At 39.4% G+C, this 57,671-nt stretch carries 44 protein-coding genes (1 of these 44 only partly in view); 30 read left to right on the forward strand and 14 right to left on the reverse strand.

Annotation, left to right across the window (positions count from 1 at the left end; genetic code table 11):
* Nucleotides 1-89 precede the first annotated feature (89 nt).
* On the forward strand, nt 90-278 hold the full coding sequence (locus FZF08_RS02780; protein ID WP_159467075.1) for a hypothetical protein: 189 nt from the start codon (nt 90-92) through the stop codon (nt 276-278).
* 40 nt (nt 279-318) lie between these two features.
* On the opposite strand, the gene FZF08_RS02785 is transcribed toward FZF08_RS02780, so the two are convergent.
* Complete coding sequence (locus FZF08_RS02785; protein WP_159467076.1) at nt 319-1,545, reverse strand: metallophosphoesterase; 1,227 nt, start codon at nt 1,543-1,545, stop codon at nt 319-321.
* Nucleotides 1,546-1,786: 241 nt separating this feature from the next.
* Between FZF08_RS02785 and FZF08_RS02790 the strand changes: the two genes are divergently transcribed.
* Together FZF08_RS02790 and pgeF are read left to right on the forward strand one after the other, a co-directional pair.
* Nucleotides 1,787-2,302: a DinB family protein gene (locus FZF08_RS02790; RefSeq protein ID WP_159467077.1), complete on the forward strand. Its 516-nt coding sequence runs from the start codon at nt 1,787-1,789 to the stop codon at nt 2,300-2,302.
* Nucleotides 2,303-2,392: 90 nt separating this feature from the next.
* On the forward strand, nt 2,393-3,166 hold the full coding sequence (gene pgeF, locus FZF08_RS02795) for a peptidoglycan editing factor PgeF (RefSeq protein ID WP_159467078.1): 774 nt from the start codon (nt 2,393-2,395) through the stop codon (nt 3,164-3,166).
* Between the two features lie 9 nt (nt 3,167-3,175).
* Here the strand turns inward: pgeF and FZF08_RS02800 are convergent, their stop codons facing one another.
* From FZF08_RS02800 to FZF08_RS02810, 3 genes are all read right to left on the reverse strand, one after another.
* Entirely contained in the window at nt 3,176-4,873 is a 1,698-nt protein-coding gene (locus FZF08_RS02800) for a lamin tail domain-containing protein (protein ID WP_159467079.1), read from the reverse strand.
* 154 nt (nt 4,874-5,027) lie between these two features.
* Nucleotides 5,028-5,438, reverse strand: coding sequence for a histone H1/H5 family protein, HCT subfamily (locus FZF08_RS02805; RefSeq protein ID WP_159467080.1), 411 nt, complete (start codon nt 5,436-5,438; stop codon nt 5,028-5,030).
* Between the two features lie 149 nt (nt 5,439-5,587).
* Nucleotides 5,588-6,118 (reverse strand): RNA methyltransferase, encoded by a 531-nt coding sequence (locus FZF08_RS02810; protein WP_159467081.1) that lies wholly within the window; start codon nt 6,116-6,118, stop codon nt 5,588-5,590.
* Nucleotides 6,119-6,587: 469 nt separating this feature from the next.
* Here FZF08_RS02810 and FZF08_RS02815 point away from each other — a divergent pair, with 469 nt between their 5' ends.
* Nucleotides 6,588-9,773: an ATP-binding protein gene (locus FZF08_RS02815; protein WP_159467082.1), complete on the forward strand. Its 3,186-nt coding sequence runs from the start codon at nt 6,588-6,590 to the stop codon at nt 9,771-9,773.
* Nucleotide 9,774: 1 nt separating this feature from the next.
* Here the strand turns inward: FZF08_RS02815 and FZF08_RS02820 are convergent, their stop codons facing one another.
* Both FZF08_RS02820 and FZF08_RS02825 read right to left on the reverse strand, forming a co-directional pair.
* Entirely contained in the window at nt 9,775-10,425 is a 651-nt protein-coding gene (locus FZF08_RS02820; RefSeq protein WP_159467083.1) for a response regulator transcription factor, read from the reverse strand.
* Between the two features lie 194 nt (nt 10,426-10,619).
* Nucleotides 10,620-11,252, reverse strand: coding sequence for a response regulator transcription factor (locus FZF08_RS02825; protein ID WP_159467084.1), 633 nt, complete (start codon nt 11,250-11,252; stop codon nt 10,620-10,622).
* A gap of 1,006 nt (nt 11,253-12,258) precedes the next feature.
* Here FZF08_RS02825 and FZF08_RS02830 point away from each other — a divergent pair.
* On the forward strand, nt 12,259-12,921 hold the full coding sequence (locus FZF08_RS02830) for a hypothetical protein (protein ID WP_159467085.1): 663 nt from the start codon (nt 12,259-12,261) through the stop codon (nt 12,919-12,921).
* On the opposite strand, the gene FZF08_RS02835 is transcribed toward FZF08_RS02830, so the two are convergent.
* Nucleotides 12,918-13,562 carry an FkbM family methyltransferase gene (locus tag FZF08_RS02835; protein ID WP_159467086.1) on the reverse strand — a complete coding sequence of 215 codons (645 nt, stop codon included), beginning with the start codon at nt 13,560-13,562 and terminating at the stop codon, nt 12,918-12,920. The genes FZF08_RS02830 and FZF08_RS02835 overlap by 4 nt on opposite strands.
* A gap of 175 nt (nt 13,563-13,737) precedes the next feature.
* Between FZF08_RS02835 and FZF08_RS02840 the strand changes: the two genes are divergently transcribed.
* Entirely contained in the window at nt 13,738-14,619 is an 882-nt protein-coding gene (locus tag FZF08_RS02840) for an FkbM family methyltransferase (protein ID WP_159467087.1), read from the forward strand.
* A gap of 73 nt (nt 14,620-14,692) precedes the next feature.
* On the opposite strand, the gene FZF08_RS02845 is transcribed toward FZF08_RS02840, so the two are convergent.
* The 4 genes from FZF08_RS02845 to FZF08_RS02860 form a co-directional block, all read right to left on the reverse strand.
* Entirely contained in the window at nt 14,693-16,192 is a 1,500-nt protein-coding gene (locus FZF08_RS02845) for a lipopolysaccharide biosynthesis protein (protein ID WP_159467088.1), read from the reverse strand.
* A 9-nt stretch (nt 16,193-16,201) separates the two neighbouring features.
* Nucleotides 16,202-17,302, reverse strand: a complete 1,101-nt coding sequence (gene wecB, locus FZF08_RS02850) for a non-hydrolyzing UDP-N-acetylglucosamine 2-epimerase (protein WP_159467089.1) — start codon at nt 17,300-17,302, stop codon at nt 16,202-16,204.
* A gap of 26 nt (nt 17,303-17,328) precedes the next feature.
* The gene (locus FZF08_RS02855; RefSeq protein WP_159467090.1) at nt 17,329-18,540 is read right to left on the reverse strand and encodes a glycosyltransferase; all 1,212 of its coding nucleotides are present in this window, start codon (nt 18,538-18,540) and stop codon (nt 17,329-17,331) included.
* A 181-nt stretch (nt 18,541-18,721) separates the two neighbouring features.
* Complete coding sequence (locus FZF08_RS02860) at nt 18,722-19,990, reverse strand: nucleotide sugar dehydrogenase (RefSeq protein WP_159467091.1); 1,269 nt, start codon at nt 19,988-19,990, stop codon at nt 18,722-18,724.
* Nucleotides 19,991-20,336: 346 nt separating this feature from the next.
* Between FZF08_RS02860 and FZF08_RS02865 the strand changes: the two genes are divergently transcribed.
* The 6 genes from FZF08_RS02865 to FZF08_RS02890 all read left to right on the forward strand — a co-directional run bounded on the left by FZF08_RS02865 (nt 20,337) and on the right by FZF08_RS02890 (nt 24,848).
* The gene (locus FZF08_RS02865) at nt 20,337-20,834 is read left to right on the forward strand and encodes an ORF6N domain-containing protein (RefSeq protein WP_159467092.1); all 498 of its coding nucleotides are present in this window, start codon (nt 20,337-20,339) and stop codon (nt 20,832-20,834) included.
* A 123-nt stretch (nt 20,835-20,957) separates the two neighbouring features.
* Entirely contained in the window at nt 20,958-21,701 is a 744-nt protein-coding gene (locus tag FZF08_RS02870; protein WP_159467093.1) for a bifunctional 2-polyprenyl-6-hydroxyphenol methylase/3-demethylubiquinol 3-O-methyltransferase UbiG, read from the forward strand.
* On the forward strand, nt 21,698-22,969 hold the full coding sequence (locus FZF08_RS02875; RefSeq protein ID WP_159467094.1) for a glycosyltransferase family 4 protein: 1,272 nt from the start codon (nt 21,698-21,700) through the stop codon (nt 22,967-22,969). The genes FZF08_RS02870 and FZF08_RS02875 overlap by 4 nt, the downstream gene beginning before the upstream one ends.
* Nucleotides 22,970-22,996: 27 nt before the next feature.
* Entirely contained in the window at nt 22,997-23,323 is a 327-nt protein-coding gene (locus FZF08_RS02880) for a helix-turn-helix domain-containing protein (RefSeq protein ID WP_159467095.1), read from the forward strand.
* A gap of 46 nt (nt 23,324-23,369) precedes the next feature.
* Nucleotides 23,370-24,053 (forward strand): ATP-binding protein, encoded by a 684-nt coding sequence (locus FZF08_RS02885; RefSeq protein ID WP_159467096.1) that lies wholly within the window; start codon nt 23,370-23,372, stop codon nt 24,051-24,053.
* 27 nt (nt 24,054-24,080) lie between these two features.
* The gene (locus FZF08_RS02890) at nt 24,081-24,848 is read left to right on the forward strand and encodes a glycosyltransferase family 2 protein (protein ID WP_159467097.1); all 768 of its coding nucleotides are present in this window, start codon (nt 24,081-24,083) and stop codon (nt 24,846-24,848) included.
* Between the two features lies 1 nt (nt 24,849).
* Here the strand turns inward: FZF08_RS02890 and FZF08_RS02895 are convergent, their stop codons facing one another.
* The gene (locus tag FZF08_RS02895; protein WP_159467098.1) at nt 24,850-25,920 is read right to left on the reverse strand and encodes a glycoside hydrolase family 76 protein; all 1,071 of its coding nucleotides are present in this window, start codon (nt 25,918-25,920) and stop codon (nt 24,850-24,852) included.
* 206 nt (nt 25,921-26,126) lie between these two features.
* Here FZF08_RS02895 and FZF08_RS02900 point away from each other — a divergent pair, with 206 nt between their 5' ends.
* From FZF08_RS02900 to FZF08_RS02915, 5 genes are all read left to right on the forward strand, one after another.
* Nucleotides 26,127-26,768 (forward strand): RNA polymerase sigma factor, encoded by a 642-nt coding sequence (locus FZF08_RS02900; RefSeq protein ID WP_159467099.1) that lies wholly within the window; start codon nt 26,127-26,129, stop codon nt 26,766-26,768.
* Nucleotides 26,769-26,863: 95 nt separating this feature from the next.
* Nucleotides 26,864-27,979: a FecR family protein gene (locus tag FZF08_RS02905; protein WP_159467100.1), complete on the forward strand. Its 1,116-nt coding sequence runs from the start codon at nt 26,864-26,866 to the stop codon at nt 27,977-27,979.
* Nucleotides 27,980-28,197: 218 nt separating this feature from the next.
* Nucleotides 28,198-29,493 carry a SusC/RagA family TonB-linked outer membrane protein gene (locus tag FZF08_RS31690; RefSeq protein WP_229216392.1) on the forward strand — a complete coding sequence of 432 codons (1,296 nt, stop codon included), beginning with the start codon at nt 28,198-28,200 and terminating at the stop codon, nt 29,491-29,493.
* On the forward strand, nt 29,494-31,737 hold the full coding sequence (locus FZF08_RS31695; protein ID WP_255463384.1) for a SusC/RagA family TonB-linked outer membrane protein: 2,244 nt from the start codon (nt 29,494-29,496) through the stop codon (nt 31,735-31,737).
* Between the two features lie 38 nt (nt 31,738-31,775).
* The gene (locus FZF08_RS02915) at nt 31,776-33,443 is read left to right on the forward strand and encodes a RagB/SusD family nutrient uptake outer membrane protein (RefSeq protein WP_159467101.1); all 1,668 of its coding nucleotides are present in this window, start codon (nt 31,776-31,778) and stop codon (nt 33,441-33,443) included.
* 274 nt (nt 33,444-33,717) lie between these two features.
* Here the strand turns inward: FZF08_RS02915 and FZF08_RS02920 are convergent, their stop codons facing one another.
* Complete coding sequence (locus tag FZF08_RS02920) at nt 33,718-33,978, reverse strand: Txe/YoeB family addiction module toxin (protein WP_159467102.1); 261 nt, start codon at nt 33,976-33,978, stop codon at nt 33,718-33,720.
* A 283-nt stretch (nt 33,979-34,261) separates the two neighbouring features.
* Nucleotides 34,262-35,416 carry a substrate-binding domain-containing protein gene (locus tag FZF08_RS02925; protein ID WP_310590582.1) on the reverse strand — a complete coding sequence of 385 codons (1,155 nt, stop codon included), beginning with the start codon at nt 35,414-35,416 and terminating at the stop codon, nt 34,262-34,264.
* Between the two features lie 373 nt (nt 35,417-35,789).
* On the opposite strand from FZF08_RS02925, the gene FZF08_RS02930 reads away from it, so the two are divergent.
* From FZF08_RS02930 to FZF08_RS02990, 13 genes are all read left to right on the forward strand, one after another.
* Nucleotides 35,790-38,825: a TonB-dependent receptor gene (locus FZF08_RS02930; protein ID WP_159467104.1), complete on the forward strand. Its 3,036-nt coding sequence runs from the start codon at nt 35,790-35,792 to the stop codon at nt 38,823-38,825.
* A gap of 90 nt (nt 38,826-38,915) precedes the next feature.
* Nucleotides 38,916-40,361 (forward strand): RagB/SusD family nutrient uptake outer membrane protein, encoded by a 1,446-nt coding sequence (locus FZF08_RS02935; protein WP_159467322.1) that lies wholly within the window; start codon nt 38,916-38,918, stop codon nt 40,359-40,361.
* Nucleotides 40,362-40,487: 126 nt separating this feature from the next.
* Nucleotides 40,488-43,070, forward strand: coding sequence for a glycerophosphoryl diester phosphodiesterase (locus FZF08_RS02940; RefSeq protein WP_159467105.1), 2,583 nt, complete (start codon nt 40,488-40,490; stop codon nt 43,068-43,070).
* A 48-nt stretch (nt 43,071-43,118) separates the two neighbouring features.
* Complete coding sequence (locus FZF08_RS02945) at nt 43,119-44,837, forward strand: sodium:solute symporter family protein (protein ID WP_159467106.1); 1,719 nt, start codon at nt 43,119-43,121, stop codon at nt 44,835-44,837.
* Between the two features lie 22 nt (nt 44,838-44,859).
* Nucleotides 44,860-46,890 carry a glycoside hydrolase family 2 protein gene (locus FZF08_RS02950; RefSeq protein WP_159467107.1) on the forward strand — a complete coding sequence of 677 codons (2,031 nt, stop codon included), beginning with the start codon at nt 44,860-44,862 and terminating at the stop codon, nt 46,888-46,890.
* Nucleotides 46,891-46,959: 69 nt separating this feature from the next.
* On the forward strand, nt 46,960-49,236 hold the full coding sequence (locus FZF08_RS02955) for an FAD-dependent oxidoreductase (RefSeq protein WP_159467108.1): 2,277 nt from the start codon (nt 46,960-46,962) through the stop codon (nt 49,234-49,236).
* A gap of 169 nt (nt 49,237-49,405) precedes the next feature.
* Nucleotides 49,406-50,581, forward strand: coding sequence for a sulfite exporter TauE/SafE family protein (locus FZF08_RS02960; RefSeq protein WP_159467109.1), 1,176 nt, complete (start codon nt 49,406-49,408; stop codon nt 50,579-50,581).
* 158 nt (nt 50,582-50,739) lie between these two features.
* Nucleotides 50,740-51,927: a PLP-dependent aspartate aminotransferase family protein gene (locus FZF08_RS02965; RefSeq protein ID WP_159467110.1), complete on the forward strand. Its 1,188-nt coding sequence runs from the start codon at nt 50,740-50,742 to the stop codon at nt 51,925-51,927.
* A gap of 28 nt (nt 51,928-51,955) precedes the next feature.
* Complete coding sequence (locus FZF08_RS02970; protein ID WP_159467111.1) at nt 51,956-52,168, forward strand: hypothetical protein; 213 nt, start codon at nt 51,956-51,958, stop codon at nt 52,166-52,168.
* A gap of 294 nt (nt 52,169-52,462) precedes the next feature.
* A complete protein-coding gene (locus FZF08_RS02975) occupies nt 52,463-53,164 on the forward strand; it encodes a phosphoadenylyl-sulfate reductase (RefSeq protein ID WP_159467112.1) in 702 nt (233 codons plus the stop codon).
* Nucleotides 53,165-53,224: 60 nt separating this feature from the next.
* Nucleotides 53,225-54,181: a sulfate adenylyltransferase subunit CysD gene (cysD, locus tag FZF08_RS02980; protein WP_159467113.1), complete on the forward strand. Its 957-nt coding sequence runs from the start codon at nt 53,225-53,227 to the stop codon at nt 54,179-54,181.
* Nucleotides 54,182-54,258: 77 nt separating this feature from the next.
* A complete protein-coding gene (locus FZF08_RS02985) occupies nt 54,259-55,503 on the forward strand; it encodes a sulfate adenylyltransferase subunit 1 (protein ID WP_159467114.1) in 1,245 nt (414 codons plus the stop codon).
* A gap of 78 nt (nt 55,504-55,581) precedes the next feature.
* Nucleotides 55,582-57,671, forward strand: partial view of a HEPN domain-containing protein gene (locus tag FZF08_RS02990; RefSeq protein ID WP_159467115.1) — the 5' portion only. It continues 133 nt past the right edge of the window; 2,090 of the gene's 2,223 nt are visible here — the first part of the coding sequence; the start codon lies at nt 55,582-55,584; its stop codon lies beyond the right edge, outside the window.

Below are 57,671 nucleotides of genomic sequence, written 5' to 3' on the forward strand. Positions count from 1 at the left end.
GCGTTATCTGACTTTTCTGGTAAAAGGATTCACTAATTTTTATTATTTTCGCAGTAGTAAATCAATACTGTCAAAATTTTTATTGAACCATGGCTGACGACGTACACGTACATAGCAAACCAGAAGGAGCCTCACTTGGTGCTTCTATCGTAATATTTTTATTGTTAGTAATCATTCTCGCAGTATTTGGGGATCTTTTTACTTTTATATTTGGACTTATTGGTCTTGTGATAACATTTGCTGCATTTTACACGGATCACTCCGCAGACGATCACTGACATTTCTTATTTCCTGACAGGAAATAATCAGATAATATATTTATCGAACGGCCAATTCGGGCAGAGATTTTACAATCTTCCAATCGAGCTGGCCGTTTTTTATTGTCCATTCTTCTTCAAAAACGCAAGTATCTTCCAGGTCAATGTATTCTGCAATAGCCTTGTCTTTATCCAGGCTTAGTTTGACAAATCCATTATAACCAAGCTTAAATCGACCTAATTCGAGTCTGACGCGGCGATCGTACAAATGTATTTTTTCAATATCCGTTTCATTATCAGGCATTTTTATTTCCACAGGTAATCCTCCATGACCAAGACAACGGCCGAAAGCAACAGGACCTTTTCCATTTACATCTTTGTTGTAAATAACAAGCCTGTGGTCATGTCCCCAAAACCAGATAACCGGCCTTTCAAATTCTCCCATTAATTCCCTAAGCTGAGCCCCCGGCCTGGTATATTCCTCCCTGAATGCCGAAATATAGGGATGGTGGCTTAAAATTATTATACCTCTTTTATCACCTGCATCACCCAGTTTAACAATGTCACGAAGCCATTCCACTTGCTCTTTTTTTAAGTGACAATCAGGCGGTGAAACAATTTCAAGCAAAGGACGACTTACAGATGTATAACCGGTATCAATGCCGATCACACGCCAGTAATCATTTTCCAGACAGAAAAAACCTGCCTGCTGTGTTTTCCTAACCTCTCCTACCTGCGCATACATTGCAGGTAGCAAATGCTGAAAAAAGGCATTTCCATTGGAATACATCTCATGATTTCCTGATAACGCCAGACTTCCCGAAGCGCCATAATACCAGGAAGCATAAGGTGCCGTAAAATTTTCTTCCACTTCCTTAGGCGTACCAACAAAGTAAATATCACCCATGTGAATTGTGTAATCCGGTGCATAACGTGAGACAAGATGTGCTACTTTATCAGATTCTGCTGTATCACTTGCCCAGTCAGAAAGTAATGCTATGCTGATTTGTTCACGGCTTGGAATAGAAGATTGCAACCTATAAATACCAGTATCTCCATTTCTAGGATAAGCCTGATAAGGATGCCTGGGACCAAATCGACTTTTCAAATAATGCCAGGCAAAACCAAATAAATTTGTTTTGAAAAATTCAGAAATGACGTTGGTAACGGATGAAGTTTCCTTTACATGTTTTTCGTAAAGCTCTTGCTGCGTTTTGGCGTGATTTTCAGCTTCACTGTGCCCGAGCGCCAGAAATTTTTTAGTTCTTTCTTCTGATTTTTCCTCCATGCAATGATTAATTTCTAAAACAAAAGATAGTTAAAAAATCCAGGCCAGGTTTTAAATTAAATAGAATAGTACGAATTTTTACCTTCAAAAATACTCAGGATATATACCCAAAACCCTCTAATAACTTCATTACAAATAACTTGAATAAATTAAGTAAAGAAAAATACTGTTCATTTTTTGAATACATATAAACTATAACGTATATTCATGGAGTATTTACAACTAACAAAGACCATTAAAGATGAAAAAATTATTACTTTCTGCCATGCTGCTTTTTACAGCCCAGACCTTGTTTGCACAAACCGCGACTTCCAAAATGATTGCAGAATTTGAAAGAGCAAAAACGTATACAAAAGAGTATTTGGATACGATGCCGGAAGATGGGTACGCTTTCAAACCAACTCCAGAAATGCGCTCTTTTGCACAGCAAATGGATCATCTCGCGGATGTCAATTACGCTTTTGTTTCTGCTGCAACAGGCAAAGCTAGCCCAATGAAAGAATCATTGGAAAAAGCAGCAGATCAATCCAAAGCCGCTGTAACCAAAACTACGCTTGAAAGCTACGATTTTGTTATCAATGCCTTGAAAGATTTGAAAGATGCGGATCTTGAAAAAGATGTGAAGGTTTTTGGAAAAGATCTTAAAGTAAAAACTGCTTTTGAAAAAGACTTCGAGCATCAGACTCATCACCGCGGACAAACAACCGTTTATATCCGTTTGAAAGGTGTTAAACCTCCGCAGGAAATGTTGTTTTAATTAATTAAAACTTAAAAAATACAACTCCGTCATATTTGTTCATGGCGGAGTTGTATTATTTTTGAGCTTTCAGAATTAAAAATATTTTTTGTGAAAGATCAGCCGAGTTCCAATAAAAAGCCATTATACCGCATTCCGGAAATTTTTACAGCCTTTACTAATCTTGTCACCGCTGAAAGTACCCGCCATGGAGGCGTCAGTCCGGTTCCATTTAATTCACTAAATCTTGGCGGATCTACAACGGATAGTCCAGAAAATGTTTTGGAAAACAATAATAGATTTTTTACATCGCTAAATATCGACTTTGAAAAAGTCGCCAAATCGCATCAGGTACACGGCGCTGAAATTCTTGTTGTTACCGTACCCGGACGTTATGAAGGTTTCGATGCGATGATCACTCATGTTCCAAATATTCACCTGGCGGTTACCATCGCCGATTGCACGCCGATATTGATTTTTGATCCGGTAAAAAAGGTAGTTGCCGCCATTCACGCCGGATGGCGGGGAACTGTTCAGCAAATTGTTTTGAAAACGGGGTTGGCTATGCAAAAAGAATACGGGACAATTCCGGAAGATTGTCTGGCTTATGTTGGAACCTGTATTGATGAATGTTCTTTTGAAGTTGGCGAAGATGTTGCAGACAACTTTGGTTCAGCATTCAAACGTTGGGATGATCAAAAAAATAAATTCTTTGTTGATCTAAAATCAGCGAATAGAGAACAATTAATCTCTTTTGGTATAAAACCGGAAAACGTCGAAGTTTCTCCGTTTTCAACAGTGCTAAACAATGAAGACTATTTTTCTTACCGTTACGAAAACGGACTTACAGGAAGAATGTTGGTAACAATTGGGTTAACCGAATAACAATACCAATTAATCTTTCACCACAACCACTTTTCTTTTAAACTGCGCTTTTTCTCCGGTCGAATCAAAAATATCAATCAGGATCAGATAATATCCCGTTTGGACAATTTCGCCATTTTCATTTCTTCCATCCCAGAAAACTTCTCCATTTGTTCCTAAAAGCTGATTTCTGAGAATATTTTTAATCAGCCTGCCGTTGATATCGTAGATCTTAAACGTTGCTAATTTACCTGATTGAGACAATTTATATTTTATTTTTACCAAACTTCCGTCCATATGATCCGGAATGAAAGCTTCAGGTTCTACTTCAAAAAAATCTTTTTCTATATTCGTTTTTACTTGCGAATTAGTATATCCCGGCGTAGCATTTCCTGAGACGGCACCAGCTGAATGCCAGTTTGAAGTCATTTTAGAAGAAAGTCCGGTATCTGATTTTTCCAGTGAAACGCCTTCTCTGTCAGTGATTGAAGGGTCATGCATTGATTCCTTATAATCAAAACCGTCATAAATTTCTCCATCCCGATTTTTAAGAATAACCCCACCATCGTCGTTGGAATAGGCTGGCAGTAAACTCATTTTAAGAAAATTTCCCGATGTATTAGCAGGATATTGCTCTTTAATAATTTCGGGATTTGTTGTTAATGCCAGATATCCGAAAGGTGATAAAATATAATTTTCGGTCGTAATGATCCTGAAAATATCAGGCTCACCGTCTTTCGCATTTCCCAAAGACCAGTTTTTAAGATCAATGTATTTTTGAGAACGGTTATAAATTTCAACAAAATCAACGCCTCCTTTCCGTGGGTCGAATAAAATTTCATTTAAGACGACATCACCTGAATCTGGTTTGGAAGGCAATCCAATTGTAAAATCAGATTGACGTAAAATATTTCCAACGCAATCGGAAAGATTCCTGATTGATAAATGGTATGTTTCGCCTGCCAAAAGTGGAAAATCAAGGGTCACGACCAAATTGTGAAACTGCGGTGATTCAAGTTTTCTCTTTACAGTTTTCCGCCCCGACAATTCAATAAAAGTGCCTGAGACTGCCCCCATACTATCCAGTTTTTCGTCTGCAATAATCCTCAGTTCGGTCGGAGACGTTATATCAATACGTTGAATAACAGGAGATCCAGAATCCAGGTTAATTCTTTTAATGCTGTTTTCTTTTGCAGGCGTTCCACCACGTATATCTTCCGAGACCTGCCAGTTATTTTGTTCTCCACAAGGATTATCCACATCGATCATTTCAATCGCATATCCACCGGTACTTTTATCGGACGACCACCAGTTGTTTTCATAGGTAACTGAAAATACAAGCGTGTTACCCGGTTGGTATAGGGAAATTGTACCACCATCATTCGGCAGAGAAAAAGTCGAAAGTGGAATTACCTGACCAAATCCCTTGAAACTGCCAGCATTTGTCTTATTACAAAGCAAAACATATGATCCTGAGATAATTACAGAATCCGGAAAAATTACAGATTGCGAACCTACCGTTAATTTCCAGTTTTTCAGGAACACTGTTTGTCCGCTTCTGTTATACAGTTCAACATATTCGGCAGCAGGCAGGCCAATAGCGGGTATCGGATCAGCCATAATTTCGGATACAACAAGGCTGTTATACCCCTGGCCAAGAGAACTGAAATTACAAATAAAAACTATCCCGACAATAATCCCTGCAATTTTCACATTTACAAAAGACATTTCCCATATATTTAAACCAGAAATAAACTATACGGAATAAAATTGTTATGGTAACTTCACTTGCAATATCATTGAATTAGGAATGCCATTAAACAAAAAAATTCAACCCGTTTAGGAGTTGAATTAGATCTATTTATTTTTAAAGCAATGCTGATTATTTGCTTTCTTCTGTTTTCACTGGTTCAGTTGCAGTAGCCTTAACGGGAGCCGCTGCTGGTTTTGTTGCTGGTGCTGCTTTTGGAGCTGGCGTTTTGGCTGGCGGAACTGCAACAGGCTTAGAAGAAGCCGATGCAACCAAAGTAGCTACTTTTTCCGCATGTTTCTTTTTATCTTTTTTAGACTCTTTTTCTTTTTTAGGTGCTTTTGCTCTTTTCTCCGCATTCTTTGCTTCTTTCTCTTTTCTCTTAGTTTCATCTTTCATGAACTTCGAGACTTTCTTAGCCAATTTAGCAGCTGCCTTTTCAATTGACTTTTTTATTTTTTTCGAATCAGCAGTTACCGTATCAAGTTTCGTAACAAGTGTTTCTGCGATTTCGGTAGTAAGTTTTTTTGTTGCGGATTTCATATTTTAAGAATTATTTTTAATAATAAGACCGTGCGTATGACCGGCTAATATTCTTGCACCCAGCCGCTTGTTAAGTAAATCACACTCTTGTCTTTCAACCTGCAAATACCGTCTAATAAATCCAGAAGAGCAAATAAAACGTGTTATATTTATGTTAAATTTTTCTTGATAAATTCCCATAGTACGATTCCCGCCGATACTGACACATTAAACGAATGTTTCGTACCAAATTGTGGTATCTCAACGCACCCGTCACATACATCAATAACGTCGTCTGCCACGCCTTCTACTTCATTCCCAAACACAAATGCACACGGAATATTCAGTTTGGGAGTAAAATTTTGAAGCAATGTACTACCCTCCGCCTGTTCAACAGCAAAAACCTGATATCCTTCTTCTTTCAATTTCAATACAGCCTGTAAAGTACTGTCCTCCTTTTCCCAGATCACCGCATTTTCGGCACCAAGCGCGCTTTTAGTAATTTCTCTGTGCGGCGGATTTTGTGTGTAACCGCACAAAATCATTTTCCTGGCCCTGAAAGCATCTGCCGTTCTAAAAAAAGATCCGATGTTATTTAGGCTCCTGATATTGTCAAGGACAATAACAAAAGGAAATTTGTCCGATTCCTTAAATTCTTCAACCGACAAACGGTTCATTTCTTCAATGAGCAGTTTACGCATTGCAATTGATTTCGATAAAAATATACTAATGAAACTAAAAACAAACCTACAACGAATAATTTCAAAACAGTAAAAAAATTAATCCCCATATAATGGTCTTTTTCACGAATGCGCTCCTCAGATTATTGGCTGTTAAGCTTTCGGCGAGACTGCCGACTGCCAGACTGATGCTTTAAACTAAATTTAGTCGCAACTAGATTCACCGATGACTGACTATTGAAAGACTAGGTAAAAAGCATAATAATTTAAATACAAACTGTTTAAAAACAAATATAAACGTCTTAGCAATCACTTAAAATTAAACAGCCCCAGGCATAATATTCTACTACTGGAAATATTAAAATATTACTACATCTATTAGATAATAATAATAACAACTCTGTTTTATTATCTTAGCGTTACTTGCGGTATAATCCGACGTCTATTGAATAACGAATCGGATTGTTATTAATATTTTACTCTCAAAATAGTGAAGAAATACCCGGTTATCCTCGTAATTTTACTAATCCTGGCAAGTAATAAGTACATTTTTGCTCAACTCCAAACAAATGATCAGGACGATTACACTGTAAAATATTATACTGAAGATAACGGACTTCCTCAGAATAGTGTAAAAAACATTTCAGCTGATTCAGAAGGCTTTATATGGCTTACAACTGAAACAGGCCTGGTAAGGTTTGACGGGCAAAACTTTTTCACTTTTGATAAGTCAAATCTACCGATCACCTACAATCGGTTTTCCATGCTTCAGCCCAGCCTTGAAGGTGGTAAAAAAGATAATAAATCCCGGAAATTGTATGCGGTTGCTGAAGGCTACCAGTTCGTTCGAATAGAAGCAGGAAAGGCCTCAATAGACACGCTGTATACAAATAGAATTCGTTCGATTCCACATTTAAATAATTCGGGAGAAAATGTACTTCTGTCAAATGGTTCACCAAACTATTTAAGGGACTGGCTAAATCCTGATTATTATATTATTACAGTTTCGGAAGGTGAAGGAAATTTCTTTATCTGTGAGCGTCAAAAAATTGAATACTATTCAAATTGGAAAAAAATATACGATTATACGATTAAAACGCCTTTACCCTGGAATTTTTTCACAATTCAAAAAAATCTTTATACTTACACAGACGGTAAATTCGTACGAATTGACAAAAGCGGTTTGAGAGATCTTTCCATAACCGGTGATATAAAAACGGACGCAAATTATGTCCCGGGAAAACTGAATGGGAAAATTTACTGGAACAATATATCGGATCAGGTTTTTATTTACATCGATAAAAAACTTTATGCCCTACAAGAAGGGCCCGGTGGCATACTGAAAACTGCATTGCTCGTCAACAATTTTGACTTCGTTAAAAATAATATTACCACAATCCATTATGATACAAAAAACCATCGGCTTTTCCTTGGAAGTGTTACAAAGGGTTTATTTGTTTTAAAAAACAAATCATTTTACACGCTGAGAACCAAGGGGAATGATCTGCAAAATGTATTTTACGGGCAGGCCATATTTGACTCGAATTCAGTTATTACACCAAAAGGATATATTGTCGGTAAATCGCTGGAAAACAAAAAAGTGATTCTTAAGGACTATCCATTGATCCAATCTGAGAAAACAGCAGACGGATATGGAATTATAACAGACAAAAAAGGCAATATCTGGCGAAAAAGCGGGAATATTCTTTTCTGTTATAATACTAAGGGCAGAAAAATGACAGGGAAATGGGATTTAAAAACAGAGGTTAACCATCTATACGAGGATGAAAAAGGAACCATCTGGATCGGAACAAGAAGTTCCGGCTTATTCTGTATCAATCTATCCGATCAAGAACCAGCACCCAGACAATTTATAAAAGGTCCATTGGACAGAATATCTTTTATTCTTCAAAAAACACCTCAAACGCTTGTTATAGGTACCGCTCACGGACTTTTCCTACTTAATCTATTTTCTAAAAAACTGATTTTCGTAAAAGGAACAGAAAAACTTTACGTGAGGAGTCTTTTCATTTCTTCATCCGCAGATGCCAAAAACACGGACGAAAAGGAAATCTGGATCACAACTTATGAAGATGGTTTTTTTCTATTTTCCAAAAACAAGCTTATTAAATTTCCGTTGGATAAACATAAATATCTGAGTGGGGCACATTGCATTTTCCCGGATAAACTTGGCTATTTCTGGCTCACTACCAACAAAGGCCTTTTTCGCATAGCTAAAAAAGATTTACTGGATTATGCCGCGAATCATTTTGCTTCCGAACATAAAAGCATTTTCTCCATGCACTTCACTAAAGAGCAGGGATTTTATACCAATGAATTTAATGGTGGCTGCCAACCCTGCGCCCTGAGATTGCCTAATGGCTACTTTTCATTACCCTCCCTGGATGGGTTAGTTTGGTTTATACCTGAAAACATAACCATTGAATTACCTGACAAAAATATTATCCTGGATCGTTATGAGGTTGGCGGAAAGAGTATAGCCGCATCCGGAGACTCGATTAAATTCCCACTCAATCCGCAAAATATAAAAATTCATCTTACCACAGCCTACTTTGGAAATCCGGCAGACCTTAATATTTCTTATGCTCTTGTAGAAAAAGCTCATTCTAAAACGGTGCCCGATCAATGGCTCGATGTTGAAGCGACCAATACAACGATTCCGATCGGCCGTTTGAATGCGGGAAATTATACCTTGTTTATCCGAAAGAATAATGGCTTTGGGCGCGATAACTATATGTACAAAAAAATATCGATTTTGGTACCGCCAGATTGGTACGAAACTCAATGGTTTAGAATAGCAGCTTTATTCCTTTTTATCTTTGCTGTTTATCTATTTATTCGTCTTAGATTAAGGATTATCAAAAAAGAAAATCGCTTGTTGGAAATTAAAATCGCTAGACGGACCCGAAAACTTGAACATACATTTAGCGCATTGGAGAAATCCGAACGGGAATTGCACCGTCAGATGCATATCCAGACACGTCTCATCGCCTCAATGTCGCATGATATAAAAACACCTTTGAAATTTGTTTCTAATGCTGCGGGAAGAATAGAAAACATGCTGGAAAATGAAAAAATAGATGCCGTTGCGAAGCTTGGAAAAACCATTGAGCAGTCCACCGATCAAATGTACAATTTATTAGAAAACCTTATAGCCTATGTGAAAACACAGGTTTATGGAAGTAATATCGAATTTAAAGAGACTAATCTTTTTAACTCTTTGTCGGAAAAGTTCAAAATTTTTGAACACGTAATCCATGAACGCTCGAATCAATTTACCAACGAAGTGGAACCTTTGGTAAATGTTGTTACTAATGCTCAATTGCTCGGTATTATCGTACACAACCTGATTGATAATGCGAATAAATTCTCCTTCAATGCCAACATTAACATCCGTACAGCCGTTATGGACGCAGAAACCCATCTTATCATTTCGGACACAGGGCCAGGAATGCCTGACGAACTTCTTAATTGGCTTAACACACCTTCAAAAACAGATTCTTTCGAAAAGTCCAAGTCAATTTCGATTCATTACAACGGACTGGGACTGACTATTGTGAAGGAATTAGCAATGCTCCTTAATGTAGGTTTACGCGTTAAAAAAAATAAAGGAACGCAAGTGCATCTTATTTTCCCTAAAAGCAAAACTATGTGAATTAATTCAGGTCAAAATCTTTGGTTTTGTACAATTCCAGTTTTTTAAACATTTCAATAATATTTGCTACTTCCAGTTTCTCGAAAATTCTTGCCTTATAAGTACTAATTGTAGTCTCTTTAAGATTCAAAAGCGTGGCAATTTCTTTGGTCCATTTTCCCTGAGCCAACAAATGCATTACTTCCAGTTCACGTTTGGATAAATCTTCAAGCGGGTTAGAACTTGCGTATTTACTGTCCAGGATGTTTTTCACCATTTGCTGCTGAACCTTTCCACTAACATACTTCCCGTTGTTGATTACTGCCATAATCGCAGCTTTATATTCATCTTCGGAAGCCCCTTTGGAAAGGAATCCGTTTGCGCCGGCGTGAATATAATGTAACGCATATATTTCCTCTTCCGAACCGGAAAATACCAAAATTTTAACGTTTGGCTGAATACCCCTGATTTTGTTGATCATTCTACTATTTTCTCCACCGGGGATATTTATATCCAGTACAATGAGGTCAAAAATATTTTTTTGAATAAGCGCTATTGCATCAATAAAATTAGAAACCTGATGCACATCTACTGGCTGAAATAAGTCGGTAATAATAAAATCTATACCCATTCTTACGATGGCATGATCTTCCACGATTAAAATTCTTTTCATTATACGTTAGAGTAGGTTACAAGCAAAATTGATAGCTAAAACAGCTGCTAACCATGAATATTTCTTTGCAACGGTAAGCATTTATTCCGCTGTTTCAAATCTATTTATGATTTGAGGATATCAAATAAAAAGAAGCAGATATCTGGTAAAATTACCGGAGTATCTGCTTCTTTTTAAATATCAAATTATAGGTATCAACTGTCTATTAACTTAATTTTTGTTATTAATTCAACAATATTTTTAACACCCATCTTTTCAAAGATGCGTGCTTTATAAGTACTTACTGTTGAAAGCTGAAGATTTAATTTTTCCGCGATTTTTGCTGTACCCAAACCTTCTTTGAGTAAATTCATGACATCCTTCTCTCGCGGAGAAAGACTCACAATTGGATCCGGAAGAAACTCTTTAGGATTGATAAGCCTGTTGATATTGATTTGCTGCATATCAGCACTCATATATTTCTTGTTATCAAGCACGCTCAACACAGCAGTTTTAAACTCATCCTCTGCTGCATCTTTGGACAAATATCCATCCGCACCTGCCTGAAGATATAATAAACCATACAACTGTTCATCATAACTTGAAAACATAAGTATGCGGATATCAGGACGTTTGATCCTGATCGTCTCAATCATTTTCGTATTATTTCCACCTGGAATATTAATATCCAGTATAAGAAGATCAAATGTTTGGTTGCCCAACTCCAGCAAGACCTTCTGAAAAGTATCTACGCCTGTAATCTGAGATTCAGGAATAAGGGACTTTAAGAGGTGTTTTGTTCCGATTCGGACCACTGCGTGATCCTCGGCAATAAGTATGTGCTTCATGAAAATTTTATATACTAATGACAGTAGAAATAGTATTACCCCAAAGTTAGAATTAATTATTTATCTAATCACTAAGTTATTAGATAAATTCTAAATGCCTGGTATACAGATATTATAACTTTAAAAAAAACGGCAAAATCACTTCATTTTTTAAAAATAAAATAGAATGTTTAAACAAACTACATTTGAAATTCTAATTTTTGATTAAAAAATAAAATTATTTAATACAAATATTTTAACCTTAAACACGCTTAAAAAAATCGGATAACTTCTTTATTTGACTTGCATTAAAAGATTCTATTTTCATTTTTTAACAATAAGATAATAATAGCGATAATTTACAAAGATAATTTGACAAAAAAACCTATAAATATCTACAAAGAAACAAGAAATGATGCTACAAAGAAAAAAAGATGGCTCTACTTTCCTTATCCCATCAACTAATTTGTTAATATACAACTCATTATAATTATCAAATAATTTTCGATTCCAGTATTTAATTACTTTTCGACTATAAAAAAGTAAAAGAAAATCATACCAAATCTCTTTTACTCAATAACTTGTGAGAAAATTAAAAATAGATAATTTAAATTTACATATCTGTTAGACTAATAAAAATCCCTGAGGTAACCATTTAATCCAGGATTGTCCTTAAGAAAAAAATACACACTATAATAATTTGAAAAATCCGGATTTTAAATGGTCTGAAAACTGTCTGGAAACAAGACTGTATATCCAGCATTTCGTCACAGACATTCCCTTGTCTTTTGAGGCTTTTTTGTATCAAACAGCAAGCCATCTGAATGAGACAAATACTACTAAAACATTTTCATTTTATCTGTTTCGGATAGAAGAGCTTCCTTCTGTTGCCTGCATTCACTTTTCTAAGAATGATAACAATTTTATCTCTCGGACACATGCTCCTTTCGGTGGGATTCAATGTGACGAAAAATGTAATGCGGAGGAGCTGATTTTTCTGCTGCGGTGTGTTGAAAATTGGTTCTCAATGCAAACTGAACCCATTTTGATTGTAAAAACTTCTCCAACCTGTTATAATCCAACCTCAAAAAATAGTTTAATTTCCAAAACTTACGCATTTTTGGGTTATAATATCAACGATAAGCTCATCAATTATCACATCCAAATTTCCCAATCCCCATTTTTTCGGAATATTAATTATGCTGAGGTGAGAAGACTAGCCAAATGCAAAAAATCAGGCTTTCGCGCAGGCTTATACGACGAGCCGGATATTGAAATTGTTTATACCTTTATTAAAGAAAGCAGAATAGCCAAAGGATATTTGATGTCGATGACATTTGAACAATTGGAATCATTGATAAATAATTTTCCGAAGCAGTGCAAGATATTTGTAGTAAAAATTGAAGGTAAAATAATTGCTCTGACAGTTACAATTTTAGTTTGTAAAGGCATATTATATAATTTTATGCCAGCTGATCTCGCTACCTACAAAAGTTTCAGTCCGATGGTATACCTCATGGAAACAGTTTATAACTATTGTCAAAAAGAAGAAATAGGGATTCTTGATCTGGGCGTTTCGCTGGATAGTAATGGCAACGAAAAACCTGGTCTTTTAAAATTTAAGAAAAATCTTGGCGGAATAAAATCATTTAAAATTAGCTATCAAAAGCAATTAAAATCTTTGAATTAAATACCCAGACAATTCCCCTCTTTGTAAAAAACCGTTGAGCAGCTTTCATGGCCAACAATCGGTAACATTCCACGAAAATCGATGCTTTTATACCCTTTTTTTGTCATAAAATCTTTTGCTGGCTGATACCAGTCGCGCTCTGAGTTATCCAAAATTAGGACGCCGTCTTCCGTTAAGTACTGAGCAGCAAAAGCAGTACATTTTACGCGATTGCGGCCGTCAACGACAATAATGTTATATTTTTTTCCTTCGTTTTTTACAGCTTCAACATAAGAATCTCCTTGGGGACGAGAGAAAACGGTGGAGTTTGCGGGAAGTTTTGATTTAATGATTTCGATCCATTGTGCGTCATGTTCAACGGCAGCGATATGTTTCACACGAGCTCCGTACCAACGCGTAGAATTTCCCGAACCATATTCAAAAACTTCAAAATGCGGCTTGATTCTTGGTTCAAGAAAAAAGATAAATGAATAGGTATACCAAGGCAATGGATTTCCGGCAGCGTCAACAGATTGTTTGGAATGAAAACTCCTGAACCAACCGTATTCTTTCAAAGCACTTTTCAGATAAAGTTGAACGGCTCCGCCAAAACCTACTGAATTTAGAAGTCCCCAACTCTGCTTTTTTAAAAACTTAACCATTTTATTCGCTTATTCCGAAAGATATTTATAACAATTTTGACCCTCAAATTTTGAAATTTCCGATGGTGCTCCGAATCTCCAATTTTGCATAGGGGGTGCAAATATACTACATTAGCACTCAATTTTAATATTTGTATTGATAGCGGGAATAATTTCAAAATCCCTCAGTTTTAGAATGAAATTAAAAACGATAAAGACGGTTCTGGGCCACCCTTTAAACAAAGACAGAAAGGTAAAAGCATTGATGACACTCTTCAAAAGAGGCCTGGTCATTCGCTTACATAAACATCCGATGGTCTATCCGTTTGTCGAGCATGTTTCGCTGGTTGTGGATAAGGGCATGTCGAGCGCGGAACTGCAAATTTATACCGGCTTATACGATACAAATGAGATGCTTTTTGTGATGCATTACCTGCGTCCGGAAGATACATTTGTGGACGTGGGCGCCAATATCGGCGTTTATTCCGTTCTGGCATCGGGAATTACCGGCGCAAAATCTTTATCCTTTGAACCGATTCCTTCAACTTTTGCGAACCTGAAACGCAATATCAATTACAATAATTTACAAGACCGCTCGGAGCTTTATAACCTGGGCGTTGGCGATAAAGAGGAAATTTTGATTTTCTCAAATTCTCTGGATGCGATCAATCACGTGATTAATGATACAACCTTTGGCGGTCCGGTTACCGAAGTCCCGGTAAATTCGCTGGATAATCTGTTGGTTGATAAGAACATTAATTTATTAAAAATCGATGTGGAAGGTTTTGAAGCCAATGTAATCAACGGTGCCTCAAAAACATTGGAAAGACCGGAGTTGAAAATTATTATCATGGAAACTAACGGCCTTTCAGATCAATACGAATTTGGCCAGAATTATATCCATGACAAACTTTTGAGCCTTGGTTTTGTGCCTTATAATTATTTCCCTGCTGAAAGGAAACTAACTAAAATAACCGCTACGAATCCTGAGAACACGATTTATATCCGTGATCTTGCTTTTGTCGAAAAACGGATTAAAACATCGAGAAAAATTAAATTGGGGAATGATTTGATATAGGGCGGTTGGCGATCAGCTTTTCATATTATCGTAAGAATAGAAATGACGGTTGAGCCGAAATTTTATTGCAAAATTATTTCAAAAACCTTTTATGCAAACCGGTTACGAGATCGTTTATTTCTTCTGAAATTTTAAATCGAACGATAAGAACGATAAAAAGCAAAAGAATAATTGAAGAACGTAGAGCCATCATGAACATGGATGACAAAATGGTTTTATGATACTCCGGCGTCAATAAGGTCAAACCGTACAGTATGACCAGTATGATCGCTACCTGAATCGTTTTGTTGGTAAAAGGCAAAACGCCAAATTTGCGCCAAACAAAGATCATACGCGCCATGGAATAAACAAAAGTGGTCAAAGCAGTAGCGATCGCAGCACCAAGAATTCCGTAAATTGGTATGAGCCAGATATTCAGCAGAAGTCCAACAACAGCGGATACAATAATAAACAAAGTTGAAAATTTGAAGAATTTTGAATACATAATAATCTCTGTATTCAAGCCTGTGGCAATATCAAAAACCTTGACCATAGAAAGAAAGAGCACTACATATTTCCCTGCTCCATAGGTTGCTCCCTTGGGGATCAAAAAGAAGATATCATCAATATTCGACCAGATCAGTAAAAATACTACACCGCCGGCAATAAGCTGGTTCAACGCTGATTTCTGGTTCATTGTGCGAACATGTGCATAATCTCCCTTTACTAACGCAGCAGAAATTAAGGGTATAGAAATCTGCGCAATGGCCTTCCTCGGAATTTCTATAATTCCCGCGAGGTAAGTTGCAATGATGAAAATTCCTGCACTGACCAGACCTTTTTCACCGGCCACCATTGTTCGGTCGATGAAGAGCATTAGACTAACACCAAGTCCACCAAGTAAAGTAAAACTGCCATATCCAAGCATTTGGCGCACCAACTGTTTGGTCAATATTTTTTTGTTTGGAAGCCGCCAGTACAATTTCCCGATCTGTTTGATATATCCAAAAAGGATAATTATTGCCAGACCATATGAAGCGACGTATAAGTAAAGCATTACTTCAAAACTAAGCCAGCCGAATCCAAACATCAGGATCAGCAGAACATTCGCTATTTTGAGATAAACTTCACGAATAAAGTTAGGGACAGCGATCCGTGAATTGTTCCGGCAATACGCTTCGAGCACTGTGATGTAAATCCAGAATGTCGTTAACGGAATAACCAGAAAATGGTATTTCAACAGCATCGGCGAGTTTTCTGCGAAATATGCATGGATCGCCGGTGTAAAAATCAGGTAAAAAATCCCAAAAATAATTCCACCAATGAATGGGAGAAAAAGCAAAAAAGGAAGAATCCCGTTATGCCCTTCTTCATCATCACGGAAAAGACTGAAAAATTTGTCCGCAATAAAGGGAGTTCCCAAATGAGCAAAAGCTGCAAAAAGCAAACTATTTTCCAAAAGCAAACGGGAAAGTCCCAGCTGTTCTACGGATAGAAATTTCGTAGAAACATACATCTGATTGACTATACCAATCCCTACACCAATGTATGATCCAAGACCTGCTTTAAGACTCTGACGAACAACGATTCCCACTCTGAAAGTCTAGTTAGCGTATTTTTGGATCAATATTTCTGCGATACGTTCAGCGGCACGTCCGTCCCAAAACGGAGGAATTATGCCTTCTTTCACCCTTCCGGCAAGGATATCCTGTACCTTCTCAGCAACAGAAATTGGATCCAGGTCACTTAGTAAAATGTTTGTTCCCAATTCCACTGTTACCGGGCGTTCTGTGCTTGCACGGAAGGTAAGGCATGGTACTTGCAGATACGTTGTTTCTTCCTGAATTCCGCCTGAATCGGTGATGATCAAAGCAGAGTTTTCCATTAAATGTAAAAATTCAAGATAACCCTGCGGCTCCATTAAAATTACATTTTCAAGACTTTGCAGTTCATCCAGCAAACCCCAGGTTTCCATATTTTTCAGCGTTCTTGGATGAACAGGAAAAAGGACGGTTTTGCTTTTTGAAGTTTCTTTGATGATCTTTAAAATATTGGTCAGTCCTTCCTGAAAATCTACGTTACTTGGACGGTGCATCGTCATCAAAACATACGACTTCGGCTCTAAACCAAGATCTTTTACAAGTGTCAATGTCGACGCTTTTTGACGATAATGTACCAAAGAATCAATCATCACGTTTCCGACAAAATGCACTTTCGTATCCGGAATATTTTCTATTTTCAGATTGTCAATTCCTGCTTGTTCTGTCACAAAAAGATCGTCTGCGATGCAGTCGGTCATGATCCGGTTGATTTCTTCCGGCATTCCACGATCTCCGCTTCTTAATCCTGCTTCTACGTGAACGACTGGAATATGTTCTTTCACAGCCACCATTGCGCAGGCAATCGTTGAGTTTACATCCCCTACCACCAAGACAACATCCGGTTTTTCAGCCAGCATCACCTGCTCAAATTCGATCATAATCTTGGCCGTCTGCTGCGTATGCGAACCTCCGCCGATACCCAGGAAATAATCAGGTTTTGGCAATTCAAGCTGATTAAAAAATACATCCGACATACGGGCATCGTAATGCTGACCGGTATGAATGATTTTTGAATCGATTTCAGGATGCTGTAAAAAAGCGCGGTGCAACGGAGCCACTTTCATGAAGTTAGGACGGGCACCAACAATACTCAGGATTTTCATTTTTTAATCAACAGAATTTAAACAGATCAGTGCGCCAGAACATAATTGAAAGCAACCATGTATTCTTTCAGCACACTGTGTATATTGATTTCTTCTTTTATTATGCGCAACGAATTCACACCAAAGGTGCTGATTTTTCCGGGATCTTGTAGCAACGTTTTCATTTTAAGGTTCAGACTTTCCTGATTTCCGTTTTCAAAATAATAACCATTGTATCCATCTCTCACCAAACGTCTTTCTGTACCATCGGCAACGGAACAAATAACAGGTTTGGCAAAACACATGGCATCGTTAATCGATAATCCGCCCATGCCGCCTAGTAAATAGATTGACGAAACATGCAGATATTTACCCAATGCAAGTGCGTCATACACGCCTCCGACGAATTTTACATGATCGATCACTTCAAGTTTTTCAGCAAGTTTTTTAAGATTTTCTTCCTCCGGACCGAACCCAACAACGACCAGTTCAATATCGGGGAAAAATCTTTTCAAATCTTTAACCGATTGAATCAACATATCCACACGTTTCCATTTCACCAATCTTCCTACATGAATAACGCGGTGCGGATTAGCAGGCAAAATATCAGGCTGTTTTAAAACTTCCTCATAAGCGGTGAGCAATTCGTCTGTATCAGGAGAATTGGCTGCAATAAATATTTTCTCTTTGGGCACGCCGTAACTTCCAATAATATCCCGGCCTTCATCATAATAATTGATATGCGCATCCGCCAGGGGAAGATATAATTTTCTAAGCCAGGTTATTGCACGGAAATAAAGTGCGCCTTTCCAGTTCTTTTTATTAGCATCAAGATCTTCGGTAATATTTTGTCCGGAATAATAATACTCCTGGCTTTTCCCCCAATAAGCCGTATTAAAAGGAATATCGCGACAAATTAATTTTGCACCGATTTTTTTTAGCTTGAAATAAAACGGAGGATTCAGTACCAGTTGCAGAAAATACGGCCAGGATGACATTACTATTATGTCTGGTTTTATTTCCTGTAAAGTCGGGATAAGATTTTCAAAAAAAGACTTTCCGTACCAGGTTGTAAACTCGGGAAGTTCTATCAACCGAAAGTTTGCGGCTGATTTATCTTCCTTCACACCGGCGCCAAGGGCTTTGCTTTGTTGGGTAGGTTTGACGAGAAGAACTTCGATTCCATAGTCAGAAACCATTTTATTCAATATCAATGCAAAATAATGCGGCAACCCCGCCATAACAAAACAAACACGCATGCGTCAGAAATCTTGTGGTAATTCCTGCAAAAGTACACATTCGCAGACAATTTTAAGAGGGGAAGAAATGTTTCGCTTACTTTAATACAATGATTATAAAAGTAGCGCGGGGAAATTTGAAGTTTTTAAAACTCAAAACAAGCGAAACCAATTTGATATGACCTCGCTTGCTGAGCCAATTTTATAATCGAGAATCAACAGAATCTTTTGGTAGTGTCGATTTCAAGTCGAAAAGAACTGAATTTGTATTCGTAAAATCAGTCAGTTTTAATTCTTTAAAAGTATCATGTGCAACGGCTAATACAACCGCTTCATATTTGCCGTTTGGTTTGTCTGATAAATTGATATCATACTCATGCTTTACCTCTTCTGCCGAAGCCCAGGAATCATACACGTCAACCTGCATACCGAAATCTTTCAATTCTTTATATACATCAACAACACGCGTATTTCGAATATCCGGGCAATTTTCCTTAAAGGTAATACCCAAAATCAATACGCGGCTGCCTTCTATTTTATGTCCTTTTTTGATTAAAAGTTTGACCAGTTTGTTAGCGACAAAAACGCCCATCATATCATTAACGCGACGGCCCGAAAGAATTACCTGCGGATAATAACCAAGCGATTCTGCCTTATAAGCCAGATAATAAGGGTCAACGCCAATGCAATGCCCGCCTACCAAACCTGGTTTATATTTCAGGAAATTCCATTTCGTTCCGGCCGCTTCCAAAACTTCCGTCGTATCAATTCCCATCCTGTCAAAGATCAATGCCAATTCATTAACGAAGGAAATATTGACGTCGCGCTGTGCATTTTCAATCGCTTTGGAAGCTTCAGCAACTTTAATACTTGATGCCAAATGTGTTCCGGCTTCGATGATAGAACCATATAACGTATTGACAAATTCGCCAATTTCCGGCGTGGACCCCGACGTAACTTTTTTAATTTTGGTTAACGTATTCACTTTGTCACCCGGATTAATACGTTCAGGAGAGTAACCGCAGAAGAAATCAACATTAAACTTTAATCCGCTTACTCTTTCCAAAACAGGAACACAATCTTCTTCGGTACAACCCGGATAAACGGTCGATTCGTAAATTACGATATCACCTTTTTTCAACACCTTCCCAACTGTATCGCTGGCTTTCAAAAGTGGACCAAGATCCGGTTTTTTGTAGTTATCAATAGGCGTCGGAACCGTTACAATGAATATATTACAACTTGCCAACGCTGACAATTCGTCTGAAAATTGTAGATCCTGAACACGTTGTAAATCCTCCGAAGAAACTTCCTGCGTTCTGTCATATCCACGTTTCAATTCGGAAACGCGCTCCTTGTTGATATCAAAACCAAGCACTGAATATTTCCGGCTGAATTCTACCGCCAACGGCAGACCAACATAACCAAGACCAATAATTGCAATTTTACTTGCAGCAATTTCTGACAACATTTTTGGTAAAATTTAAAACGAGGACATAAAACTAGCCATATTAATTATGATCAGAAAATTTTGGGAGAATCTGTGATATTGGGATTGTGAAATCATGAGCAGAATATAGATTCTTTAAGATCACAAATTGTGATCTTAAAGAATGGCAATGAAGCCTGATTCAGATACAATTTCCAAGATTCTAAACAGTCCCCAGATGTAGATTTTGTGATAGATTTATATTATAAAATTACAAAACCGTAATACCATTCTCTAAGGTCACAAATTGTGACCTTAGAGAATGGTTAAATAGCTGTGACCTAAAAACAATTTTTCAGTATTCTATACAATTTCAAAAACTGAACTTATGGAACTGATCGCTATACAAAACAAGGTATTCACGCTTCGTGGACAAAAAGTTATGCTGGATTTTGATTTGGCAGAAATGTATGAAGTTGAAACCAAAGTTTTAAAACAATCTGTAAGACGAAATATTGACCGATTCCCCTCAGATTTCATGTTTGAACTCACAAAAATCGAAATGGAAAACTTGAGGTCACAAAATGTGACCTCAAGTTGGGGAGGTCTTCGTTACCTACCATTTGCATTTACAGAACAAGGCGTTGCAATGCTTTCGACAATTCTAAAAAGCCAGAAAGCACTACAAGTAAACATTACTATTATGCGTGCCTTTGTTATGATCAGGCAATATTATTCAGATTCAACGGAATTGAAACAGCGCATTGAAAGCCTGGAAATTGAGATGCAGGTCAAATTTAAAGACATTTATGAAGCGTTGAATTTCCTTTTAAATCCGCCAAATCCTGAACGCAAAGCAATAGGATTTAAAAATAGTCACCAATAACAGTTCCATCAAACACCAATTAAATTTCTTCTCCCACATATTTTTAAAGACATCTTAACGCCGAAATTGTAACTTTGACTTTTCTGCAAAGTTTCGAATAAGCATAATCTGTTTTTTAAATCTATGAATGGCCTGACGGATAAAGAATTTTGGTTGAATTATTGGGAAAGTAAGACCGGACTCGTTTTTAGTATCCCAGATAATTATCCATTCTTGTCTCTTTTAAAAAAACTGGTAACCACGAACCAGGTAAAAAGTCTGCTTGAAATCGGTGGATTTCCGGGTTATTATTCCGTTTGGGCGCACAAAAATTTAAAGATCAAAACTGATTTACTGGATTTCGTAATTCATCCGAAAATTTTACACGATCTCGAAAAGGCGAATCAAATAGCGGAAAGTTCCCTCGGAACAATTGAAGCAGATTTGTTCAATTATACCCCCGTTGGAAAATATGACCTTGTGATGTCTAATGGTTTGATTGAGCATTTTCAAAACACAACGGAAATTATTCAAAAACATACCCAGTTTCTTTCTGAAAACGGTGTCCTTTTTATTTCATTACCAAACTTTCAGGGATTAAACGGTTGGTTTCAAAAGACATTTGACCGCGACAATTACGACAAACATTATATTGAAAGTATGGATCTTGTCTACCTTCGAAACATTTGTCAGAATCTGGGATTGAAAGATATTGAAGTTTATTATGCAGGCCGTTTCATGCTTTGGCTGGAAAATGAAAATAAGCAGCCCGCCCCGGTACGTGTTTTTCGTAAATCAACATGGTTTACATTAAAGGTATTTTCCAAGTTTTTCCCGTTTGAAACAAAGGCATTGTCACCTTACATTGTCATAACGGCCCGTGCATGAAGGTAGTTTTTATCAACACCAGCGATAGTAGCGGAGGGGCGGCCATCGCTTGCTCCCGGCTTCAAAAGGCTTTGGAAAAACATTCCTCTATCCAGGGTGATATTCTGGTTCAGGAAAAAAAAACAGAAAATCCGGCTGTTACAACAATCGCTAATACTTCTTTAAAAAAACAATTTGTCTGGGCGAGATTTATCGCTGAACGGCTTTTGTTTTTACCCTACGAACGATCCAAGGAAATTCGCTTTCTGTTTAATCGTGGAATTGTCGGTGTCGACATAAGCAAACATCCGCTTGTTCAAAATGCCGATATCATTCATTTACATTGGGTTAATTTTGGGTTTTTATCAACAGGGTCAATAAAAAAATTATTGGCGTTGGGAAAACCTGTCGTCTGGACCTTTCACGATATGTGGCCCTTTACAGGAGGTTGTCATCATAGCGGAGCATGTGAAAACTATCAGATTGAATGCGGAAACTGTAAATTTTTGAAAAATCCTGGCGGAAATGACATATCCAGAAAAGACTGGCTCTCAAAAAAGTCTGCCTACCAGCCCAATCAGTTTACAGCTGTCGGTTGCAGTCAGTGGATATCAAAAAGAGCTCGAAACAGCAGTTTGCTAACCAACTTTAAAATTGAATCTATTCCCAATCCGATTGACACAACCGTATTTTCTCCTATATCAAAAACCGAAGCAAGGAAGCAACTAAACTTACCTGTTGACAAACATTTGATTCTTTTTGCAGCTATGCGCGTCAACGCTCCGATGAAGGGTTTTTCATACTTTCAGGAAGCTTTAAATCTTTTGAAAGTCAACCATCCTGAGTTATCAGAAAATATTGAGCTTTTGGTTTTCGGTCAGGCCGAGGACGAGGTGTTAAATCAATTACCATTTAAGACACATAAACTTGGACATTTGTCCGATATAAAACAGATTGTTCTGGCCTATAATGCAGCATCCGTTTTTGTCACACCTTCTCTGGAAGAGAATTTGCCGAATACAATCATGGAATCCTTCGCCTGTGGAACGCCGGCAGTTGGGTTTAATATCGGCGGAATTCCTGAAATGATTGATCATCAGCAAAATGGATATCTTTCAGAATACAAATCTGTGGAATCGCTGGCAACCGGAATTCAGTGGGTTTTAGAAAATAATAAGGAAGGAAAAATCTCAGAGAAAGCGCGGGAAAAGGTATTGGGAAGTTACGCAGAAAATATTGTGGCGTCTCAATATGAAAAACTGTACGAATCATTGTTAAAAAACAAATGACGAGGCAGTTTTCCATATCTTTTACCTATGTCTGAAAACTCACATACCGAATATAAAAGCAGTTTCAGCGATGCTGTAATTGAAACGTTAGTTGCATTTGCAAACACCAAAGGTGGACAAATTTTCACTGGCCAGAATGATGATGGACAGCCTGTCAAGAATTTTATAATCCGCGAAGAGACTGTTCAGCAATGGCTTAATGAAATTAAAAACAAAACGAATGATTACACACTGGAAGATATTTCGCTCGAAAAAGTCAGTTCGTTTATCGATAAATCGAACATACTAAAAGAAAGTCCGTTGCAGGATGACCCCTTAACGGTTTTGTACAAATTTGAACTGATCAAGAATTGAACTGGGAAGATTTTCAGCACCGACCTTAATTAAAGATGGATTAACCTTGAGAAATGATTTATTCTCTCAGGTTGATGATGTGCTGACTTTCATCAAAAAGCACATAAACAAAGAATATATTATTACCGGAAATCCGCAACGCGAAGAACGTTGGGAATATCCTCTGAATGCAATTCGGGAGATTATTGTTAACATGATTGTCCACCGGGATTATATGCATTATGGTGATTCGTCTGTGAAAGTTTTTGATCATCATATTGAATTTTTCAATCTAGGTCCATTACCGCAATCGATCTCTATCCAGCAATTAATCAGCGGAGATTATACATCGCAGGCAAGAAATAAAAAGGTATCTTCGATTTTCAAAGAAGCAGGCGTCATTGAAAAATATGGTTCCGGTATCAAAAGAATTCAAAACGCCTTTCTGAGTTATGGTTTAAAAGTACCCGTTTTTGAAAATTTTCAGCACGGTTTTAAAGTTATCGTTTCTACACAAACTGTGGAGAAAACTGTGGAGGAAACTGTGGAGAAAACTGTGGAGAAAACCGATGAAATCATTCTTAATTTGATTAAATCAGATTCACGTATAACAACCAAAGCGATTCAACAAATAACAGGACTAAGCCGGAGAGGAATTGAATGGCAAATACAAAAGTTAAAAGACCAGAAAATAATTACCCGGATTGGGCCTGATAAAGGCGGTCATTGGGAAATAGTAAATGAAGAATGATTCTGATTCATTCAAAAATCGAAACGAATGCCTTTATTAACAATTATCACAATTACTTACAACGCTGAACGCTACCTGCCCAGAACGCTGAAAAGTGTTGAGAAAGCCTTGGCAAAACTGGTGGATAAAACCGTGGTTGAATACCTGATCATTGATGGAGGATCAAAAGATTCAACTTTAACCATTGCCAGCCAATTTGACTTTATCTCAAAAGTAGTTTCCGAGCCTGACCGTGGTCTTTATGATGCGATGAATAAAGGCTTGAATCTGGCAACAGGGAAGTATTTATGGTTTTTGAATGCTGGTGATGAAGTGCAGGATGAAAATATTTTAAGTCAATTAATGTTTGCTTTTGAAAGTAACGCTGATGTCTATTACAGTGATGCTTTGCTTGTTCGTGAAAATGGCAGCGAAGTTGGATTAAGAAGTAAATTTACTCCACACGATTTACCCAAAAATCTTACCTGGAAAGATTTTGCTCTGGGGATGAAAGTTTGTCACCAATCCTTTATTGCGAAAAAAGAAATTGCTCCGGCTTATGATTATACAAACCTCAGCGCTGATATTGAATGGGAAATTTCCTGCCTCAAAAATTCTAAAAAAACGCAATATCTGGACTTTGTTCTTTGCCGGTACCTCATGGGCGGACTATCAATCCAAAATCATCGACGTTCTCTGTTGGACAGATTTGAAGTACTCAAAAAACATTTTGGGTTGATACCAGCGCTATTCAATCATGGATTAATTTTCTGGCGGGGATTTTGGTTTGCCCGGAAAAACGGAAAATATTGGTAGACTATTTCAACCTATCCAATCTTGCAAACATTTCCATCATCGCCGATTGATCGATCAGGGTTTTAGAATCTTTCGTACCAACCAAACCCTTTTCGTCTTTTTCTTCTTTCCAGATCCGTTCCGCATCTTTGACAAAAAACTGGAATTGCTGTTTGTTTTTATTGACTTTGTAGAGCTCTTCATAGCCTCTCAGCAAAACAACATTAAACCAATAGTTACCGGGCAGTTTGTTATTTTTATAAAAGTATTTTTCCGCAGATACTGCAATTAACTCCGCTTCGTCAAGATACTTTCTCTCTTTTGTAATCGTGAAAAACAAAACATTGGATTGAAGCATCGTTCCGGTGTTGTAAGTATACTTTGCCGAATCGATTTTCAAACCCGGAATTTTGATTGCATCATAAAATATACCGTCGGCTGCACGTAGATTTTTATTGGTCCAATTGTACAATTTAATGGCTGTTGCCAGATATTCTTTGTTTTTGGTAATCTTGTATAACTGCAAAGCCACCAAAATTCCGGGTCCATTTGAACAAGTATTTTTGGTATTCTTTTCATCTTCTTTCCAGTACAATCCCCCACCCGACTTTTCATCATAACCTGTCATCTGGAACCTGTAAATTTCCTCTGCGATGTCCAGATATGATTTCTTTTTTGTTCGGTTGTAAGCGTCCAGGCAAGCAATGGCGATCCACTGGTTGTCGTCATAAAAACGGGAGTCTTTTTCTTCTTTCGTCACATACGCCTGATATCCAGGGGCGGGTGGATTTGTGTTATGATATTGTGCAATTGCTCCCAAAACCGGCTTCATAAATTCTTTTCCAGCCTCCATTTGTTCTGCTTCATTCGCTGCCTGAACAAGTGCACAAAGCGGCCACAGATAGGAATGTAATTTATCATTCTTCCCGTTTGTCTCCTTATATAATCCGGTTTCCGGTTCGTAAAAAACGGAACTAATATTTTTGCTGAGCGCATCAACTCTGGATTTATAGTTAATTTCAGATGGCTGAGAATTAGCTTTTATCGAAAATAACAGGATCAAAAAAAGTTGAAAAGAGATAACCCGAATCATTAAAATATGTTTTAGTTAATACTTAAAAATACAAAGTGACAATCTGTATCTATTATACTCTTTTGCCACAAATTTCATATCCTGTGCTCTTATTTTATCACAAACTTGCAACAACAGCTGCCAAACTTGAAGTATAACGCAATTTAATTTTGATATTCTAATAATATTCAAAATACTATTTTATATAAAATCTCCATTACCTATTTTTGATTCTACGATGTCCATTTTCAACAGAATCACTATTTACTCAGATCACAAACCATACCGATGATTCAATACTCTGGGACAATTTCCGGAATGGAAATGAGGCGGCTTACACCGAATTGGCCACACGTTACTACCGTACTTTACTTCACTATGGTTTAAGGTTTACACCAAACGTTCAAATTGCAGAAGACGCTTTACAGGATTTACTGATCCACCTCTGGCTTCACCGTCAAAATCTGAACGACACTCCTTCTGTCAAATTCTATTTATTAAAATCCTTCCGCCACAGAATTATAAAGACTTTAAAACCTCTTTCAGATGAACTTGAACTAACCGGCCAGTTTGAAAACATTTCACCGGAATACTCTTCCGAGGAAGTTTTTATTCAAAATGAAAATGAACTGCACCTCAAAAATCAGGTAAAAGAAATGATGACCCAACTTCCATCACGTCAAAGGGAAGTGGTTTATCTCAGGTTTTTTCAGGGATTAAAATCAGAAGAAATAGGCATGTTGCTTGCCATAAAACCTCAATCCGTGAGCAATATCTTACAAAGAGCTCTTACCACCCTCCGCAATATCTGGCCCATAAGCCCATCTTTTTCTTTTATATTTTATTCATTTTTCGAAATAATATTATAATTTTCAAAGAATATTAAAAATTTAGTTTGGCAAGTGAGTATCCAGACCAATTAAAAAGATAATAGCAATATACTTGTTGAAATGTATTGCTGTTTATGAATACCAAGCTCGACCTACTTTTTCAGGAATTAATAGAAAACCCGGATTTCATATCCTGGGTACTGGAAGAGAGTTCCGATCTTGATGCATACTGGAAAGACTGGTCGTCGGCAGATGCTATTAAAAAAGAAGCATTGGAACAGGCAAGATTCAGTCTTTTGTCTATACATCATGAAACCCTCCCGATTACCGATGAACATATAGCTTACAAAGTCAGTCAATCCCTGGAAATCGCAAAGCGACGGGAAAATGAAAAAAAAACTTCGAATGGCAGTTTTAATTGGTTTCAATATAGCAGAGCCATCGCTGCATCCGTTTTACTTCTGATCGTGGCAGGACTTTTTGTTTATGTCAAATTTAAAAGTCAGAATGTTTTTATTGAAAATCAAAAGCAACTTTCTCTAAACAAAGCTGTTGAAACGATTATAGAAGTTGTAAATGAAAATAACAAGGTTAAATATGTGCAGTTGCCAGACGGCAGCTCGGTAGTACTAAGAAAAAACAGCCGCATCAGTTACAACAAAAAATTTGATGCAGACAAGCGTGTGGTTGTACTCTCGGGTGAAGCATTTTTCGAAGTAACCAAAGATCCTGCGCGCCCATTTTTCGTATATGTCAATGAATTGGTAACCAAGGTATTAGGCACAAGTTTCAGTATCAAAGCAGATAAAAACGACAAGAATGTGCTGGTAGCCGTCAAAAGCGGAAAAGTTTCGGTTTTTTCCAGTACGGATAAGCATTTAGAAGAGTACCAGAACGGCAATAAATTATCTGCGCTTTTGCTGACCTGCAATCAGCAGGTGACATTCGAAAGAAGTAAATCCCGGTTGGTAAGGTCATCCGTAACGGGCTCGATACTACTGAATATTCCTATTGAAAATCAGAAATTTACTTATAGTGAAACGCCCGTTTCCGAAGTTTTAGCTTCACTGGAAAAAGCTTATGGAATTGATATTGAATACAACGAACAAATTATGTCCCATTGCAGCATTACGGCCACATTGGGCGACGAACCACTGGATAATAAGTTGAAATGGATTTGTGCAATACTTGAAGCGAATTATCAGACCAGTGAAAACAAAATAAGCATTACCGGAAATTCTTGTCAATAATAATTTAATCCTAAACCATAACTATTTGAAAACAAACAAAAAAGGTGAACGATGCGTCAACATCATTCACCCTGACTGAAAATCCCCACCTATGTTGGCACTAAGATGAAGTCCCCGGAAAGGGACAAGGGAATTATTTTGCTGATTTTTTAACAACCATCAAAACATTCAAAAGTATGAAAAAAACCTTACAATGGCCCCAATGCCTTTTTAAAATTATGAGAATCAGCCTCATACAATTATTCATCATTATACAGTTTTCCGGCTTATCGCTTGCTATAGACAGTAACGCACAAGAAGTGCTGAGCCGTCGGTTGACGATCAACATCAAGGAGCAGAAAATTGGCGTCGCTCTCGAAAAACTGGGAAAACTTTCAGGTGTTAACTTTATGTATAGCCCTGAATTAATCCAGTCACAGCGTAAGGTTAACCTCAATGCAAAAGACGAGAAACTGGAAGCTATTCTAGAAAACTTTCTTACACCTTTGAAAGTGACCTACGAAGTTTCCGGCAAACAGATTTTACTAAAAAGAATCCCGGGACCAAAGCAAAACGGCCTTCAAATTGAAGGAACCGGAACATCGGTTCAAACGATAAAACCAGCTTTATTTCCGATCAAAGGAAAAGTCCTGGACGCCACGGGAGCAACCGTTCCAGGTGCTACGATCGTGCTAAAAGGTAGTTCAAGTGTTGGAACAACGACGGATGGCGAAGGAAGTTTTTCGCTGGAATTACCGGATGGAAGTACTACTCTGGTTGTTTCTTCAATTGGTTTTCTAACGCAGGAAATTAATATCGCCAATAAGTCGATGATTGAAATCACACTTCAATCTGATGTAAAATCGCTGAGCGAAGTTGTGGTTACGGGATATTCTTCTCAATCTAAAAGAGATATTACCGGTGCTGTTTCAACGGTTGATACTAAGGAATTGACGAAAGTTTCGGCTCCCAACGTTGCACAGCAATTACAGGGGCGCGTTGCCGGTGTAACCGTTACATCAAATAATTCACCAGGTGGTGAGGCTACCGTTCGTATCCGTGGATTTGGTACGGTCAACAATAATGATCCGTTATATGTCATCGACGGTGTTCCTACAAAAGGCGGATTGAACAGCATCAATCCAAATAATATTGAATCGATGCAGGTTTTGAAAGATGCTTCATCTGCCTCTATTTATGGTTCTCGTGCTGCGAATGGCGTCATCATCATTACAACAAAAAAAGGAAAATCAGGTGCTCCCCAGTTTTCGTTCAACAGTCGTTTTGGTGTACAAACGGGAAAAGTGAATCTGGATCTGATCATTGATCCACAACAATTTGGTGATCTTTTATGGACACAGCGCAAAAATGCAGGTGTACTTACGAACGGAAATCCTTCACATCCGCAATATGGTAATGGCCCTACTGCCATTGTTCCGGATTACATTCTGGCCGGTGCGCAATATGGTTTGTCAGAAGGAAATCCTGCAACCAATCCTTCTCTTTACAACTATAACCGTACCGGGTTTTATTAGATTGTAAAGGCAAACAAACAGGGAACAGATTGGGAAAAGGAAATTCTTCGGAATGCTGCCATACAGGAGTATAACGTTGGTGCTACCGGGGGTAGTGAAACTGGTAGATATGCGCTTTCTTTGAATTATTTCAAACAGGATGGTATTTTGAAAAATACCTCATTCAACCGGTATTCTTTACGTTCAAACACTGAGTTTTTGTTCAAAAAGAAAATCCGTTTTGGAGAAAATCTGGAAGTAAGTTACACTGAAAACAAAGGTTATTACAGCAACAACGGTACGGCAAGTTCAAGCAACAACCAGGATGGAAACCCTATCGGAAATGGATTTCGTATTCCTTCGATTATTCCTGTTTATGATATTATGGGGAACTTCGCCGCTACGCGCGCTGCTGGTTTGGGACCTGCTACAAACCCCGTTGCACAGTTGTACCGTACAAAAGACAACGCAGTCAATACATTCAGAACTTTCGGAAATGCTTATGTTGAAGTTGACATACTGAAAGACCTGGTTGCAAAATCAAGCATCGGTGTCGATTTTACAAATGCTAACAGAACTTCCTACACTTTACTGGATTTGGAAGAAGCAGAAATTGAATCGAATAATTCGTTGACAAATGCATACGCTTACGATGTCAACTGGACCTGGTCCAATACACTGAACTATACCAAAACTTTTGGAACAAGTCATAAATTAAATGTTTTGGCAGGAACAGAAGCCATTAAAGGCTCAGGAAAAGATTTTTCTGCAACACGTACCGCTTTTTACTCCGAAGATCCTAAATACATGTATTTAAGCGCAGGTTCTGCGGGTATCAACAATACAGGTTCAGGTTACCAATGGTCTCTTTTTTCAATATTTGGAAAAGTAAACTACGCTTTGAAAGACCGTTATTTACTTGAAGCTACGGTAAGACGTGACGGTTCTTCACGTTTTGGAGCGAACAATCGTTACGGAACATTTCCCGCATTCAGTGCAGGATGGCGTCTGTCGGAAGAATCATTTATGAAATCATTGACGTGGATTGATGATTTGAAAATCAGAGGAGGATGGGGACAAACAGGTAACCAGGAAATCGGAAATTACAACGGTTTCAGTACTTATCGTTCTACGCTTAATCAGTCGTCTTATGCCATTGATGGCTCAAACAGTTCCGTTCAGGCTGGTTTTGATACGCAGGCTTTTGGAAATCAGGATGCAAAATGGGAAACGACAACGCAAACCAACGTTGGATTGGATGCAACTTTCCTGAAAGGAATGTTTGGTCTTAATCTTGATCTGTATAACCGTACAACGTCCGATATGTTGTATCAGGTAAGTTTGCCTGCTACGCAAGGTGTTGCTACAATTCCTTTTGTCAATGTTGGTGAAATGAATAATAAAGGTGTTGATCTTGCTCTTGATTTTAATAACAAGGCATTGGACGGTCAGCTCACTTACTCGATTGGTGCCAATATTTCAGCTTACAAAAATAATGTGGTGAAATTGAATAACAGTGCGACTGCTGTTCTTCTTGGGCCAACAATCCGAAGTTATACCTGGACACGTTCGGTTGCAGGAATGCCATTGTATTCGTTCTATGGCTTGCAGATTGACGGAATTTACCAAAATCAGGCGGAAGTTGATGCAGGACCAACTTATCCTGGCTACGCAGCTGTTGGTAAATACAAATATCACGATACAGACGGAAATGGTGTAATTACGGATGCAGACAGAAAATTCCTTGGAAATCCACATCCTGATTTTACTTATGGTATCAACCTGAATCTCGGCTACAAAGGATTTGATCTTTCCGCTTTCTTCCAAGGCGTTAAAGGAAACAAAATTATCAACATGGTAAAACGCTGGACTGACTTCAACAACCAGGCTGGAAACAGAAGTTTGCATATGCTAAACGATTCCTGGACACCGGAAAATCCAAATGCATCATTGCCTATTCTTGACGCCAACGACAGCAGAAGTCAGCAGCCTTCCAGCTATTTTGTGGAAGATGGATCTTATTTCAGAATGAAAAACCTGACCATCGGTTATACGTTACCCGCAAAAGCATTGGCAAAAATAAAATTGACAAGTGCGAGAATCTATGTGCAGGGACAAAATTTGTTCACCATTACAAAATATAGTGGTATTGATCCGGAAGTTACGTCGGTTGGTTCTACACCAGGCACCACTGTATTAGGTCTGGATCAGGGCAATTACCCAAGATCTAAAATGTATCAGGTTGGTATCAACTTTGGATTTTAACAAAAACAAACCGACACGGATTTTTTAAATCAAAAAATATGAAAAAGAAAATTTTAATATTTACTGCATTGGTTTGCATGGGAACGATGAATTCCTGTAAAGATAAATTTCTGGAAACTACACCGCTCGGCGTAGGAAATGAAGCCATGCTTTCAAACAAAACCGGTGTTAATTCAGTTTTGATAGGAGCTTACAGCTTATTAGACGGAGTTGGTTCTGGCGGAACCTATTTCTCGGCAGTTAGTAACTGGATTTATGGAACCGTCGCCTCAGACGATGGCTACAAAGGAAGTGACGTTGGTGACCTTGCCCAAATTACAACCATTGAAAAGTATATCCAGCAGGCTGATATTGGTGGTTTCAATGATAAATGGGTTGCATTGTATGACGGCGTTTCACGTTCTAATGACGTGTTGCACCTGATCGCAAAAGCTTCCGATATGACCGAAGCTGAAAAAACGCAGGCAACAGCCGAAGCGAGATTTCTTCGTGGCTGGTATCATTTTGAAGCAAAAAAAATGTGGAATATGGTACCTTATGTTGATGAAACGGTGACGGATTATATCAATCTGCCAAACGACAAAGATATATGGCCAAATATTGAGGCGGATTTCCAGTTTGCGGTGACCAATCTTTCTGCCACCAAAGCACAGGTGGGAAGAGCCAGCAAATGGTCGGCAAAAGCCATGTTAGCAAAAGTTCATATGTACCAAAGTGACTATACTGCTGCAAAACCTTTACTTGTTGACATTATATCCAACGGTCCGTTTTCATTAACTGCCAATTATCGCGACAATTTCAAAATTGCTACGGAAAACAACAGCGAATCCGTTTTTGAAGTACAAATGTCAGTAGCTGACGGTGGCAGCGGCGAAAACGGAAGCTGGGGCGACAACCTGAACTTTCCTTACGGCTCCGGCCCTGGCGGATGCTGCGGATTTTATCAGCCTTCCCAGAATCTTGTAAATGCCTTCAAAACGGATGCAGCAGGTTTACCGCTTTTGGATACTTTCAATGATACGGATGTAAAAAATGATGAAGGTTTAGCTTCCAGTGATGCTTTTACTCCTTATGACGGAACATTGGATCCGAGATTGGACTGGACCGTTGGTCGTCGTGGTTTGCCTTTTCTTAACTGGGGTATCCATCCTGGAAAAAACTGGATACGTGATCAGAGTTTTGCCGGGCCATATACTTTCAAAAAGTTTTTTGCAAGCAGTGGAGAAAACGCAGGTGCAGAATCCCCTCGGGCCAATGCTAACAATTACCGGGCAATTCGTTTTGCCGATCTGCTTTTAATGCGTGCTGAAATTGCAGTCGAAGAAAGTGATCTTCCTACCGCTTTGACAATCGTAAACCAGATCAGGACACGTGCGGCAACCGAAGTTGTGAAAAAAGATGATGGAACCCCTGCGGCAAATTATCTGGTGAAACCTTATTCATCTTTTGCAAGTCAGGATTATGCAAGAAAAGCGGTTCGTTTTGAACGTCGCCTTGAATTGGCTATGGAAGGTCACCGTCATTTTGACCTGGTTCGCTGGGGAAATGCAGACGTGGTACTTAACGCCTATATTGCCAAAGAAAGCAAAAAAAGAACTTACCTGACCGGAGCCGTTTTCAAAAAAGGAAGCAGTGAATATTTCCCTATTCCGCAGGCGCAGATTGATATCATGGGATCCAATGTCCTTAAACAAAATCCTAATTAAAAAACCATTCGCCGGATATGAGGTGTATCCGGCGAATTAATAAAACTATTCCTACCCTTAATTATTCCTTTTCATAACAAGTCCCATAATACAGGATTATGGATTCAACTTCCGGCCTTTGAAGAAAACATTGAGCTGGAAAATCATTAAAGAGTATATCATAATTTTCTTCTGTAATTATGAAAGTGCGTTCTCTCTGAGGGCGCACTTTTTTAATGTTTAATGAAAAAAGAAAGAACATGTAACAATAAAGCTGCCAGATAAAAGCAGCTAATTATTTTGAATAATGAAATTTGCATTGAATGATGATAATAAAATCATCTTCAATTTTATATACTAATCTGTGCTCTTCGTTTATTCTCCGGGACCAGTAACCAGAAAGGTTGTGTCGCAACATCTCTGGATTTCCTTTACCTACCGTGGGCGTTCTCAAACATTCCCTGATCAATTCATTGATTTTTTTGGCAATGTTTTTATCAGTCTTTTGCCACTCAATATAATCCTCCCAAGCCTTCGATTGCCAGGCTAGGGTCATAGATCAATAAGGTGTCGTACTATAATATTTTTTTTTGTTCTTACGTCCTTTATGGCCTCTTCAAGAATTGCTTTATTAGCCGGATTACTCATTAAATAATCCGTTGTATCTACGTTATTCGTTTTTCTCCTGTCAGTCTTTATAAATTTAAAAGATTTTAACAGATTTCCCACTGACGTTTTTCGCTTCGGCATATGAAATGACATTCTTATCATTACTTTCAAATTAAGGTTAGTGTATGTTTAATATATTGATTTACAAAATTATAATAAATAATCTTAACTCAGCCAAACTCTGAATTGATAATCAAACTTCGATTACGCCTCGAAGATCCCCTTACAATCAACTCCGTTTTCAATACCTTTTCATTAGGCAAAATCAGCTCTTCTTCCGATTCAATTAATTGTAAAATCCACTGTGCCGACGTCTTTCCAATTTCGTTCGTTGGTTGTCTTATTGTTGTTAACCCCGGACCAATGTAGGCGGATTCAGGATTATCGCTGAAACCTACAACACCCAGTTCATCCGGAATTCGTATCCCTTTTTCCAAAGCCATCAGCATGATTTCAATCGCAGAAGAATCGTTGACTGCGAAAATGGCATCCGGCCTGTTTTCCAGATCTAACAGATACTTTCCATAAATCCGGGCTTTTTGCTGTGAGAACATCCCCTGGATCACCATATTTTCCTCAATTGTTTTTCCATATTTTTCCATCGCCGCCCGATATCCTCGCAATCTTTCCCTGCTGACCAACAAATTTAACGGCCCGCCCAAATGCGCAATGCGGTCGTAGCCGTTCAGTATCAAATGTTCCACAGCCAAAAACGATCCTTCAAAATCATTTACTACAACTTTTGGTGCAGAAACGTAATCACAAACCCGATTGAATAGTACAAGTGGAATTCCTCTTTTTTCAAAGACTTTCAGGTGATCGTAATTATTTGTTTCCTGTGTAAGGGAAATGAGTAAACCGTCGATCCGGTTAGCAAGCATTGCTTTGGTATTGGAAACTTCAATCGGGTAAGATTCATTGGACTGCATGATCGTAAGATTATATCCCGCCTCGATCAAAAGTTCATGTGCGCCAATAATGATATTGGGGAAAAAGGAATTAGTAAACTCAGGCACAATCATCCCAATCGTATTGGTTCGGCTTTTGACAAGATTGTACGCCAATTGATTTGGCTGATAATCCAGCTGCGCAGCCATTTCCAAAACCGCATTTCTCGTTTCCGGACTAATATCCGCATGTCCGTGCAAAGCCCTTGAAACCGTAGAATTTGAAACTCCGGTCGATCTCGCAATATCAATAATAGTAGTCTGATGTCTGCGACTATTTTTTCTAGGTGTGGTTTGATCAGGATTTGAAAGCGTAAAAAAGTAATTACAGTCCTTGCAAACATAACGTTGCTTATTCCGCACATAACCTGCTTTCATGATAGATCCTACTTCGGAACACTTCGGACAAGAGATCATTGTATTATTTCAATATATCATCAAACATCTATAAAATTCTCTCTCAAAGATATTCAAAATAGTTTTTATAAAATTTTTATATAAAAAATAATCATAACCATATATCGGTAACGTATCCGCAAACGTTACCGATACTTTTTGTGATAATTCGTGATATTTCAGCGTTTTTTTGCCCTTGACAAAACTTTTCTCCTTCCTATATTCAAGTAATAATTCCTGTTTTCAATCAGAAAAGGCATTCTTCACAATCCTTTCCGACTTCGAAAGCATTCGCCAAACAACTAAACAAATTGAACTATTTCAATTTCACGCTACTATCAAAACCCTTTTAACTATGCTCAAAAATTTATGTAAAATCACTTTTCTCATTCTTCTGGTCATAACCGCATCCGGGAAATTCCTGTATGCACAAGATGGGATTGTTAAAGGTAAAATTATTGATGAGGCCGGTCAGCCTATTCCTGGTGCAAGTATTACCGTAAAGGGCTCTCAACAGGGAACACTTTCCAATGTTGATGGAACCTACTCATTAGCCGCTTCTGCTCAGTCGACGCTGGTTTTTTCTTTTGTTGGTTATTTAAAAGAAGAAATTCCGGTGAATAATAAAACAACAATAGATATCACTTTAAAAGTAGATCAAAAAGCACTGGATGAAGTTGTCGTTGTAGGATATGGAACGCAGCGAAAAATTGAAACAACCGGTTCAATCGCTTCTGTAAAGGCATCAGATCTGGTACAAACTCCTGTTGTAAACCTTGCCCAGGGACTTCAATCGCGAATTTCCGGAGTGCAGATTAATCAGAATTCAGGATCTCCAGGCGGAAATATCAGTGTAAGAATTCGCGGAACAAACTCCATCAACGGAACTTCTGAACCGCTATATGTTATTGATGGAATTCAGATTTCAAATAGTGGTAATATTACAGATGTTAGTCCGCTTTCTACTATTAACCCAAATGACATTGAGTCAATTGAAATTCTGAAAGATGCTTCATCATCAGCCATTTATGGTTCAAGAGCGGCAAACGGCGTTGTACTTATTACCACAAAAAGAGGGAAAACAGGCGCAACGCGTGTTACGTATGATGGTTATTATGGCAGTCAGGAAGTTAGAAAAACATTGCCCGTTTTAGACGCAACACAATTTGCGCAACTGGAAAATGAAGTCTTCAAAAATAATTACTACAAAGATCCTGCTTCACTTGGCAAAGGCGTAAACTGGCAGGATATTATTTTTAGAAAAGCACCGATCCAAAATCATCAGCTTTCTATCAATGGCGGTTCAGAAAAAACCCAACTGGCCCTTTCCTTAAATTACTTCAATCAGGACGGTATCATTATCAATTCCAATTTTAAACGATATTCGTATCGTCTGAATGTTGACCATAAGGTAAGCAAACGCGTAAAAATTGGTACAAGTATTCTGGGAAGTTTCAATGTTAATAATGGCATTACAACTGGCTCACAGACCGTTGGAGATGCTGACGTAGTAACTGGTTCCATTCTCGGATCTGCCTTAGGAGCCCCTCCAACCTTACAGCCTTACCACGCAGATGGCAGCGTATTTCCTTTTGGAGAACAAGCCGCAGGACAATACCGGGAAGTAACAAATCCGTTGAATTTCGCTTCCATGCTGAACCGGACAGCGATTAACCGCACGCTGATAAATCTTTATGGTGAAGTTTCATTATATAAAGGATTGTCATACCGTGCCTCTTTTAACGCAGATTTGCAGAGCAGTCTTCAGGATCGATATTCACCCCGGTCAATTATTGCCAAAAATGATTTAAGTGATAATTCTGGCTCCGGTTATAAAAAGAATGCAAATTCGAAATCACTCTTACACGAGAGTATTCTTACCTATGCCACGCAGCTTGCTCCAAATCATACTTTAAAAGCAACTGCACTTTTTGCAACTCAGATTGAATTGTTTAATCAAAATGAAATCAGCGCCACCGGTTTCCCAAATGATGCAACAACCAATGAAGCGCTTCAACTCGCGTTGACCCGCACAGTGACTAGTACCCGCAACAGCCAGCGACTGGATTCCTATATGGGCAGGGTTAATTATGGTTTTAAAGACAGACTTTTTGTCGATTTGACAGCGCGTGTGGATGGTTCAAGTAAATTTGGAGCCAATCACAAATATGGTATTTTCCCTGCCGTGTCCGCTGCTTACCGTTTGATCGAAGAACCGTTTATTAAAAATATCTCCTGGCTCTCTGATCTGAAAATTCGCGGGAGTTATGGTGTTACCGGAAACGCAGGTGGCATCAATCCATATCAATCATTGGCAACAGTTTCTGCTCCAAACCCAGGAAGTGATTATAATTTCAATCATACTTATAATATTGGAATAAACCCATCCGGCATTTCAAATCCTGATTTGCGCTGGGAAAAATCCAAGCAGGCGAACATTGGTATCGATGTGAGTTTGCTGAATAACCGGTTAAGTTTGATTGCCGATGTATACAAAAAGCGGACGGATGATTTGTTGTATGTAAAGGCATTACCGCTTAGTTCGGGTTACGCAAACATTACCGGAAACTTTGCTTCTCTTCAAAATAAAGGACTGGAACTTGCGGCCAATGCCCGAATTCTGGACGGTGCTTTCACCTGGAACGTTTCGGGAAATGTTACGTTCAACCGCAATAAAGTACTGGGCCTTGACGGCGGATTGACCCAGGAAAGGTTTATCACCGCCTATACCGTTTTGAAAGTCGGACAACCGCTTGGATTGATTAAAACCTATGTTTTTGACGGAATAAATCAAACCGGTGATGCTATTCTACCAGGCTACGATGGCAGACTTGGCGGACATAAAGTAAAGGATGTGAATGGTGATGGAAAGATTTCGGCTGATGATCAAGTCGTGAGCGGAAACCCAAATCCTAAATTTATCTACGGTTTTTCAACCAATGCATCTTACAAACATTTTGATCTGAGTGTATTTATTTCTGGTTCTCAGGGAAATGATATCTACAATGCCAGCCGTCTTTCTTTCGAAAATCCGGGCGGAGGGCGCAACATGCTCGCAGGTCTGGCCGATCGCTGGACACCAACAAATCCCAATAATGACTACGCAAGTGCATACGTAAGCGGACGTTTGCCGGTGACCAATCATTTTGTTGAAAACGGATCTTACATGCGGGTCAAAAACATTTCTCTGGGTTATACTTTACCAAAAATTAAAGGAATTCAGCAGATCAGGATTTATGCAAGTGTCAACAATTTGCTTACGATTACAAAATACAGCGGCTTTGATCCCGAAGTGAATACCTATGCCGGCTCTAATACGGTCATCGGAGTAGACAACCTTGTCTATCCTCAGGCAAAATCACTTTTAGGTGGTCTGCAAATTACGTTCTAAGCCTCATTTCCCTATTTAAAACTGAATCTGACTATGAAACCGTTGTGTTCATCCAATATAAAACTTTCGTCTGCCGGACTGGTCATTTGCATGTTTTTACTCAATGCATGTCAGCTGGACGAAACCATTTATTCATCCATTTATACCGAAGACTTTTACAAAACAGCTGCCGATGCTGAAAAAGGACTGGTTGCAGCCTATGATCCTCTGGCTGATATGTATTCCGGTCCGGCCGCTACTTTGGTTCCTGATTTCAGCGACGACCAGACTTATCCACGTGGCGTAGTAGGCAGAAATACGCTGACGCTTTTTACGTATGACGTTAATTACACAACACAGAAAACGAATTCCCGCACAAGCGAATCTCCACAACAAATCTGGGCCTCTGGTTATGACGGGATTGAAAAAGCGAACTGGATCATTGCCAAAGTTCCGGACGCAACGATGGATGCTACCCGCCAAAAACAAATTATCGGAGAAGCCTATTATTTACGTGCGTTTTACGAATGGACTTTGACCAAAAACTTTGGTGATGTTCCCATAAAAATAACGCCAAGTTTTACGGCCGAAGATGCAGTTGTAGGCAAAAGTCCAAAAGCCGATGTATACAAGCAAATTTACGCTGACCTTGACCAGGCACTGACGGCAGGGCTTCCATCCTACCCGACTGTTGACAAAGGACGTCCTTCCAACGAAGTAGTAAATGCACTTTATGCCAAAGCTGCTTTGTATAACGAAGACTGGGCAAAGGCGCTGGAAAAGGCAAAAGCGGTAATCAATTCGGGGAAATATTCTTTGATGCCGGACGTGCGCGATACGTATCGTTACGACAAAGAAGATGCTGCACGCGCAGAAAATATGTGGGCTTTTGAAGTGGATCCGCTCACGCAAACCCGCTCGCATCAGCTGACAAGTTTGATGGGCCCAACAGGCAGCGCAGCGCCGGAATATGCGAAAACATCGTACGGTTCCATGTTTGCTTATCAGTCTTTTTACAATTCTTTCAGTCCGTCGGACAAACGAAGATTATTGCTTGACACTACTTACATTGACAAAACTGGTAAAACTGTTGCTCAAAAAAATATCACGCCAATCACAACGGATGCGGTTTTGATCAAAAAATACCAGGATCCGGTTTCAACGGTTGGGATGATTCCTAACATTCCGATTTTGCGCCTTGCCGATATGTACCTGATTGCGGCAGAAGCCGAAGCAAGAGTTAACGGAGCGACTGGCGTAGCTTACGATTTTATTAACGTGATCAGAAAACGTGCAGGTCTTCCGGAATTAACAACCGGCCTTAGCAAAGACGCTTTCATTGACGCCGTGATACAGGAACGCGCCTGGGAATTCTTCGCAGAAGGTGATCGCTGGTATGACTTGACCCGTACCGGGAAATTCATGTCGGTTATTCCAAAAGCGGTAAACAGCGTCTATCCGGTTCGAACGCCAACGGCCAAAAACAAATATTTCCCGATTCCACAGGACGAGATTTATGCTAATCCAAAATTGGTCCAGAATCCGGATTGGCAATAGATTTAGTTGACAGCGATACAGCAATAATGGGGCTATAAAAAATTCTATTCTGTCTGCCAAATTATTTCATTCAACAGAGGCTGGCAGACAGAATAGAAAACAGAGTACAAGAACTTTAATGATCATATGAAATATTATCTGACAATACTTTCCTGCTTCATTTTGATCAATGTTTTTGGTCAAAATCCAAAAACATTATCCCTTGGCAATAAAAATATACAGATTTCCTGGCAGCATACTGCGGAAGGTTATCGTATTGAAAAAATTGCGATAAATAAAAATGGAAAATGGATTTCCGACCTGGCACCTTCGGGTGAGTATACCTTACTTTTTTCAGAAACAAAACCTTCATCAGAATCCGCAGAGACCTTTGACAAAATAACTGGCGGCAAATTCCCTGAGGATGCTTATCATTATCAGAAGCAGCAATGGAAAGAAAGCACAACGGCAGTTTCCTTAAATACAGCAGGAAAAGCATATCATTTTTTCCCAAAAGCAGTAAAAATAATTAACAAAAACCACCTTCAATTTACCGAAGAAACGGAAGTTGCGACTATCATTTCAGACTGGACTCTGGACACAAAATTTACATCTGATATTCTGGTAAGCCAAAAACTAATCCCCAAAAAGAAAGGTTTCTTTTCGCTGGCTACGCCTACTCTGGCTTCTTTGCCAGTCGAAAAAATGTCATGGGTTTCGGTTCCGGGGTATTTTCAGGGAAATTTCATGCAGGAAAATTTCGCGCTGGCCTATGCATATGGGCATGGAATTCCAAGTCGACCTATTGTCTATCGTGAACGTTGTGCAAGTACATTAAGTCCTCTGATGAGTTCAAAAAATGGGATTACGCTATCGATAATCCCTGAACCAGGTTTAGCTCGCGATCCCTGGGCGAAAGACAAAATCACGCAAACGGACTGGTTTATCGGTTTGTCGCACATGAACCGAAAATCACAATTATCACCGACGCTGTATTATCCGGTTTTGGGTGAGGAGAAGTCGGAAAGAGATACCGGACAGGATATCAATTATGCTTTTCGGTACAGTTTGATTTCCGGCGACTGGTTTCAGGCCCTCAACCACGGGATTTATGATGTGTATGATTTCAAACAGGGATTGGCACTTCGCCAGAGCAAACAATCTTTAACCGACCGCATTGAAAAAATGCATCATTACCTCATCAACCCAAAAACTTCGCTTTGGAATATTGAAGAATATAAAGGGAAACAAATTGGCGCACAGTCTTACATGGGAGGTGTTGTCGGCTCAAACAAGGACGCGATGAAAAATTCTGATTATGGTGCGATGTGGATGCTCGCGCACGAAACCCAGGATCCGGAATTGACACAAAAAGTACTTCCTCCCGCGGAAAATTTCAAACTGGTTCAGCAGCAAACTGAAAACGGATTTTTCAAGGGCGCCGTGGAAGGACAATATTACCTGGCTAAAAGTAAAAAGTTCGTGGAAGAATGGGGCGAGGTCATGGAGCCTATCGCACTGACTTATTATGTAATGCTGGATATTGGTAATATGCTACTTTTTGAGCCAAAAAATCAGGAATTAAAAGCACGGTTGATTTTGGGCGCGGAGCGTTTACTTGCCTGGCAAAAGCCGGATGGAAGTTTCGCCGTTGCTTATGACAAAAAAACGGAAGATGAAATTTTTAAAGACATAAAAGACGTTCGGCCAACCTTTTACGGATTATTGGTCGCTTACCGGATTTTAAAAGATGAAAAATACCTGAAAGCAGCGCAAAAAGGGGCAGACTGGTTTATAAACAATGCTGTTGAAACCGGCTCATTTCTGGGCGTATGCGGAGATGCACGGTATGCTCCCGATTTTGCAACCGGGCAATCAGCCCAGGCTTTGCTTGATCTTTATGATTTTACAAATGATGAGCGCTATAAAAAAGCTGCGATTACCACGGCTAAAATCTATATCAGTTCCATTTATACGCATCCTATTCCTTCCAAAAAAATAAAAATTGTTAATGGTGTCGAAAAAGAGGACTGGGAAATCAGCCAGGCCGGAATAAGTTTTGAACATGGCGGAATATTTGGTTCAGCCACACGCCTCGGCCCTATTCTACTAGCCAGTCACGCAGGTATGTTTCTGAGAATATTTCAAATGACCGGAGATCAGATTTTTGCAGATATGGCAAGATCCGCCGCCATTGGACGTGATGCTTTCGTAGATCCGAAAACCAGTGTCGCTTCGTATTACTGGCAGGCTATGAACAAAGGCGCAGGCCCATATCCGCATCATGCCTGGTGGCAAATTGGCTGGATTACAGATTATTTACTATCGGAAGCTGCACTAAGATCGGACGGAAAAGTTAGTTTCCCGAGAGGTTTTGTGACGCCAAAAGTTGGTCCGCATCAGAGTTATGGCTTCGAAACCGGAACTATTTATGGTAACAAAGCCGATCTGGTAATCCGCGAAGGTTTTGTTCAAACTAACCAGCCGGTTATAGATTATATTTTGGCAGAAAACGGTAAAAAAAATGAGGCATTCATTATTCTGCTGAATGATCGTTCGCAGTCCACATCAGGAAAAATCACTTTAAATCCGGAGAATTGGATGTCAGGAAAAAAGATCTCGAAAATCCGTAATATGAAATCAAACCAAACAATGCCAGCAAAAGATAATTCTATTTCCTACAATATTCCAGGTTTTGGCATTGAAGTAATTGCTGTCCAGTTTGATTAAAAATCAAGAATCAGTTAAAAATTTAATTCATCTAACACGCCTTAGCGCTTGAACTCACCCATTGATACCGCCGTCATTTTTATCTTTTCGGCCTTCGTTTTGTTTATAGGAATGCTCTTTGTCCGAACAGGCCGAAACATGAAATCCTTTTTTGCCGGAGGAGAATCCGTGCCGTGGTTTATTGGAGGACTTTCTCTTTTTATGAGTTTTTTCTCAGCCGGAACATTTGTCGCCTGGGGTGCCATAGCTTATAAATATGGCTGGGTTTCTGTCACGATTCAATGGACGATGTGCATCGGAGCACTGATCACGGGAATCTGGCTGGCACCAAAATGGAAAGCAACCGGCGCATTAACCGCCGCAGAATTTGTAAAAGAACGTTTGGGACTGACTGTACAAAAAACGTTCATCTACATTTTCACATTGGTTTCTCTTTTTATCAAAGGGTCGGTTTTATATCCGGTGGCAAAACTTGTCAGCGTTTCGCTCGGATTTCCGCTAATACCAAGCACTATTGTTTTGGGAATTATGATGATCGCTTATACTGCGGTTGGCGGATTATGGGCCGTCATGGTGACTGATATTCTGCAATTTGTCATTTTAACAGCAGCCGTTTTCATCATTTTACCTTTATCCTTAAATGCAGCTGGCGGCTGGGAAACGGTTACCGCAAAAGCACCAGACGGATTTTTCGATCTTCTAAATGGCGAATATACTTTCGGATTCATCATCGCTTTTACACTTTACCACATTTGTTACATCGGCGGCAACTGGACTTTTGTACAGCGTTATACCAGCGTCGACAGCGGAAAATCAGCCAGGAAAGTTTCATTTCTATTTGCAGGATTATACCTGATCAGCCCGATAATCTGGATGTTGCCTCCCATGATTTACCGTACAATTAATCCAGACCTGGTAGGCCTGGATACTGAAAATGCCTATTTAAAAGTTTGTCAGCTGGTTTTACCTCCTGGTTTAATGGGATTGATGTTAACAGGCATGTATTTCTCAACATCCGCCTCTGCCAATACCACCTTGAACGTTGTGTCAGCTGTTTTTACGAATGACATTTACAAAGGCATGATTAATCCGCTAGCGTCAGATAAAAAACTGATGTCCATTGCTCGTTTGTCATCGCTTGTGTTTGGAATTGGAATGATCATAATTGCCTTGCTGGTTCCGGCTGCCGGTGGAATTGTTGAGGTCGTTTTGAGCATTGGAGCCGTTACCGGCGGACCATTACTAGCGCCTGGGTTATGGGCATTGTTTTCAAAAAAATTGACTGGAAAAGCTACACTCTGGATAACTGGTTCTACCCTATCGGTCAATTTACTTTTCAAAATTATTCTGCCCTTAACCGCCGGTTTTAAACTGAACCGCTCCGAAGAAATGCTTCTGGGGATTGGTTTGCCTATCATATTACTGGCAATTAATGAATGGCTTTTATCCCGAAAAACGGCTACAAGTTCAGAATATGAAGTGTATCAGGCTGTAATGACGCAAAGAAAGTTTGATTATCTGGAAAGTTCAGAAGAGGAAAAAACGGAGGCTAGCAGGCAAAATCAGTTTGGCTTGAAAGTCATTGCGGGCGCATTGGCTTTCACCTCTTTTCTATTATTCGTTTTGAGTGCTTTAACAACAATCGGCTCCACATTAACGGCTGCCATTGCATTTGGAATTCTCTTAACAGCAATCATCCCCTGGCGCGCATCCCGAGAGATTAAACTCGTCCCAACGGAAACAACAGAAAAAATCCTCCACTCCTGAAAAACCTAAATCCCTTATTATCATGTCAATAAAGAAATTATTTTTAGTACTGATGTTATTATTTTCACCAAACTTGTATTCTTTTGGTCAGTATAAAATCAGTCAGCCAAACGCTATTCCGCTGCATGGCGAATGGTCTTTCGCGCTGGATCCGGCCGAAATGGGACAGATCGGAAAATGGTATGAAGCCAAGGCCGACAACAACCGTTTTGACAAAGTAACCGTTCCACATTGCTTCTCTGCGGATTTAAGATACCAGTTTTATAACGGAACCGTTTGGTATCGAAAAACTTTTCCCTGGAAAATAACTTCGGGTAAGCGTATCATTCTCCATTTTGATGCTGCTTATTACAAAACAAATATCTGGCTGAACGATCAAAAAGTGGGTGTTCATGAAGGTGGTTATACGCCATTCAGCTTTGATATTACTGACTTTCTAAAAGATGGTGAAAATCTTTTGGCTGTTTCTGTAAACAACGATACCTGGAAAGTGGGCACCATTCCCGGCGCCAAAGACAACAATAAAATTAATGATGCTTTTATGGGCTGGGTTAATTACGGCGGACTTATCCGTCCTATTTATTTGACCGTTGAGCCGGAAGTTTATGCTGATAATATCAAGATCGAAAGTACGCCTGATCTGACAAAAGGAACTGCAAATTTGACTACAAAACTGCGAATCAAAAATGCCTCAAAACAAGCAATTTCCCCGAAAGTAAATTATTTGGTTCAATTTAAAGACAAAACTGTCGCTCTGAATTGGAAAACAAAATCAGCCACGATCCAGTCAGGACAAACGGGAATAATTGAAGCGGAAACAAATCTTTCAGCAGTGCAGGTGAAACTCTGGAATCTGGATGATCCGAATCTTTATCAATTTTCAGCGATCATTGGCTCTGATACCATTACGTCAAATTTTGGGATCCGAAAAGTTGAAATAAAAAATGCACAGTTGCTGCTGAATGGGAAATCACTTCGTTTGGGTGGCGGAAATCGTGTTGTTGATTATCCCGGTTTAGGTTCTATGGAACCGGATTGGCTTGTCGAAAAGGATTTCCGTTTGATGAAGGAAGCGGGAATGGAATTTCAGCGTTTGACACATTATACTCCTTCTGAATATTTCTACGATCTGGCTGATAAATACGGTATGCTGATTATTTCTGAGGCAGGAAACTGGCAGCTCACACCCCGACAAATGGACAACGATAGTATGCGGACAAAGTTCCGCTCACAGTTTCAGGAAATGGCCGAACGTGACTGGAATCACCCGAGCATTATCGCCTACAGTGTTGGGAACGAGTACGAATCAAAATCGCAGCCAGGACTAAAATGGACCAAAGATATGATCCAGAATGCGCGGGAGCTCGATCCAACAAGATTATACACTTTTGCCAGCATGTATTTGAACACGTTTCCTGAAAAACCGGAAGATGAAGCCAGTCAGTATGCGGATTTTATTTGTACAAACACCTATGGAAACCATGCAAAAGTCCTGGATCATATCCACAAATTATATCCCGAAAAGCCCATCCTTATCAGCGAATGGGGTGTTAGAGCAGATAATAATAATGGAGGTGAAGCAGCGCAGGCACAACATATCCGTGACGTAGTAGCCGAAGTCAGAAAAAGGCCATACGTGATCGGGACTTCCTGGTGGACTTACAATGATTATCAAAGTCGGTACCACGGAACAAACGCCAATGGATATCGTCCGTGGGGAATTGTCGGCCCCGACAGATCGCTACGACCTGCTTATAAATCTCATCAGGAAGAAATGTCACCGGTTATAATTGAAAAGGTAAGTTTTAAAACAGGTGAACAAGGGCAACATCAGCTTGTATTGAAACTTACCGCCCGTGCCGATTTCCCTTCTTATGCCGTGAAAGGATTTTCCCTAAAAACAGAAAATGGTATGTATTCGATCCCGGATTTAAACCCAGGTGATAGTAGAGAAGTTACAATAACCGTTTCCGGTTTTGACAAAAAACTCCTTGTAACCATCATGAAACCAACCGGTTATTCTGCCGGCATCAAAGAAATAGAATTGAAATAATCATTGATACTATGCCATAAACGGGAGATAACGGTTGGCCAAAACCTCCTGCCCTAACGCGACTTAACCATGATAAAAGAAGAATTCATCTACAAAAGATCACCAAAAACCATATCTCTTGCAGCAGATTTAGTAATCGTCGGAGGTGGATTGACAGGAACCTGCGCGGCCATTACCGCGGCACGGACAGGAATGAAAGTAATTGTTGTGCAGGACAGGCCCGTTTTAGGCGGGAATGCGTCAAGCGAAGTCCGTTTGTGGGTTTTGGGCGCAACTTCGCATATGGGCAATAACAATCGTTGGGCACGGGAAGGCGGCGTGATCAATGAAATTATGCTGGAAAATATTCATCGGAATCCTGATGGAAATCCACTGATTTTTGATACTGTTTTATTGGAAAAAGTGGTTGAAGAAAAGAATATAACCTTGTTATTAAACACGGCTGTTTTTGATTTAGATAAATCTGCGGAAGATATCATTTCGTCCGTCCATGCTTTTTGCAGCCAGAATAGTACGCAATACAAAATCAGCGCTCCTTTGTTTTGTGATGCCTCCGGCGATGGAATCGTAGCTTTTCTGGCAGGTGCAGCATTTCGTATGGGTGCCGAATCTCAGGAAGAATTTGGCGAGAAATTTGCACCGGACAAAGCGTACGGTGAGTTACTAGGCCACTCAATGTATTTCTATTCAAAAGATGTCGGTCGACCGGTCAAGTTTACGGCGCCGTCTTTTGCTTTGCAGGATATTACGCAGATTCCGCGTTATAAAACTTTTAACCCGAAAGATTTTGGTTGCCGGTTGTGGTGGCTGGAATATGGCGGTCGTATGGATACTGTTCATGACACCGAAACGATCAAATGGGAATTGTGGAAAGTGGTGTACGGTGCCTGGAATTATATCAAAAATTCAGGCCTATTCCCCGAAGCCGAAACCATGACTTTGGAGTGGGTCGGTACTATCCCCGGAAAACGTGAAAGCCGTCGTTTTGAAGGTGATTATATGCTTAAACAGCAGGATATTGTCGAACAAAAACAATTTGAAGATACGGTTGCATTTGGCGGATGGAGTATTGATTTACATCCGGCAGACGGAATTTATAGCGATCAGGCCGGTTGTAATCAGTGGCACGGAAAAGGCGTTTTCAGTATTCCCTACCGTACTTATTACAGTAAAAACATTAATAACCTGTTCATTGCCGGGCGCATTATTAGCACAACACACGTGGCTTTTGCGTCAACCCGCGTGATGGCAACGAGCGCTCATGGCGGACAAACCGTGGCTATTGCGGCTTCGTTGGCAAAAAAATACGGTGTTTCTCCAAGAGAAGTGGGCACGTTGCATTTAGCAGAATTACAGCGTGAGTTGATAAAATCAGGTCAATATATTCCGCACTTGAAATTGTCAGATTCGGAAGATCTTGCTCAAAACGCAATCAGCATTCAGGCAAGTTCCTCTTTAAAATTAAAAGAAATTCCTGCTGCCGATCATTGGGCTCTGATTATACATTCGGTCGGTCAAATGTTACCGGTTACTGTCGGTAAAATGCCATCCGTTACGGTTTGGGTTGATGCGGATGAAGAAATAAATCTGGCCGTTGAGTTACGAAAAAGCAGCAAGTCTTTTAACCATACCCCGGACGTTACACTGCAAACAAAAACAGTTTCTTTGAAAAAAGGGAAACAGGAAATTACGTTGGATTGGCAAACAGAATTTGATGAAGCTTGTTATGCTTTTGTTTGTTTTATAAAAAATGAAAGTGTTAAAATTCAATATAGCGAAAAGCGGATTTCAGGAATTGTTACGGTCTTCAATGCAATAAATCCTGCCGTTTCAAATTATGGGAAACAACAACCTACCGAAGATATTGGTGTGGATACTTTTGAATTCTGGTGTCCCCAGCGAAGACCGGAGGGAAGAAATATTGCGATGAAATTAGATAGCGAAATAAATATTTTTGAGCCGGAAAATTTGAGAAACGGTTTGCAACGACCGATCGCCAGTCCGAATGCCTGGGTTGCAGCGTATGCTGACAGAAACCCCACAATTAATCTCAATTGGGCAGAGCAAACAAAGATTTCAAGCATTGAATTCGTTTTTGACGCAGATTACGATCACCCGATGGAAAATGTCATTTTTGTACATCCCGAAACCGTCATGCCATTTTGCGTTACTGACTTAAAAATTTTTAACGACAAAGGTGAAGTTATAGGCTCAATAGAAAATAATCATCAAAACAGAAGAACAATAACCCTGAGCAACCCTGTTTTTACACAATTTTTCAAAATTGAATTGGCTAATTCAAATGATAATACGCCGGTTTCTTTGTTCGAAATTCGCTGTTATTAATATCGGAGAATTAATATATAATGGTTTAAAAAACGACGGATCTTCGGGTTCGTCTTTTTTATTCTTTGAAAGCTAATATTTTGATACTAAATTTGCACCTCAAATAGCAAACACTAGTTTGCTATTTTATTCATGTTTTACTCTATCATAATAGTATACTAGATAGACTTTGAAGGACGCGTCAGAATCATTGCCCTCATCAGAAGTTAAGGAGCCAGTCAATTGGGAATCCCTGGAAGTCGCTTACATATCAAGTGGTGATCCTGAGGAAGATCGCCGTTTGGCTGTCATCGCGAGGGAACAGGGAAAAGTTGTTTTTCTTCCTGATTTACCTGAAGAATCGGATTCTCGTTTCAATAAGGTTACGCAAAAGACTGAACAGCAAAATGCTGCTTTTGAAGTAACTAAAAATAATACAAAACCGTCACTTTCCTGGGATACGATCCAGAACAAGATTTGGACAGCAACTTTGCGTAAAAGAAGCCGGACAGAAATTGGCATGAACTTGTTCGCAGCAATCGCTCTGATGATTGTTGGACATTTGATTTTCACCTACATTACCTACGACAGACTTTCCATTCTTTGGGATGAACTTGAACTGAATGAAAGCTTTTTCTACTATATTCTGGGTGGATTTATAGCCCAAATGATCGATGGAGCTTTGGGTATGGCTTATGGTGTTACCTCGGCTACTTTTCTGCTTACACTTGGTGTTCCGCCTTCCGCAGTTAGTGCCAGCGTCCATGCTTCAGAGATTTTCACGAGTGGCGTTTCCGGTTACATGCACCTAAAATTTGGGAACGTAAACAGCAAGTTATTCAAGAAAATATTGGTACCGGGTGTCATAGGAGCTATTGCCGGTGCTTATTTGCTTACATCGCTTGAACAATATATTTACATCATCAAGCCTTTGGTGGCAGTTTATACCTTAATTCTGGGAATTCTTATCATCCAGAAAGCGTTAAAGAAGCGGATTGAAAAACGACCAATCCGACAAATCGGATGGTTGGCATTTGCCGGTGGATCGCTGGATTCAATCGGTGGCGGAGGCTGGGGACCCATTGTGACTTCAACATTAATTGCAAGAGGTCGCCACCCAAAATATACGATCGGATCGGTGAATTTGGCTGAGTTTTTTGTGTCATTGGCAAGTTCAGTAACCTTTATAACACTGATCGGATTTTCACACTGGCAGGTTGTTTTAGGACTGATTTTAGGAGGGATGGTAGCCGCACCAATCGCAGCAAACTTGTCCCGAAAATTGCCAATAAAAACAATGATGATCATGGTTGGAACAATCGTCATCATTGTAAGTTTGAGAATAATTTATATGGTGGTTTTTTAGCTAATAGCTGTTAGCAATTAGCCGCGCGGCAGACCGCTGTTAGCTTTAAACCTGGAAATTAGAATTAATAAAAAGAAAGAGTCTTTGTACTCTCACTCAATAAGAAATATTTATTACAAGCTAAACGCTAACAGCTAATAGCCAATACCTAGTGACCTATGAAAAAGCAGACCAAAGCAATACGTACCCAGACGAAGAAAACACAATACCGCGAACATTCTACGCCTTTGTTTTTGACAAGCAGTTTCACCTTTGAAAGTGCTGAACAAGGAAAAGCGTTGTTTGAAGAAACGGAAGAAGGCAATATTTACAGCCGTTTTTCTAACCCTTCTGTACAAGAATTTATAGACAAAGTTTGTGTTCTTGAAGATTGTGAAGATGGTGTAGCGACTGCTACTGGTATGGCTGCGGTGTTCGCAAGTATGGCTGCATTGTTAAAAAGCGGTGATCATATTCTGGCAAGCCGTGCTTTGTTTGGCTCTGCACATCAGATCATTACACAGATCATCAGTAAATGGGGCATTACCTATACGTACCTTGACGCTGACGCAAGTGAGGCAGATTGGGAAGCGGCAGTATTACCCAATACGCGCATGGTTTACCTTGAAACGCCTTCAAATCCAGGTCTGGATCTTGTGGACCTTGAAATGATCGGAAGACTTTGTAAAAAGCATAATCTGATTTATAACGTCGATAACTGTTTCGCATCTCCTGCCTTGCAAAATCCGGTTGATTTCGGAGCGGATCTGGTTGTCCATTCTGCGACAAAATATATGGATGGACAAGGCCGCGTTTTAGGCGGAATTGTAGTTGGAAAAGAAGAATATATCAAACATGTTCGCTTTTTCTGCCGCCACACCGGGCCATCAATGTCTCCATTTAATGCATGGGTTTTGAGCAAAAGCCTTGAAACGCTGGAATTGAGAATGGAAAAACATTGCTCAAACGCTTTGACTTTGGCTACTGCGTTGGAAAAACATCCGGACGTAAAACTGGTTAAATATCCGTTTTTAGCATCTCACCCTCAGCATGAACTTGCCAAAGCGCAAATGAAAGCGGGTGGAGCCATTGTTACAATTGAACTGGAAGGTGGTTTTGAACGTGTTTCAGCGTTTATGGATGCATTGGAAATTGCTTCTCTTTCTTCAAATCTTGGAGACACAAGAACAATTGTTACCAATCCATTTACAACGACTCACGCGAAACTGAAAGCAGATGAAAAACTGGCATTAGGCATCACAGAAGGCTTAATTCGTATTTCCGTTGGCCTGGAAGATATCGAAGACCTGATCGAGGATTTCACAAACGCTGTGGAAGTATCGGTCAAAAGTGATATATTAGAGTAAAAATCAAGAGATTAAAGTCGGTCCTGATATGAAAACACTAACCATCAATTTGCCGGAAGATTTCGAAAAGGAGAAGGTATTGCTTTCGATTGCAGGCCAACTTTATCAACAAGGAGCTTTATCCCCAAGACAGGCTACTGATTTGGCTGGTGTTACGATGAACGAACTGGTTTATAGTACACTTGCGGATGATGACCCTTTGAAAGCTATGATTCGCAATCCAGCCGATAAAAATTTGTAGTTTGAAGACAGAGTTAAAAAACTTAAAATTAAGCAAGAATCTAAAGGCTTAAATAAAGAGAGACTGGAAGCTTTGAGAGATGTAATTGATATTCAGGAGCCCCTTGAACTTCTTCTTTCGCAATAAACAAAATGATATATGTCCTGGATACTAATGTCATCCTGGCATAAAAAAATTAGGTAACACAGAGTTCCACAGAGAAATTAAGAGGGACACAGACATTAAAATAATAACTCTGTGCCCCTCAATTTTTAACTCTAATTTCCTCTGTGAAAAAATACAAGCCGAATCACCATGAACGAAAACATAAACGCATTAACCTCAGCGCTGGAAGGCAAAAGTGAAACAGAATCACTGGCTATTTTGGCGGATTTATTTCCTGGTCAGGTAGTATTTTCTACGAGTCTGGGTTACGAAGATCAGGTTATCACAGATTTTATTTTAAAAAATAATCTGAATATCAGCATTTTCACTCTGGATACCGGAAGAATGTTTAATGAAACGTACATGACGCTTCAAAAAACCAACAACCGGTATGATACCAAAATAAAAGCTTACTATCCGCAAACGGATTCGGCGGAAGCTTTACTAAGTACAAAAGGCCCATTAAGTTTTTACGATTCCGTTGAAAACCGTAAAGAATGCTGTTTCATCCGTAAAGTTGAACCTTTGAACAGAGCTCTGAAAGGAGCAAAAATCTGGGTTACAGGTATCCGGGCAGAACAGTCGGGAAATCGTCAGTCTATGCACAAGCTTGAAGCAGATGAAGCGCATGATCTGATCAAATTCCACCCGATTCTGGATTGGAGTTTTGAGGAAGTAAAGACTTATGTAAAATCAAATGGCATTCCTTACAATCCTTTGCACGATAAAGGTTTTGTGAGTATCGGCTGCGCACCTTGTACCCGCGCCATTCAGGAAGGTGAAGATTTCCGCGCCGGACGTTGGTGGTGGGAAGATGAGTCGAAGAAAGAATGCGGCTTGCACGCCAAGTAATAAAAGCATCCCAATGCTACGTAAATAAAGAAGAAGTATTAAATGTCTAATGAAGTAAGTATGTCAATTTCAGTAAAAGAGGCGTCGGATCTTAGCGACCAAGGAAATATTGACCGTAGAAAACCGGACTACCTGGATCAGCTAGAGGCAGAGGCGATTTACATTATGCGTGAAGTGGCTGGTCAGTTTGAACGTCCGGCGTTACTATTTTCAGGAGGAAAAGATTCAATAACCTTGGTTCGTCTTGCTCAAAAAGCATTTGCTCCGGGTAAAATTCCATTTCCGTTAGTTCATATTGATACGGGCCATAACTTCGTGGAAGCTACGGATTACCGTGATATGCTTGCTGAAAAGACAGGTTCAAAACTGATCGTTCGTTATGTGGAAGATACCATCAAGGCGAAAAATCTGAAAGAACCGACTGGGAAAAACGCGAGCCGCAACTGGTTGCAGACTTTCACTTTACTAGACACAATCGAAGAATTTGGATTTGATGCCTGCATCGGTGGTGCGCGTCGTGATGAAGAAAAAGCACGTGCAAAAGAACGTATTTTCTCATTCCGTGACGAGTTTGGCCAATGGGATCCAAAACGTCAGAGACCAGAACTTTGGAATCTTTTCAACGGACGGATTCATAAAGGCGAAAACGTACGTGTTTTCCCGATTTCAAACTGGACAGAATTAGACGTTTGGGCATATCTTCAAAGAGAAGGCATTACACTTCCTAGCATTTATTTCGCGCACGAACGTGAGTGTATCCTGCGCGACGGACGTTTGTTGTACAATACTCCGGTAATCGAAAAAGATCCGGAAGATCAGATTGTAACCAGACAAGTTCGTTTCCGTACCGTTGGTGATATGACTTGTACTGCTGCTGTTGAGTCAAGCGCTGCAACGTTGGAAGAAGTAATTGCGGAAATCACAGTTTCCAGAATCAGCGAACGCGGCGAGACCCGTATCGATGATCAGCAGACAGAAGCTGCCATGGAAGACCGTAAAAAAGGAGGATATTTCTAAACAATGAGAAATTGACAGAAAGCTCATTACGAGCACATTCAATCATTCTCTCATTCTTAATTCATAATTAGCACAAGGTGGATTTACTAAGATTTATAACAGCAGGTTCCGTAGACGACGGAAAAAGTACGTTGATCGGACGCTTGCTTTTTGATACAAAAAATATTCTGGCAGATCAGATGGAAGCGATCGAGCGTGCCAGCAAAAGCCGTAATGATGGTGAAATTGATTTGGCTCTTTTGACGGACGGACTTCGTTCTGAACGTGAACAAGGGATTACGATTGACGTAGCTTACAAATATTTCCAGACGCCAAACCGTAAGTTTATTTCAATTGATGCACCGGGACATATTCAGTATACCCGCAACATGGTTACTGGTGCTTCGAATGCAGATTTGGCGATTATTTTGGTTGATGCCCGTCATGGTGTTGCCGAACAAACCCGCCGTCACTCGCTGATTGCTTCTATGTTAGGAATTCCTCACGTGGTTGTAGCGATTAACAAAATGGATCTGGTTGGAAATTCTGAGGATGCGTTTTTGGAAATCGCTCAGACTTATAAAGATCTGGCTGACAAATTGAATATTAAAGATCTTACCATTATTCCTGTCAGCGCGCTGAACGGAGATAATATCGTAGAAAGATCCAAAAATATGCCCTGGTATACAGGCGAAACGTTGCTGTCAATTCTTGAAACTGTAAATGTATTAAAAGATAAAAATACTACCGACGGACGTTTTTCAGTACAATATGTAATCCGCCCTCAGACTGAGGAATTACATGACTACCGCGGTTATGCAGGTCGTTTGCAAAGCGGTTCTCTAAGAAAAGGAGAAGCTGTTAAAATATTGCCTTCCGGAACAGAATCAAAAATTGCGAGAATAGAATTCGGTGGACAGGAGATTATCGAAGCTGGTGTTTTTGAATCGGTTACTATTCTTTTGGAAGATGACGTGGATATCAGTCGTGGCGACATGATTGTTTCTGTTGACAATTCGCCAATCGTTAGCCAGGATATTGAAGCACTTGTTTGCTGGATGGATGACCGTAAGACATTAAAAGCTGGCGACAAATATCTTCTTCAGCACGGAACTGCGAGAACGAAATGTTCTGTCAGAAGCATAGAATATCAAATTGATATAAATTCGTACGAAAAACTGGATGAGGTTGAAAGTCTGAAATTAAACGATGTCGCAAGAATTGTTTTGAGAACGGCACAACCTATCGCTTACGATCCGTATCAGCAAAACAGAGCCAACGGTGCTGCTATTCTGATTGACGAAACTTCAAACGTTACCGTAGGCGCTTGTATGGTTGAATAAAAAGGCGCACTTATCCGCACCTTTTTTTCTATTATAAAGTTAATATACTATTCCGATAGGTTATAAGAATATATCACCATGAATAATTTAGTAATTTCAGACAAAGTATCAACCGCTGCAAAACGTGATATTGTTGATTTACAAAACAAGATCAACGCATTTAACACGGGTGAAACGCCGGAAGAAGCTTTTCGCAAGTTTCGTCTGACGCGCGGTGTGTACGGTCAGCGCCAGCCTGGCGTTCAAATGATCCGTATCAAATTGCCGTATGGACGTATCACCGCCGACCAGCTTGTTCGTATCGCTGATACCTCCGACAAATTTGCAACAGGAAACCTTCATGCGACTACGCGCCAGGATATACAATTGCACTTTGTTAAACTTTCAGATTCTCCACAACTTTGGTCCGATCTGGAAGATGCCGGAATTACTTTGAAAGAAGCATGTGGAAACACTATTCGTAACGTTACGGCTTCGTCCGTTGCAGGAATTGATCCGGATGAACCTTTTGATGTTACGCCGATAACACATTCGATTTTCACTTATTTCCTTCGTAATCCGATCAATCAGGATATGGGACGGAAATTCAAAATCGCAGTTTCTTCCTCTGAAAAAGATTCAGCTTTGGCGTTCATCCATGACGTTGGACTTATCGCCAAAATGGGAACAAACGAAGCGGGCGAAGAAGTTAAAGGATTCAAGGTTTTGATCGGTGGCGGATTAGGTGCACAGCCTTTCTCGGCACAAACTGCTTTTGAATTCCTGGAAGAAAAAGATGTTATTCCATTCATAGAAGCTTTGCTTCGTGTTTTTGACCGTCATGGAGAACGAGTTCGTCGCCATAAAGCGCGGATGAAATTCCTTTTGAACGATCTTGGACTGGAAGGTTTGATGGCAAAAGTGGAAGAAGAACGGACTGCTGTTAAAAATAAAATATTCCAGATTCCGGACGATTTATTCGGTACCAACGAAGCAGAATCAATCAACCACGCTCCTCGCCCATCTTTGAGCGAAGAAGAAATTTTGAAGATCGCTTCTGAAAATATTGAAGACCTGACAGAATTCACGAAATGGCTTAAAACCAACACGTTTGAACAAAAACAAAGAGGTTGGTATGCAGTTCAGTTACGTGTTTTGCTCGGAGATATGCATTCTGACACGGCGCGTTCCTTGGCTGATATTGTACGTCAATATGCTGCTGATGATATTCGCGTAACGGTTAATCAGGGATATATTCTTCGATTTATTAAAGGAGAAGACCTTGTAGCGATATACAACGAACTTTCGAAATTGGGATTGGTAAATCCAGGTTTTGATAGTACAATGGACATTACAACCTGCCCTGGAACAGATACTTGTAACCTGGCTATTACAAGCAGTTACGGAATTACGCGCGTTCTGGAAGACGTCATGAAAGATGAATTTCCTGAAATGATTTACAACCAGGATATCAAGATCAAGATTAGCGGGTGTATGAACGGCTGCGGCCAGCATAATGCTTCTAATATTGGTTTCCACGGTAGTTCAATAAAAAATGGAAAACTGGTATTGCCAGCTTTGCAGGTTTTATTAGGCGGTGGTTTTTCCGGTGACGGAATTGGTTTGATTGGTGATAAAGTAATTAAAGTTCCTGCCAAACGCGGACCAGAAGCGCTTCGCACAATCTTCAACGATTACGAATCAAATGCTTACGACGGAGAATATTTCAACCAATATTACGCACGTCAGACTAAAAATTATTTCTTTCAGTTATTGAAACCTATCGCAGATCTTTCAACTATTCAGGAAGATGATTACCGCGACTGGGATCATGATGAAATGTTCAAAACTGAAATTGGTGTTGGTGAATGTGCCAGCGTTTTGGTTGACCTTGTGGCCACGACAATTACAGAAGGACAGGAAAAATTAAATCTTGCAAAAGAAAATTTCGAATCAAAAATCTGGGCTGATGCGATTTATCATGCTTACAACGTTTTGATCACGGGTGCAAAAGGATTGTTGATGACCAAAGATGTGAGCACAAACACACAGTATGGTATCATCAATGATTTCGAAAGTAACTTTGGAAAAGAGTTTAAATATGAAATCCCGGCAGAATATGTTTTGCCCGATTCAGAAGAAACGCCTTTCCGTTCCCTTGCTTTCAGCATTAACAAATTTGAACCAAC

The organism is Dyadobacter sp. 3J3, assembly GCF_009801115.1.
GTDB lineage: Bacteria > Bacteroidota > Bacteroidia > Cytophagales > Spirosomataceae > Dyadobacter.

Bases quoted from the DNA above. Each gene is read 5' to 3' on its own strand.
- FZF08_RS02820 (WP_159467083.1), bottom strand. From the start codon at position 10,425: ATGAAAAGAATTTTAATCGTGGAAGATCATGCCATCGTAAGAATGGGT.
- FZF08_RS02925 (WP_310590582.1), bottom strand. From the start codon at position 35,416: ATGAAAGCAGGTTATGTGCGGAATAAGCAACGTTATGTTTGCAAGGAC.
- FZF08_RS02855 (WP_159467090.1), bottom strand. From the start codon at position 18,540: ATGCGTGTTTGTTTTGTTATGGCGGGGTTGCCGCATTATTTTGCATTG.
- FZF08_RS02785 (WP_159467076.1), bottom strand. From the start codon at position 1,545: ATGGAGGAAAAATCAGAAGAAAGAACTAAAAAATTTCTGGCGCTCGGG.
- FZF08_RS02930 (WP_159467104.1), top strand. From the start codon at position 35,790: ATGCTCAAAAATTTATGTAAAATCACTTTTCTCATTCTTCTGGTCATA.
- FZF08_RS02970 (WP_159467111.1), top strand. From the start codon at position 51,956: ATGAAAACACTAACCATCAATTTGCCGGAAGATTTCGAAAAGGAGAAG.
- FZF08_RS02890 (WP_159467097.1), top strand. From the start codon at position 24,081: ATGCCTTTATTAACAATTATCACAATTACTTACAACGCTGAACGCTAC.
- FZF08_RS02805 (WP_159467080.1), bottom strand. From the start codon at position 5,438: ATGAAATCCGCAACAAAAAAACTTACTACCGAAATCGCAGAAACACTT.
- FZF08_RS02810 (WP_159467081.1), bottom strand. From the start codon at position 6,118: ATGCGTAAACTGCTCATTGAAGAAATGAACCGTTTGTCGGTTGAAGAA.
- FZF08_RS02905 (WP_159467100.1), top strand. From the start codon at position 26,864: ATGAATACCAAGCTCGACCTACTTTTTCAGGAATTAATAGAAAACCCG.
- FZF08_RS02975 (WP_159467112.1), top strand. From the start codon at position 52,463: ATGAACGAAAACATAAACGCATTAACCTCAGCGCTGGAAGGCAAAAGT.
- FZF08_RS02780 (WP_159467075.1), top strand. From the start codon at position 90: ATGGCTGACGACGTACACGTACATAGCAAACCAGAAGGAGCCTCACTT.
- FZF08_RS31690 (WP_229216392.1), top strand. From the start codon at position 28,198: ATGAGAATCAGCCTCATACAATTATTCATCATTATACAGTTTTCCGGC.
- FZF08_RS02800 (WP_159467079.1), bottom strand. From the start codon at position 4,873: ATGTCTTTTGTAAATGTGAAAATTGCAGGGATTATTGTCGGGATAGTT.
- FZF08_RS02940 (WP_159467105.1), top strand. From the start codon at position 40,488: ATGAAATATTATCTGACAATACTTTCCTGCTTCATTTTGATCAATGTT.
- FZF08_RS02880 (WP_159467095.1), top strand. From the start codon at position 22,997: ATGTCTGAAAACTCACATACCGAATATAAAAGCAGTTTCAGCGATGCT.
- FZF08_RS02955 (WP_159467108.1), top strand. From the start codon at position 46,960: ATGATAAAAGAAGAATTCATCTACAAAAGATCACCAAAAACCATATCT.
- FZF08_RS02865 (WP_159467092.1), top strand. From the start codon at position 20,337: ATGGAACTGATCGCTATACAAAACAAGGTATTCACGCTTCGTGGACAA.
- FZF08_RS02875 (WP_159467094.1), top strand. From the start codon at position 21,698: ATGAAGGTAGTTTTTATCAACACCAGCGATAGTAGCGGAGGGGCGGCC.
- FZF08_RS02935 (WP_159467322.1), top strand. From the start codon at position 38,916: ATGTTTTTACTCAATGCATGTCAGCTGGACGAAACCATTTATTCATCC.
- FZF08_RS02860 (WP_159467091.1), bottom strand. From the start codon at position 19,990: ATGTTGTCAGAAATTGCTGCAAGTAAAATTGCAATTATTGGTCTTGGT.
- wecB (WP_159467089.1), bottom strand. From the start codon at position 17,302: ATGAAAATCCTGAGTATTGTTGGTGCCCGTCCTAACTTCATGAAAGTG.
- FZF08_RS02895 (WP_159467098.1), bottom strand. From the start codon at position 25,920: ATGATTCGGGTTATCTCTTTTCAACTTTTTTTGATCCTGTTATTTTCG.
- FZF08_RS02915 (WP_159467101.1), top strand. From the start codon at position 31,776: ATGAAAAAGAAAATTTTAATATTTACTGCATTGGTTTGCATGGGAACG.
- FZF08_RS02920 (WP_159467102.1), bottom strand. From the start codon at position 33,978: ATGACCCTAGCCTGGCAATCGAAGGCTTGGGAGGATTATATTGAGTGG.
- FZF08_RS02950 (WP_159467107.1), top strand. From the start codon at position 44,860: ATGTCAATAAAGAAATTATTTTTAGTACTGATGTTATTATTTTCACCA.
- FZF08_RS02830 (WP_159467085.1), top strand. From the start codon at position 12,259: ATGCAAACTGAACCCATTTTGATTGTAAAAACTTCTCCAACCTGTTAT.
- FZF08_RS02965 (WP_159467110.1), top strand. From the start codon at position 50,740: ATGAAAAAGCAGACCAAAGCAATACGTACCCAGACGAAGAAAACACAA.
- cysD (WP_159467113.1), top strand. From the start codon at position 53,225: ATGTCAATTTCAGTAAAAGAGGCGTCGGATCTTAGCGACCAAGGAAAT.
- FZF08_RS02825 (WP_159467084.1), bottom strand. From the start codon at position 11,252: ATGAAGCACATACTTATTGCCGAGGATCACGCAGTGGTCCGAATCGGA.
- FZF08_RS02870 (WP_159467093.1), top strand. From the start codon at position 20,958: ATGAATGGCCTGACGGATAAAGAATTTTGGTTGAATTATTGGGAAAGT.
- FZF08_RS02840 (WP_159467087.1), top strand. From the start codon at position 13,738: ATGAAATTAAAAACGATAAAGACGGTTCTGGGCCACCCTTTAAACAAA.
- FZF08_RS02790 (WP_159467077.1), top strand. From the start codon at position 1,787: ATGAAAAAATTATTACTTTCTGCCATGCTGCTTTTTACAGCCCAGACC.
- FZF08_RS02835 (WP_159467086.1), bottom strand. From the start codon at position 13,562: ATGGTTAAGTTTTTAAAAAAGCAGAGTTGGGGACTTCTAAATTCAGTA.